The organism is Anoxynatronum sibiricum (assembly GCF_039414295.1).
GTDB lineage: Bacteria > Bacillota > Clostridia > Peptostreptococcales > Tindalliaceae > Anoxynatronum > Anoxynatronum sibiricum.
Map to the genome: position 1 here is coordinate 57,672 of NZ_JBCITM010000012.1, position 52,947 is coordinate 110,618.

The 52,947-nt window shown below is 51.9% G+C and carries 48 protein-coding genes, 1 pseudogene and 2 riboswitches (1 of these 51 cut by a window edge); of the genes and pseudogenes, 43 read left to right on the top strand and 6 right to left on the bottom strand.

Annotated features, from left to right (window positions below):
* From iadA to AAIG11_RS11885, 3 genes are all read left to right on the top strand, one after another.
* Window positions 1–493 carry the 3' end of a beta-aspartyl-peptidase gene (gene iadA, locus AAIG11_RS11875; RefSeq protein ID WP_343186461.1) on the top strand. The gene continues 650 nt to the left of window position 1, outside the view, so 493 of the gene's 1,143 nt are visible here — the last part of the coding sequence; the start codon falls outside the window, past its left edge; its stop codon occupies window positions 491–493.
* Between the two features lie 280 nt (window positions 494–773).
* A complete protein-coding gene (gene gloA / locus AAIG11_RS11880) occupies window positions 774–1,166 on the top strand; it encodes a lactoylglutathione lyase (protein ID WP_343186462.1) in 393 nt (130 codons plus the stop codon).
* Between the two features lie 31 nt (window positions 1,167–1,197).
* Window positions 1,198–1,740, top strand: coding sequence for a hydrolase (locus AAIG11_RS11885; protein ID WP_343186463.1), 543 nt, complete (start codon window positions 1,198–1,200; stop codon window positions 1,738–1,740).
* Between the two features lie 307 nt (window positions 1,741–2,047).
* On the opposite strand, the gene AAIG11_RS11890 is transcribed toward AAIG11_RS11885, so the two are convergent.
* Genes AAIG11_RS11890 through AAIG11_RS11900 form a run of 3 tightly spaced genes read right to left on the bottom strand, consistent with a single transcriptional unit; the run spans window position 2,048 to window position 5,764 of the window.
* Complete coding sequence (locus tag AAIG11_RS11890) at window positions 2,048–2,755, bottom strand: response regulator (RefSeq protein ID WP_343186464.1); 708 nt, start codon at window positions 2,753–2,755, stop codon at window positions 2,048–2,050.
* Entirely contained in the window at window positions 2,733–4,274 is a 1,542-nt protein-coding gene (locus tag AAIG11_RS11895) for a hypothetical protein (RefSeq protein ID WP_343186465.1), read from the bottom strand. Before AAIG11_RS11895 ends, AAIG11_RS11890 begins: the two co-directional genes overlap by 23 nt.
* Window positions 4,271–5,764 (bottom strand): cell division protein ZapB, encoded by a 1,494-nt coding sequence (locus AAIG11_RS11900; RefSeq protein WP_343186466.1) that lies wholly within the window; start codon window positions 5,762–5,764, stop codon window positions 4,271–4,273. The genes AAIG11_RS11895 and AAIG11_RS11900 overlap by 4 nt, the downstream gene beginning before the upstream one ends.
* A gap of 254 nt (window positions 5,765–6,018) precedes the next feature.
* Between AAIG11_RS11900 and AAIG11_RS11905 the strand changes: the two genes are divergently transcribed.
* From AAIG11_RS11905 to AAIG11_RS11930, 6 genes are all read left to right on the top strand, one after another.
* Window positions 6,019–6,381: a hypothetical protein gene (locus tag AAIG11_RS11905; RefSeq protein ID WP_343186467.1), complete on the top strand. Its 363-nt coding sequence runs from the start codon at window positions 6,019–6,021 to the stop codon at window positions 6,379–6,381.
* Between the two features lie 12 nt (window positions 6,382–6,393).
* Complete coding sequence (locus AAIG11_RS11910) at window positions 6,394–7,146, top strand: hypothetical protein (RefSeq protein ID WP_283408771.1); 753 nt, start codon at window positions 6,394–6,396, stop codon at window positions 7,144–7,146.
* 37 nt (window positions 7,147–7,183) lie between these two features.
* Complete coding sequence (locus AAIG11_RS11915; protein WP_343186468.1) at window positions 7,184–8,728, top strand: WG repeat-containing protein; 1,545 nt, start codon at window positions 7,184–7,186, stop codon at window positions 8,726–8,728.
* Window positions 8,729–8,965: 237 nt separating this feature from the next.
* Window positions 8,966–9,895: a hypothetical protein gene (locus AAIG11_RS11920; protein ID WP_283408773.1), complete on the top strand. Its 930-nt coding sequence runs from the start codon at window positions 8,966–8,968 to the stop codon at window positions 9,893–9,895.
* Window positions 9,896–10,050: 155 nt separating this feature from the next.
* Window positions 10,051–10,641, top strand: a complete 591-nt coding sequence (locus tag AAIG11_RS11925) for a hypothetical protein (protein WP_283408774.1) — start codon at window positions 10,051–10,053, stop codon at window positions 10,639–10,641.
* A gap of 30 nt (window positions 10,642–10,671) precedes the next feature.
* A complete protein-coding gene (locus AAIG11_RS11930; protein WP_343186469.1) occupies window positions 10,672–12,960 on the top strand; it encodes a stalk domain-containing protein in 2,289 nt (762 codons plus the stop codon).
* A gap of 179 nt (window positions 12,961–13,139) precedes the next feature.
* Here AAIG11_RS11930 and murC read toward each other — a convergent pair whose 3' ends face one another.
* On the bottom strand, window positions 13,140–14,741 hold the full coding sequence (gene murC, locus AAIG11_RS11935; protein WP_343186470.1) for a UDP-N-acetylmuramate--L-alanine ligase: 1,602 nt from the start codon (window positions 14,739–14,741) through the stop codon (window positions 13,140–13,142).
* 298 nt (window positions 14,742–15,039) lie between these two features.
* On the opposite strand from murC, the gene purR reads away from it, so the two are divergent.
* From purR to AAIG11_RS12010, 15 genes are all read left to right on the top strand, one after another.
* A complete protein-coding gene (gene purR, locus AAIG11_RS11940) occupies window positions 15,040–15,870 on the top strand; it encodes a pur operon repressor (RefSeq protein ID WP_343186471.1) in 831 nt (276 codons plus the stop codon).
* Between the two features lie 236 nt (window positions 15,871–16,106).
* Window positions 16,107–16,427: a septation regulator SpoVG gene (spoVG, locus tag AAIG11_RS11945; RefSeq protein WP_343186472.1), complete on the top strand. Its 321-nt coding sequence runs from the start codon at window positions 16,107–16,109 to the stop codon at window positions 16,425–16,427.
* A 329-nt stretch (window positions 16,428–16,756) separates the two neighbouring features.
* Window positions 16,757–18,112, top strand: a complete 1,356-nt coding sequence (gene glmU, locus AAIG11_RS11950; protein ID WP_343186473.1) for a bifunctional UDP-N-acetylglucosamine diphosphorylase/glucosamine-1-phosphate N-acetyltransferase GlmU — start codon at window positions 16,757–16,759, stop codon at window positions 18,110–18,112.
* Window positions 18,113–18,145: 33 nt separating this feature from the next.
* Window positions 18,146–19,093, top strand: coding sequence for a ribose-phosphate diphosphokinase (locus AAIG11_RS11955; RefSeq protein ID WP_343186474.1), 948 nt, complete (start codon window positions 18,146–18,148; stop codon window positions 19,091–19,093).
* A 92-nt stretch (window positions 19,094–19,185) separates the two neighbouring features.
* Complete coding sequence (gene pth, locus AAIG11_RS11960) at window positions 19,186–19,899, top strand: aminoacyl-tRNA hydrolase (protein WP_343186475.1); 714 nt, start codon at window positions 19,186–19,188, stop codon at window positions 19,897–19,899.
* Entirely contained in the window at window positions 19,896–23,465 is a 3,570-nt protein-coding gene (gene mfd / locus AAIG11_RS11965) for a transcription-repair coupling factor (RefSeq protein ID WP_343186476.1), read from the top strand. Before pth ends, mfd begins: the two co-directional genes overlap by 4 nt.
* A gap of 228 nt (window positions 23,466–23,693) precedes the next feature.
* Window positions 23,694–24,653, top strand: coding sequence for a peptidylprolyl isomerase (locus AAIG11_RS11970; RefSeq protein WP_343186477.1), 960 nt, complete (start codon window positions 23,694–23,696; stop codon window positions 24,651–24,653).
* A 182-nt stretch (window positions 24,654–24,835) separates the two neighbouring features.
* Window positions 24,836–26,437 (top strand): putative polysaccharide biosynthesis protein, encoded by a 1,602-nt coding sequence (locus AAIG11_RS11975; protein WP_343186478.1) that lies wholly within the window; start codon window positions 24,836–24,838, stop codon window positions 26,435–26,437.
* Between the two features lie 122 nt (window positions 26,438–26,559).
* Window positions 26,560–27,663 (top strand): MazG family protein, encoded by a 1,104-nt coding sequence (locus tag AAIG11_RS11980; protein WP_343186479.1) that lies wholly within the window; start codon window positions 26,560–26,562, stop codon window positions 27,661–27,663.
* A 131-nt stretch (window positions 27,664–27,794) separates the two neighbouring features.
* Window positions 27,795–28,073, top strand: coding sequence for an HU family DNA-binding protein (locus AAIG11_RS11985; protein ID WP_283408786.1), 279 nt, complete (start codon window positions 27,795–27,797; stop codon window positions 28,071–28,073).
* 102 nt (window positions 28,074–28,175) lie between these two features.
* Window positions 28,176–28,421 carry an RNA-binding S4 domain-containing protein gene (locus AAIG11_RS11990; RefSeq protein WP_343186480.1) on the top strand — a complete coding sequence of 82 codons (246 nt, stop codon included), beginning with the start codon at window positions 28,176–28,178 and terminating at the stop codon, window positions 28,419–28,421.
* A gap of 60 nt (window positions 28,422–28,481) precedes the next feature.
* Entirely contained in the window at window positions 28,482–28,784 is a 303-nt protein-coding gene (locus AAIG11_RS11995; RefSeq protein WP_343186481.1) for an FtsB family cell division protein, read from the top strand.
* 116 nt (window positions 28,785–28,900) lie between these two features.
* Entirely contained in the window at window positions 28,901–29,314 is a 414-nt protein-coding gene (locus tag AAIG11_RS12000) for a S1 RNA-binding domain-containing protein (RefSeq protein WP_283408789.1), read from the top strand.
* Between the two features lie 28 nt (window positions 29,315–29,342).
* Entirely contained in the window at window positions 29,343–29,834 is a 492-nt protein-coding gene (locus AAIG11_RS12005; protein WP_343186482.1) for a TspO/MBR family protein, read from the top strand.
* A 48-nt stretch (window positions 29,835–29,882) separates the two neighbouring features.
* Window positions 29,883–30,470 carry a DNA-3-methyladenine glycosylase I gene (locus tag AAIG11_RS12010; protein ID WP_343186483.1) on the top strand — a complete coding sequence of 196 codons (588 nt, stop codon included), beginning with the start codon at window positions 29,883–29,885 and terminating at the stop codon, window positions 30,468–30,470.
* A 39-nt stretch (window positions 30,471–30,509) separates the two neighbouring features.
* On the opposite strand, the gene AAIG11_RS12015 is transcribed toward AAIG11_RS12010, so the two are convergent.
* Window positions 30,510–30,662 carry a lmo0937 family membrane protein gene (locus tag AAIG11_RS12015; RefSeq protein WP_283408792.1) on the bottom strand — a complete coding sequence of 51 codons (153 nt, stop codon included), beginning with the start codon at window positions 30,660–30,662 and terminating at the stop codon, window positions 30,510–30,512.
* Window positions 30,663–30,852: 190 nt separating this feature from the next.
* A riboswitch (Lysine riboswitch) is annotated at window positions 30,853–31,046 on the top strand.
* 87 nt (window positions 31,047–31,133) lie between these two features.
* Here AAIG11_RS12015 and kal point away from each other — a divergent pair.
* From kal to AAIG11_RS12035, 4 genes are all read left to right on the top strand, one after another.
* The gene (kal, locus tag AAIG11_RS12020) at window positions 31,134–31,553 is read left to right on the top strand and encodes a 3-aminobutyryl-CoA ammonia lyase (RefSeq protein WP_343186484.1); all 420 of its coding nucleotides are present in this window, start codon (window positions 31,134–31,136) and stop codon (window positions 31,551–31,553) included.
* A 292-nt stretch (window positions 31,554–31,845) separates the two neighbouring features.
* Window positions 31,846–34,173, top strand: coding sequence for a bifunctional diguanylate cyclase/phosphodiesterase (locus AAIG11_RS12025; protein ID WP_343186485.1), 2,328 nt, complete (start codon window positions 31,846–31,848; stop codon window positions 34,171–34,173).
* Window positions 34,174–34,214: 41 nt separating this feature from the next.
* On the top strand, window positions 34,215–34,871 hold the full coding sequence (locus tag AAIG11_RS12030; protein ID WP_343186486.1) for a YczE/YyaS/YitT family protein: 657 nt from the start codon (window positions 34,215–34,217) through the stop codon (window positions 34,869–34,871).
* Between the two features lie 41 nt (window positions 34,872–34,912).
* Complete coding sequence (locus tag AAIG11_RS12035; RefSeq protein WP_343186487.1) at window positions 34,913–35,686, top strand: hypothetical protein; 774 nt, start codon at window positions 34,913–34,915, stop codon at window positions 35,684–35,686.
* Between the two features lie 162 nt (window positions 35,687–35,848).
* Here the strand turns inward: AAIG11_RS12035 and AAIG11_RS12040 are convergent, their stop codons facing one another.
* Window positions 35,849–37,378 carry a PAS domain-containing sensor histidine kinase gene (locus AAIG11_RS12040; RefSeq protein ID WP_343186488.1) on the bottom strand — a complete coding sequence of 510 codons (1,530 nt, stop codon included), beginning with the start codon at window positions 37,376–37,378 and terminating at the stop codon, window positions 35,849–35,851.
* Window positions 37,379–37,533: 155 nt separating this feature from the next.
* Between AAIG11_RS12040 and AAIG11_RS12045 the strand changes: the two genes are divergently transcribed.
* From AAIG11_RS12045 to AAIG11_RS12115, 15 genes and pseudogenes are all read left to right on the top strand, one after another.
* Entirely contained in the window at window positions 37,534–38,502 is a 969-nt protein-coding gene (locus AAIG11_RS12045; RefSeq protein ID WP_343186489.1) for a carbohydrate kinase family protein, read from the top strand.
* A gap of 124 nt (window positions 38,503–38,626) precedes the next feature.
* A complete protein-coding gene (locus tag AAIG11_RS12050) occupies window positions 38,627–39,574 on the top strand; it encodes a pseudouridine-5'-phosphate glycosidase (protein ID WP_343186490.1) in 948 nt (315 codons plus the stop codon).
* Window positions 39,575–39,724: 150 nt separating this feature from the next.
* A riboswitch (cyclic di-GMP riboswitch) is annotated at window positions 39,725–39,829 on the top strand.
* 157 nt (window positions 39,830–39,986) lie between these two features.
* Window positions 39,987–40,196, top strand: a complete 210-nt coding sequence (locus AAIG11_RS12055; RefSeq protein WP_343186491.1) for a hypothetical protein — start codon at window positions 39,987–39,989, stop codon at window positions 40,194–40,196.
* Window positions 40,193–40,396, top strand: coding sequence for a hypothetical protein (locus AAIG11_RS12060; protein ID WP_343186492.1), 204 nt, complete (start codon window positions 40,193–40,195; stop codon window positions 40,394–40,396). The genes AAIG11_RS12055 and AAIG11_RS12060 overlap by 4 nt, the downstream gene beginning before the upstream one ends.
* A 157-nt stretch (window positions 40,397–40,553) precedes the next feature.
* Window positions 40,554–41,015: a DUF3870 domain-containing protein gene (locus AAIG11_RS12065; protein ID WP_343186493.1), complete on the top strand. Its 462-nt coding sequence runs from the start codon at window positions 40,554–40,556 to the stop codon at window positions 41,013–41,015.
* A gap of 223 nt (window positions 41,016–41,238) precedes the next feature.
* On the top strand, window positions 41,239–42,597 hold the full coding sequence (locus tag AAIG11_RS12070; RefSeq protein ID WP_343186494.1) for an aminotransferase family protein: 1,359 nt from the start codon (window positions 41,239–41,241) through the stop codon (window positions 42,595–42,597).
* A 138-nt stretch (window positions 42,598–42,735) separates the two neighbouring features.
* Complete coding sequence (locus AAIG11_RS12075) at window positions 42,736–43,551, top strand: beta-keto acid cleavage family enzyme (protein WP_343186495.1); 816 nt, start codon at window positions 42,736–42,738, stop codon at window positions 43,549–43,551.
* A 143-nt stretch (window positions 43,552–43,694) separates the two neighbouring features.
* Window positions 43,695–44,735, top strand: a complete 1,041-nt coding sequence (locus AAIG11_RS12080) for a TAXI family TRAP transporter solute-binding subunit (RefSeq protein WP_343186496.1) — start codon at window positions 43,695–43,697, stop codon at window positions 44,733–44,735.
* Between the two features lie 147 nt (window positions 44,736–44,882).
* Window positions 44,883–45,479 (top strand): DUF1850 domain-containing protein, encoded by a 597-nt coding sequence (locus AAIG11_RS12085; protein WP_343186497.1) that lies wholly within the window; start codon window positions 44,883–44,885, stop codon window positions 45,477–45,479.
* Complete coding sequence (locus tag AAIG11_RS12090) at window positions 45,443–47,461, top strand: TRAP transporter permease (protein WP_343186498.1); 2,019 nt, start codon at window positions 45,443–45,445, stop codon at window positions 47,459–47,461. The genes AAIG11_RS12085 and AAIG11_RS12090 overlap by 37 nt, the downstream gene beginning before the upstream one ends.
* 296 nt (window positions 47,462–47,757) lie before the next feature.
* Window positions 47,758–48,852 (top strand): NAD(P)H-dependent flavin oxidoreductase, encoded by a 1,095-nt coding sequence (locus AAIG11_RS12095; RefSeq protein ID WP_343186499.1) that lies wholly within the window; start codon window positions 47,758–47,760, stop codon window positions 48,850–48,852.
* A 47-nt stretch (window positions 48,853–48,899) separates the two neighbouring features.
* Window positions 48,900–50,252, top strand: coding sequence for a D-serine ammonia-lyase (gene dsdA, locus AAIG11_RS12100; protein ID WP_425499422.1), 1,353 nt, complete (start codon window positions 48,900–48,902; stop codon window positions 50,250–50,252).
* 119 nt (window positions 50,253–50,371) lie between these two features.
* Window positions 50,372–51,850 carry an AAA family ATPase gene (locus AAIG11_RS12105; protein WP_343186501.1) on the top strand — a complete coding sequence of 493 codons (1,479 nt, stop codon included), beginning with the start codon at window positions 50,372–50,374 and terminating at the stop codon, window positions 51,848–51,850.
* Window positions 51,851–51,852: 2 nt separating this feature from the next.
* The gene (locus AAIG11_RS12110) at window positions 51,853–52,569 is read left to right on the top strand and encodes an RloB family protein (RefSeq protein ID WP_343186502.1); all 717 of its coding nucleotides are present in this window, start codon (window positions 51,853–51,855) and stop codon (window positions 52,567–52,569) included.
* Window positions 52,570–52,729: 160 nt separating this feature from the next.
* A pseudogene (locus tag AAIG11_RS12115) lies at window positions 52,730–52,947 on the top strand (IS21 family transposase); the annotation flags it as partial.

Below are 52,947 nucleotides of genomic sequence, written 5' to 3' on the forward strand. Positions count from 1 at the left end.
TCGGCCCACCCATGTGAACCGGGCTGAAAGTCTGCTTAAAGAGGCCCTTGAATTTGCCAAAAACGGGGGAATTATTGATATCACCTGCGGCACCTACCAGGAATGGCCGGCCCACCGGGTGATTCAAATGGCCCGGGAGAAGCAGGTGCCTCTGGAGAACATCACCATCAGCTCTGATGGTTACGGCAGCTGGTCCACTTACGACGAAAAAGGGGTCATGCTGAAGATTGGGGTTTCTCAGGTGTCCAGTTTTTGGGAGTCGTTGCGGTACCTGGTGGTTGAAGAAGGATTCGCCCTTGAAGAAGCCCTTCCCTTTTTCACCATTCACGTGGCAAATGCCCTGTACTTGCAACACAAAGGCCGGGTGGCGGTGGGGGCAGACGCCGACCTGCTGTTGGTGAACAACGATATGGAACTGGAGTCTGTCATTGCCAGAGGCCGTTTGATGATGCATGAAGGCAACTGTCTGGTGAAGGGCACCTACGAAGTTTAAGTGGCACTTACAAAGTTCAAACAAGATTGGAGTCAGCTGGCCGGGCCAAAGCCCTTTGTCTTCAACCTCAAATGGCATCTGCCATTCTTTAACATGGGATGTTGAGCCATTGGTGATCCATCATAGTCTATATTCGCAACTTGTTTGCCGCCGGAGAGTGCCTGATGCATTCGCCGGCGGTGTTTTACTGCCATCACTTTCGTGATACAATGAAAGGCAGAAGGACTGATTTGATCCGGCTGACCGGACGAGACAAAAAGAACTGGAAAGGTGTGATGACATGCAGTATAAACTGGTGCATACCTGCCTGCGGGTGAAAGACCTGGAGGCATCCCTGAAGTTTTATACCGAAGGACTGGGGCTGAAGGAAACCCGTCGGAAGTCTTTTCCCGAGCATGATTTTGACCTGGTGTTTCTCAGTGACGAAGCCGGGCATTTTGAAATTGAACTGACCTACAACTACGACAGAGAAGAGCCCTACGAAGTGGGCAATGGCTTCAGTCATATGGCTATGACGGTGAATGATCTGGAGGCTTCCCGTGAGCGGCATGAACAAATGGGATATCCGGTGACCAAGCTCATGGGCCTGCCGGGAAGCCCGCCCCGTTATTATTTTGTCACCGACCCCGACGGGTATGATGTGGAAATTATTCGGGCTCAGCCGGAAGCATGATCTTCTGGTGAAACTGTAAAGGAGGAGAAACATGCGCGTACAAAAAGATCAGGCGGTGGGCGTGCTCATTGATGTGCAGGAAAAACTGGCGCCCCACATTCATGAAATGGACCAGGTGCTTCAAAAGCAGGTGATGCTGGTGAAGGGCCTGCAGCATCTGGGGGTACCAGTGCTGGTAACAGAGCAGTATGTGCGGGGCCTGGGCAAGACCCTGCCGGCGCTTCAGGAGTTGGTGAACACCGATGAGGCACTGGAAAAGATGGCATTTTCCTGCTATGACGATGCCGCCTTCGAAGAGAAACTTCGGAAAACGGGACGAAAAACCGTGATTCTCTTTGGCATTGAAACCCATGTCTGCGTACTGCAGACAGTGCTGGACCTGGTGGAAAACGGCTATCAGCCTGTGGTCATTGAAGACTGCGTGTCTTCCCGAAAACCGGAAGACAAAGCCATTGCCCTGCGCCGTATGGCTCAGGAGGGGGCGGTGATTTCCTCCGCCGAGTCCATTCTCTTTGAGCTGTGCCGGGTGGCGGGAACCGATGAGTTTAAGGCTATTTCCCGTCTGGTGAAATAAATCTTTTTTCCAGGGGAAAGAAATCTCAATGTAAGGGACTCGCTCTGGGAGGATTCATTCATCGAAGAAAAAAAGAGGCCTGCCACCGACTTGTGCCAGTGATGGGCCTCTTTTGATGTCAAAAAAAGACATGCGCACAAGAAATGCGAGTTGTTGAAAACAGAGAGAAGCATTCGCGGCGAAGGGATTCGTATCAGAAATCACCTGGAGAATACCTGATAGCTATGATGATCACGTATGTTATATCTTCTTCAATGCGGTAAATTGCTTTGATGATGCGGATAGAAGTTTTCGGCGAGCTCTCTTGCTACAAATATTTTTTTTTCACGCAGTAAGCCACCAGCTGCACCCGGTCCCGAAACCCATGGCGGGTCAGCATCCGGGAGATGTAGTTGCGCAGGGTACCATAGGAAATATAGAGCTGCCTGGCGATGGATTCGCTGTCATAGCCCTCCAGCAGCAGGCGCAAAATGTTCAGTTCCATGACGGAGAATTCTGGATTTTTTTCCTGCAGGGATTCAGTGGGTGGCAAAGAAGGGTCACCAGAAGATGAAAGATCATCGGTGTCGCCCATCCTGGCTGCTGTCGAAGGTTCACCCCCGGTGTCGGCGTCAACCAGTCGTGTAAAAGCGCTTTCGTCCAGCACTTTGAAGCCTTTCATGCAGTTCTCCATGGCAGAAAAAAGATCATTGCCTGAGGTGGTTTTCAGCACGTAGCCATCAATGCCGGCCTTTAATGCCGGCAGCATGGTTTCTTCATCATCAAAGGTGGTGAGCACCAGCACCCGGATTTCCGGGTGCTCTTTTTTGATGCACCGGGTGGCGGCGGCACCGTCCATCAGGGGCATTTGCAGGTCCATCAGTATCAGGTCCGGTACCAGTGAACGGCACAGTGCAACGGCTTCTTCGCCGTTGCAGGCATTCCCCACCACCTGAAACCGGGAATCCCGCTGTAGGTTTTCCTGAAGCATTTCCCGAAAAAGGGTCTGGTCATCAACGATCACAACGCGAATCATATGCATGGCTCCTCTCGTCTTCAAAAACGGCCTGCCGACCAACGGCAGTCTGGTGATGGGGTGAAGGGGATGGTGATGCTGTTGGTGCTGATTCCAGCGGCAGGGTCACTTTGACGGTAAAGCCCTGGGCAGATGGCTTCAGAATCAGCTGGCCCTTGAGCTGGTGGATGCGGCGGCGCATGCCGCTGATCCCCATCCCCTCCTCCAGGGGAGTTGTGCTGTGGCCGTCATCCCGAATCATGAAATGCAGGGATTCAGCTGTTTGTTCACAAGTCACTTCCAGCTGGTGAGCAGCGCCGTGACAGACGGCGTTGATGAAGGCCTCCCGGCAGACTTCTGTCAACGCGTGGCAAATGGGTGCGGGGAGAAGCTCTGGAAGTTGGGAAAGATGAACGTTGATGCCAATCTCCCGATAGATGGCAGCCAGGGTGGTCAGTTCCTGACAAAAGTGCTGGGGCATGGGTGTGTTCAGGGTTTCTTCATCAAAGGCAAGGAGCATTTCCAGGGCTTTTTCCATCCGCCGGGTTCCTTTGTCCAGGTCATGGGGCATCTCCTGCAAGGCGGTATCGGCGGCGGCGGCCACAAAGCCAATGCATTGGCCCAGACGATCATGAATCTGTTGGACCATCACCTGCCGTTCCTGATTTCGGGCAATGTCAAAGCGGCGGCTCATCAAGTCTTTCAGAATCCGGTTACTGTGAGACAACTCTTCATTCAGCTGCTCCAGCTGGTGGGCGCGAGTGACAAAGCTGCGCAGATCCTGGATTACGTGTACGTGGCTGGACCTTGAGAAAGCTGCCAGCGGTCGTGTGTGTACATGAAAACTGCCGGAAGGCTGTGTTGTCAGCCGGTCGAGAAACAAAGGCCAGTGATCGTCGGAAGAAGTGGTATGAAGCTGGCGGGCCAGTCTTTCAAAAGCAGGGTTTACCATGACAACTCGATCACGGGAGTCGGTGACGGCCACAGGTTGATAGAGGCGGTCAATCAACTGACGCAGGGCCAGTGGGGTGAAATGCTGCTTGATGTAAGGCGCCAGGGACAGCAGAAAAAGGCCGGCCTCAAAACCGGCACTCGCCAGCCCTGTAAGGGAAGCAGCCTGCAGGGTGATGACGCCGGAGTTGATCACCGCCGGATGACGCAGCCAGGTCAGGAGAGCATAGAGGGCACCGGGAAAAATCATGAGGGCTCCCCACCAGAGGGTTTGGGCATACACTGGCGCAGCCGCCTGGGGGGATGTTTTCATCCAGAAGAGATAATAAGCATAGAGGAATAGAATTCCCAACGCCAGGAAGGTGCTGATCTGAGGCAATACGGTGGCGGGGGCCAGCGGTGTGACAGGCATGGAAAACCGGTGCTGCAGCATTTCCAGTAAAAAGAAAAGATGCAGCACAGAGAAGCCGATTCGCAGCAACATGCCGGGCCAAAAAGGCGTTGCGGCTGAAAAAAGCTTATGAAAGAAAACGACGCCGATGAAGGAGGCCAAACAGGTGAGGGTGAGCATTGGAATCAGCCAGATCATGAATCATCACCGGCTTTCAGGGGCAGTGAGAGGGTGGTTCGCTGCACATCACTGCCGCCGCTGCGGGTAAGCGTGCCATCCATCAGCCAGAATAAATCCGGTAATAACAGGTTGCTTTCTGCAGCGTGGGAACGGGGAGCCGTATCCATTAACAGCAAAGTAAGGTGCTGGGGGGTGGCAGTCAATTGCAGCATGATGGGAATGGGTGCGGTGTCGTCTTGAGATGAAGGATGCAGCTCTAAAACGAGGGCCTGTAAGCATGCAAAAAGGCAGCGATAAAGGCATTCGGCCTGTCGCAGCGGCATGGATCGGCTGCCGGTGGGGATCAGGTCAATGGCAAGTCCCAGGGGGAGATAAGCCTGACATAACGCCTGCATCAGGGCTGCCAGGTGACGCAGGGGAAACAGACTGGATCTGACGCGGTAAAGGTATAACCGCAGCAGTTGATGGCAATGAATCGCTTGCAGGCGCACCTGAATGACCTGCCGGTGAAAAGCCCCAGCTGATTTGGTGTTGAGAGAGGCGGCAACGGCTTCGTGCAGGTCGGTGAGCTCGTGCCGCAATAACTGGTTCATTTCTCGCAGAAAAAAACGCCGCTCCTGCTGGGCAGCCTGGTCGGCTGTGCCGGCAAGACTGACTTTCAACAGCTGGTTCACCTGTTCCAGATTTCGGGTTTTCTCATGAAGCTGCTGAATCTGAAGGCGGGGAAGGGTGATGTTTTCCAACGCCAGCACAAAGCCGGGGCCTGCCGGCTGCACACGCAGTGAATAGGCGGCGGTTGGATCAAGGGGCGTCAGACCTGTTTTTTCCCAAAGTCCTTCGGCGGTGAAGGTGGATTCCGGTTGCAGGGAAAGGGATTTCAATTGTTTCGGGTTGAGGCGGGACACTGCCTGAAAATGTGCTTCATAATAGGTGTTGTAATGGATGGGGCAACCGCTGGTGTCGGTCACCACCGCTGCCAGGGGGAAGGCTTGAATGATGTTATCAAGGTTTTTTTCGCGATAAAGAGAAGTCTTTTTCAGCAGCAGGGGCACCAGCACAAGAATCATCAGGGTGACTGCCGCCAGCAGCGGGTCAGTCAGAGGAGAGGCGGATTCAGGCAGTGGCAGTGTCCAAAGAGATACCAGGAACCAGCTGCAGGGAAAAAACCACCAGAATAATGGAAACAAAAGGCGTTGTCTCACATGCCGGCGGGAAATAAGGCGCCAGCCCTGAAAAGAGTGATAGAACAGCGGCAATGTCCAGAGGGTGTCGATCCATGGCCGCAGGGGATAGGCGATTAAAGTGGGATGCACCAGCTGTACCAGGCGGAAAAAGAGCCAGAAGCCCAGCAGGCATGACAGAAAGAAAAAAGTATCAAACAGAACCCCTCGCTGCAAACGAAAGAGAACCACAGTGGCAGTCACCGTGACAAGGATCAGGAGAGTCACGAGCCAGAGGCTTTTCAGGAAGAGTAGATCCGACAACAGGTGAACAGATTCGCCGTGCATACGGTTACCCCCTTTATATCCATCATACCAGAAAAATGAAAAAACATTCAATCTTTCATTGACAGAGCGATAAAGTCAACACCAGCCCGTTGCAATGGCTACAGATCACAGGGATCTGCCGGGGAAATGAAGTGACAACATTGATGACATTCTGTGTGACAGTTTCGATGACAGTTGTGAATCGACAGCCTTGAAACCCGCAGTCTATACTGAAAGTGATTCAGAGACGGGCCCAGATTGAGAGGAGGGTTATCATGTTGCAAGAGGGAGAACAAGAGAGAGGCAAATGGACCACCAATTTGCTGGTGGAGGGAAACCGAATGCTGGGAGAGTTGGTCATCACCGATGCACACATCTATTTCAAAAGCCAGTATCTTATTTCCCTGGAATCAGTGGTGCGCATGGGCGTTTTTAAACAATATGGGAATGATGCGGAACAGATGCTGTGCATTCCCCGAAAGAGCGTGAGCCGTATTACGGCAGAAGAGAAGATGCTGAAAAAGAAAATTCTACTGGAAACGACTGCGGGTAATCTGGTAATTGATAACGGCATGATGTCGGTGAAAGCCATGATGCAAGCACTGGAACCCGAAGGACTCTCTGTGGAAAGAAGATAAGGAGTGAGAGGTATGAGAATGACAGACCTGCTGGTTCCACTGTTGTTTCTCTTCGGCTTCGGCTTCATGGCCTGGCGGTTGATGAAAGGCAAAAAAGACAGGGATCAGCAGCTGACGCAACTGGCAGCCGCCAGGGGGTGGCACTTTTACCCTGGAAAAGGAGGCGGTGTGGTGGATCATCAACATCCCGAAGAGCGCAACAGGCTTTTCACGCTGGAAGGTGTCACAGCCGCAGGGACTTCGTGGCGTCTTGAGTCAAGGGGAAAAATGGAGCTAAAAGGGCAGCGGACACTGCCGGCTTATACGCGGCTGGTGCTGGAACAGTTCAGTGAGGTTCCGGTGATGATGATTCCAGACCCGGGAAGTGAGTTGCCGGCAGGCATGATGAGCCGTCTGCTGGAAAACTACGGCGTACACCCGGAAGAGGGGGTTCTGAAACCGGCTGCATGGCCAAAGGGAATGGAGCCGCGGTACAGGCTGTATGCAAAGGCGCCGGAAAGACTGGCCCCTTTACTGGAAATTGTCGCACAGGCCTTGCCAGTCTGGGCTGGGAAACTGCCGGCAGCCCGGCAGCCAGTATTTCTGGGTGGTGATGAAACCGGCCTTTTTCTCAACTGGGGCATCGAAAAGCCGGAAGATGTGGCGGCGCTGGTGACATTGGCGGAAAACTGGTCGGAAGTGCTGGCCAGGCTGACAGCATCAGATGAGGCACCGGCTGGGGCTGAAGATGAAGGCAACAAAAATAAGGCCATGCACGGTGTATAACTGCTGGGTGTGTAAGTGTTGAAAGAGGGGAACAGCCATGTTGAAACAGCTGTATCAAAAAAGCCTGCATAACCTTCCGAGAACGGCAGCGTTGAGGGTTTTTAGGTTAAAAGTGTTGGCGTTGACGCTGGTGATGATGGTGCTTCTTGCTGCCCCAGTTCCCGCAGAAGCCTGGGGCTACGCAGAGTACAATGGGTTGGTTCATCGCAGCGGCCGGGTGATTCCTCTGCCTGACGGATACGTGTTGGAGGCAGACCCGGACGGGCCGACACTGGAAAATGACCCCCGGGAAGGATTTCAGGAGGGCTTGATTCCCGTGAGGGAAACAGATTCAGGGCTTTATGGATACATGAATATGGAAGGTGAAATCGTCATTGCACCCCAGTTCACCCTGGCCCAGCCTTTTTCGGAAGGCCTGGCAGCAGTGGCGCTGGACGAATGGTTTCAGCAATGGGGGTGGATCAACCCCCAGGGAAAAATGGTGATCGAACCCATCTACGACGCAGGTGGGTCATTCAGGGAAGGAGCTGCCTGGGCCTCAGTGTACCTGGGTGAAACCTTGGCGGAAGACCCGGCCTATGGTTTTCTTCGCCCAGACGGCAGTCTGCTCACCCATTTCAAATACTACCTGGCTGGTGATTTTCGGGAAGGCATGGCACCGGTATGTGAACTGCTGCAGTGGGGTTTCGTGAATCTTGAAGGTGAAGAAATCGTACCGCCTCAGTATGACTGGGTATCCTCCTTTGTGGAAGGGGTAGCCGTGGTCAGGCTCTATGACAGTCACGGATTGGTGAACCGGCAGGGTGACCTGTTGTGGCTGAAAGACTACGATACCCTTTCCGATTTTTATGAAGGTTATGGGGTCGCTTCCCGGGGCGGAGACCACTGCATCGTCACCCTGGATGGCAGGGAAATTCCCCTGGAACCCCCCATACAAGGTCTTCTCTACTTCAATGCCGACCGGGGAGAAGGCTTTCGCTATGGGATGCTGCCGGTGATCGCCGCCGACGGCACCCAGGGATACGCCGATCTTTCGGGAAGGTTGGTCATTAGCGGACCCTACGAGCAGGTCTTTGGTTTTCGGAACGGTCTGAGCGGGGTGATGATGTTCACCGACGAAACCAGTCAAATTAACCATGAGCAATTTCAGCAGGTTGTTGGATTTATTGATCTGGAAGGAGCGATGGTCATTGATCCGGTTTTTCCCATGGCGGGCAGCTTTAACGAAGGGCTGTGCCCGGTGATGAACACTGAAAGGCGCTGGGGGGCCATTAATATGTGGGGCCAGTGGGTCATCGATCCGGTGTTTCTGGAAATGGGAGCCTTTGTCAGCGACTACGCACCAGTGGTGCTGCCACCGGACTGGGTGGCAGCAGCTTCGGTGACGGTAACGCCAGACACGACAAATAGATCTGATGAAGAAAATGAGAAAAACGAAGGGAATGATGTCGATATAGGAAATGAAACAGCGAACAATCACTCATTAACAAAACAATCTGGACTTGTGGGCTGGCTGATCCCTGGTCTTGTGCTGATGGTACTGGTAACGGGAACGGGGATGTGGCTGAAAAGAAAGTCGTAACATGATTTTTCATCAGATGCCATCAATTTCCATCGGATGCAGACAGGGATACCCTGTCCCATTGCGTCAGTGTATGGAATGCGCGCAGGACAGATGTGTCAATGCCGGTGAGGTACCATGTTCCAACGCGCGGTAGTCGTGGTAGTCTATACGGAAGTGGATGATTGTTGGATGGTGAATGGTTTTGGATCATGTAACGCTTTGAATCAGGTAACGCTCAAGATAAAGGAGGATGAGATGCGTACAGTCACATATCAATCAGGAAAAACACTGCTGATTCTGATTTTGGTAATGCTGGTGGCGGCCGCTGGCTGCGGCGCAAAAGCGGAAGTGGAAACAGGAGCGGAAACGGAAGCAAAAGCGGAAGAGAAGGATCAAACCATTGATTTTTCAGGTGAATGGACAGGGACCCAATTGCTGGCAGAAATCAGCGGGGCAGATGCCGAGGCATACAAGGAGATGGAAGGGTTAACGCTGGACAGCCGCTTGATTCTTTCCCTTTCCGACGACAGTGAAGGTGCGGCAGAATTGTATTTTGTCGATGACCTTGCCGGCCCTGAACTGAATGCGGCTGTGGTCGACAAGAGTCTCATATTGACCGGAACCCTTTGGGGAGACCCCTTTGAGTGGACCGGCACCTTTGAATATGACGAAGCGGAAGCAGGGTGGACCCTGACCGGCGGGGGAGACATTACAGGCACGGCAGAAGATGTGGTTTTTCACATTGTTCTGAGTCTGAACCAGGCTTCTTCTGATGAACCCGGGAGTCAACCCGCTGCAACGGGTGATCAACCTGCTGCGGCCTCTGAATCAGGCAGTCAGGCCGTCAGTGCTGATGCCCCCCTTGAAGAGCTGTTAATTGGATCATGGATGAAGGAACCTTCCAATGTAATGGTGGAAAGAAGTGTGCTGACATTCGAGAAAGACGGATCTGCCATGACTTATTATGCCACACCGGGTGCCGGTGACAGCGAAGAAACCTGGCACACGGGATCCTGGAAAAAGGATGAGCCCATAGGCGGCACCTGGAAAACGGCCGGGAACATGCTGACAGCTGAGTTTGAAAATGAATCAAGTTCCTTTGAAACAGAGGTGCGTGTCGTTGATGCCAACACCATTGTCATCGAAGTCTTCTATACCCGATCAGAGTATGTCAGGCTGCCTTAAGATGCCAAGCGGCCTAAAGGTGCCCGCCTATCTTTGAAAAAGCGGGCATGGGTGCGTGAAAAAAACAGTTGAGGTCACACGACCTTATGAATGGGTCGTGATAGAAGGAAGCGTAGCGAATATGAGAAGGGATCAGGAAAGGGAGGTTGAGACAAATGAAACAAATGAAATGGTGGAATGACGTTTTAATGAGTCGCAGAGGCAGGGGAATGCTGATTTTGATGCTGGGATTGGTGCTCATGCTTACTGCCTGCGGTGGTTCTGGGGGTAACGAAGCCCAGGCGCCGGAACCGCCGGCCCAGGCTGAATCGGTGGCGGATGTGGACGGTCCGGGCAGCGAACTCTTCGGGCCGCCCATTGAAGGAGAGCGTTATGAGACTGAAAAAGTGTCCATGGTGATCCCTGATGGCTGGAATGTGATGGACATCAGTGGCGGGCTTCAGGCTTACCAGGGGAATAATGCGGTGGAAGTGTGGGTAAGGGGCAGTGGGTTAAGTGACGGCGATGCAGAGAAGGCCATGGAGGGTCTGGCTGCCGACTACGATGGTTCACCTGTTGAAACCTTCGAACACTGGGGACTTACCTTCTACTCCACCGTTTTTGAAATGTACGGCAGCCAACAGTTTAAAATGAGTGCGGTGAAAGATGGTGAGCGAATTGAGATTGGACTGGCCATGCACAGCAGTGCCGATGAAGCTACAGAAGACCTGATGTTTGGCATGCTGGACACCATTGAACTGAAATAGCGGGGAGTTTTGATGGAAAGGAGAAAATCCATGCATGAAAATAAGCAACCTCAATGTCAAATCTTCAGATGTTTGTTGGGTGTCCTGCTGGTGATCACCCTGACGGTTTCTTCTGTGGGAGCGACAACAGTGGCCTTCACCATGGGAGAAGCCGGCTATACGGTGGATGGTATCTGGCAGGCTTCAGATGCGGTGCCCTATATTCAGCAGGGCCGCACCATGGTGCCGGTACGGTTTGTGGCAGAAGCCCTGGGAGCAGATGTTCATTGGGACGCCAATGCCCGCCGGGTGACAGTGGAAAAGGGGTCGGATCAGATTGAACTAGTGATTGGCTCCCGAAACTTGATGAAGAACGATGAGCTGTTCATGGTCATGGATACCGAAGCGGTGATTGTTCCGCCTGGACGTACCATGATTCCTGTTTCACGGCTGGCGGCTGCTTTGGATATTCCCTACCAGTGGGATGCTGCCGGCGGAAGAGCCCTTTTCATGCCTGGGGCATCGGTGAATCAACCAGCACTGGAGGCAGTCAAGGTCTTCGATACGCCGGGGGTATATGGCCCGGAAACTGGAATAGAAGCCATTGAAGGAAACGTGGTGGTGGCTTCGACGGGAGTCACCCTGCAAAACTATGAAATCACGGGAGAACTGGTGATTGATGAACGGGTCGGTGATGGAACGGTGACGCTGAACCAGCTTAGGGTATGGGGCAGCACCCATATTCATGGCGGTGGTGCGGAGAGTATTCATATCAATGGCGGCCAATACTGGCAGGTATATGTGAAGACGGGCAACGGTGAAGCAGTGCGCATTGTGGCAGTGGATGCTCATGGGCTGGAAATCATTCTCGCGGAAGATGCTGCCGGCCAGGAGCTGATTCTTGAAGGATCCTTTGACCTGTTGATGGTGGAGGCAGCTGGCGTCATCATCACCACTGCTGGTGACACCAGCATCAGTGACATTGTGGTCACTGCCTCTGCGGCAGAAGGGTCGCTGACCTTATCGCCGCAGACCCGGGTGGAAAAACTGATGGTGAACAACGACACGCTGACCATGACAGCAACGGGTAACATTGGCACCGTTGAAGGAACGGGTAAAGAAGCGGTTGAGCAGCAGCGAAACCAGACAACCGCGCCAACCACTGCGGCTCCGGCTGTCGGCGGTGGTGGCGGTGGCGGCGGTACTGGACAGGTTGAAACCATTGCAGTAAGTGGCGTTCAGGTATCTCCGAGCACTCTGTCGCTGGTGGCTGGGGGTGTGTCGGGCACATTAACTGCCACTGTGACGCCTGCCAACGCCAGCAACAAAGGTGTGCTTTGGTCCACCAGTGACGCTGGTGTGGCAACGGTGGCCAATGGAGTGGTGACACCTGTAGCACCGGGAAGTGCCGCCATCACGGCCACTGCATCGGGAGACGGAACCAAAAAAGCGGTGTGCAACGTGACGGTGGCACCTGCACCAACAGTGGGAATGACGGTGGATGCTGCTACCGTGCCGATTTTTCCTGTGGGAGACACCCGGGAGTTTGAGCTCAGTATGGTGGGAAATGATGATACGGGGAAAGCGACATACGCCATGTTCACCATGCCCCTTGGCAGTATGCTGGAATTCAAGCACAGCAGTGGCGACTGGATCCAAATTCTGCAGCGGTTTCCCGCTTCGGGCAGCTTTCCTGTCGCCAACGATACCACCCTTTTTCGGGCTTCTTTTCAGCAGGCGGGCAACCATGATATTGAAGTGACTTTCTATGATGCCCAGTCGACGGAAGTCATGGCAAGTACCACCATACCGGCGGAGGTAAGACCGGGTTATCAGGTGTTTTATGATGGCAACGGCAATACCGCGGGAACGCCTCCGGTGGATCCAGGCAAGTACTATGAAGGGGAAACAGTGCGGTTGCGTTGGAATGCGTTTGTCGAGCCTGAAAGAATGAAAAAAGTGGATGGCAGCGTCACCTACTCCTTTTCAGGGTGGAACCGGGCGGCGGATGGCAGCGGCGAAGCCTGGCTGATAGGACCGGCCTACCACTATATGACCATGGGGAACAGTGATGTGACATTGTATGCCGTTTGGAAAAGCTTTCGAAGCCCCCGCTATTACGGCACTGAGCCGGGCCAGAGCCGTCTTGAAAGCTTTGTTGAAGTGGGAACCGCTTTCACTCTGTTTGATGGTGATGGCTGGACCAAAGCAGGATTCACCCTGAAAGAATGGAACACCCAGAGCGATGGTTCAGGAACCCCGTATCAGCTGGGAGAAACCATTACCATGCCGGCGGGTGCCGGAGAATTTATCCTCCGGGCTATTTGGGAGCCGGAGTAAGCAGTCGGTGTCAAGAATCAGTAAAATGAAGAGATGGTGAATCACTCAAAAAACCGGCAGCATCAGAAGAAGTGTTCTGATGCTGCCGGTTTGCGTTTGACTGCCCATCAAATGCTGTCTTTTCAAACAATCGAGGGTTGGTTGTGAAGAAAAGTTACTGCAGGATCAATGGAAATTCATCAATATGAAAGCGGGTCAGGTGTGTCAGCGTTGGGAGTTCTGTCGAGTAATGCTTCACTGATGAGGGGTACTGCCTCATTCACCGGCCCGGCACCCATGGTGATGATCAGGTCACCGGGTTCAGCGGCGGCGGCGGCTGTTCTGGCAGCAGCCTGGTAATCAGGACAGTAGCTGGCATGGGTGCCCCTGGCAGAGACCAGATCCACCAGATCCCGGCTGTGCACCAGACCGTTATCCGGCTCCCGGGCGGCATAAATCTCGGTGACCACCACCACATCTGCCAGAGCCAGTGCCTGGGCGAAATCATGGAGCAGGGCATGGGTGCGGGTGTAGGTGTGGGGCTGAAAAATGCAAACGATGCGGTGGTGTGTGGTGTCGGGGCAAAGGGGTGGCGCCGTCGCTGTGAGAGAAGCTTCTGCCAGAGGTGCCCCTGCCAGGGGTGCTTCTTCCAGCAACGTGCGGGCGGCTGCCAGGGTGGCGGTGATTTCTGCCGGGTGGTGGGCGTAGTCGTCCACCACTGTCACCCCCGCCCAGTGGCCGTGGGTTTCGAAACGGCGGTGGATGCCGGTGAAACGGGGCAACAGTTCCTGGAGACGGTGAATTTCCACTCCCAGCTCCAGGGCTACTGCCAGGGCAGCCAGGGCATTGTGCACATTGTGTTTGCCGGGAATTCCCAAGTGAAAGCGGCCCAGATCAGTCCTGTTTTTCAGCAGGCTGAAAGACCAGCAGCCGCCTGGCAGCGGGGCCAGAGCCACAGCCTGAAGCTGCTGAGAGCCGTCGGACAGGGCAAGGGGGGCAAGTTCATTTGGCGGGGGATCCACCTCGATGGTGATCACCCGACAGGGAGCTTCCTGAGCCAGAAATTGGCTGTTGGTATCATTGGCAGGCATCACCAGCAGGCCGTCGGAGGGGAGCTGGCGCACAAACTGGCGAAAGACTGCCTGAATGGCCGCCAGATCAGGGAAGTAATCAAGGTGGTCCAGGTCGATGTTCAGCACCAACCCGATACGGGCGGGAAACCGGAGAAAGCTGCCCTGATATTCGCAGGCTTCGGTGAGCATCACCGAACCGCCGCCGGCCTTCACATTGCCGCCGATGGCATCGAGCTCGCCCCCCACCAAAATGGTGGGATCAAGACCGCCCCATTCCAGCAGCATGGCCAACAGTGCCGTGGTGGTGGTTTTTCCATGACTGCCGGCAACAGAAATGGAATGGGGATACTGTTTCATGAGAATGCCCAGCAGGGCTGCCCGGTCCATTTGCAGAATACCCTTTTCTCTCGCGGCTGCCCGCTCCGGGTTGTCGGCGGGGATGGCGGCAGAATACACCAGCCAGTCGGGCTGCTGAAGGTTGGCGGCGTGATGGCCGGTGAAAATGCGGGCTCCTTCGGCGGCCAGCCGCCGGGTGATGGGAGAATCACTCCGGTCTGAACCGGATACCTGAAGGCCCTGTTTCAGCAGCAGATGAGCCAAACCGCTCATGCCGATGCCGCCGATGCCCACCAGATGCACATGGGTTACGCCTTCAAGTGTGGCAGGCAGTTCATGGACTTCGGGCATTGCGAGGGAAACCTTGTTGTGGTTGGGTGTAGGCGTCAGCATGGGGTGGATCGTCCTTTCTGATTTCATCAGTTGTTTTCAGGGTCTGAATGAGCGAGGTTCACTACAAAAGCTGACAAAACGTGAATGCCAGGTTGTTTGAATGCTGGTCAGCAGGGTATATACTGTGTAAGATTTTGCCGTATTTTTTTGTGGTGTTTCCCTTATTATACACGAAGGGAACCCGGACTGCTTTGTGATATTTTATCTTCCGGGCCGTCCACTTGCCGAATCCTGAAAAAACGAATAAAATGGAATAAAAAAATGGAAACGTTCATTTTTTCAGGAAGGAAGAAGTGCCATGTCCCAGTCACGATACAAGCGCAGTGAACGCATTGCTGCCATGACCAGTATTTTAACCAATCATCCCAATCGTCAGTTTGGTCTGGGAACCTTCAGTCAGCAGTTGGATGCCCTGAAGTCAGCCCTCAGTGAAGATTTGGGTGTGGTAAAGCGCACCTTGGAATCCCTGGAAATCGGGGAGATCCATTCGGCCACGGGAGCGGGTGGTGGTATACGGCTGATTCCCCGGATGCCCCGGGAAGCCCAGCAGCTTTTTTTGCAGCAGCTGACTGAAGAGCTGATCAAGCCTGAACGGATTCTCACCGGGGGATACCTCTACTATACCGATCTCATCAGTTCACCCGATATGGTTCAGTCCATGGCGGAGATGCTGGCCCAACACCTTGATTTCAAAGAAGCAGATATGGTGGTTACCGTGGAAACCAAAGGGGTTCCCCTGGCCTTTATGACGGCCCGGCTGGTGAATCGCCCCCTGGTGATCGTGCGGCGCACCAGTCGGGTGACTGAAGGCTCCACCATCAGTGTGAACTATCGTTCCGGGTCCACGGGCACCATCCAGCAGATGGTACTTTCCAGGCGGGCGATTCCTGCTGGTTCCCGGGTGGTGATGATCGATGATTTCATGCGGGGCGGCGGTACCGCCAGGGGCATGCATGACTTAATGAAAGAATTTGACGCCCGTGTGGTGGGCAGCGGGGTGCTCATGGCCACCCGTGAACCCCGGCAGAAACGCAGCGGCCCCTGCACGCCTCTGCTGTATCTGGAATCTGTGAATGAAGAAACGGGTGAAGTCTTGATTTCTCCCAATGAAGCGCTTTGGAAGGAGTAACGCCAAGTAATACGTATCAACCATGGTGGCGGCCGGAGTGAATCAGCTGTCACAACTCAGATTTTGAAAGCAAGCGGCGTGCTGATCCCCCGCTGCACCGGGAAGGTGCTCGCTGCAAGCCTTTAAAATAGCCGTTTCCTGAAAGAGGTGCAACAATCCTTCCACCAGGAGCATCGGCATATGCACTTGCTGGATAGACACTGGAAAGAAGACTGCGGGAAGGTGGTGAAGGACAGATGCAAGTAACCGACGTACGCATTCGAAAAGTGGCAGCGGAAGGTAAAATGAAAGCCATCGTTTCTGTAACCTTCGACGATGAATTTGTGGTGCATGATATTAAAATCATCGAAGGGCAGAACGGGCTATTCATCGCCATGCCAAGCCGCAAAATGGGAGAGGGTGATTTCCGCGATATTGCCCACCCCATCAACTCATCAACGCGGAACAAGATTCAGGATGCGATTTTTGTCAAGTATGAACAGATGAACGATGAGGAAGAAGCCGAGTCAGCAGGGGAGGGAGAGTCCGGTCACATGGGAGAGGACCCGGGCATTTAGCTGTTAAGGTTGATCCCCGGTGGATACAGACAGAAAAAGGCCTGAATCAGGCAAAGGTGCAGCACGGACGGCTTCTTCCGGAAAAGCACGTTCCGAAAGCCGGCAATTTGATGAAAACATATAACACCGCAGAACTGGGAACAAATTTCCGGGTTCTGCGGTTTTCTTTCTATTTTTTCGGGTTTTTCCGGTAAATAGTCCTTTCTTCCTGCAGGAAAATCAGGTAAACTAAGAAGGGGGTGATTCCATCTCCCCTAAAGAGCATGATGTGACGATTCAGCAGCCGAGGTGAAACCGCCTCGGCAAAAAGCGTTTAAAGAGGTGACTGAATGAAAAAACAAGCTATCATCCTGGCAGCCGGTGAAGGCACCCGGATGAAGTCAGCCCTTCCCAAAGTCCTGCATCAGGCAGTCGGAAAACCGCTGGTGCTCCATGTGCTGGAAGGGGCACAGCAATCAGGGGCAGATCATCTGATTGTTGTGGTGGGCCACGGAGCGGACGAAGTGAAGGCAGTACTTCCTCCCGGCACAGCCAGTGTGCTCCAGGAACAGCAGTTGGGAACAGGCCATGCCGTTCAAATGGCAGCCCACCTGATTCAACCCGATGCGCTGGTATTGGTGCTGTGTGGTGATGCCCCCCTGCTTCGGCCCGAAACCCTGGAAGCCCTGGCCCGGGAACATCAGCAACGTCAGAATGCAGCCACGGTACTTTCTGCCCGGCTGTCACAACCCTTCGGGTATGGGCGCATTCTCCGAAATGACCGGCAGGAGCTGCTGGGCATTGTGGAAGAAAAAGACGCCTGTCATGAAGAAAAGCAAATTGATGAAATCAATTCAGGCACCTACTGCTTCAGTGGAAAAGCACTGTTGCAAGTGCTTCCCCAGCTTTCCAATGCCAACCGGCAACAGGAGTATTACCTGACAGATACATTGGCACTGTTGCGTGAATCGGGGCAGCGGGTAGGGGTTCACTTTCTGACGGACCCAGAGGAAATCATGGCAGTCAACTCAAGAACCCAGCTGGCCCAGGTGGAAGGTATTTTCAGGCGGCGCATTAATGAAGCCCACATGGCTGCAGGTGTAACCTTGATTCATCCTGAAAACACTTACATAGGCCCGGAAGTCACCATCGGCCGGGATACCCTTATTGAACCCGGTGTGATGCTGGAGGGCAACACCACCATCGGCGAAACCTGTATCATCGGTCAAAACAGTCGATTAACCGACGCAACCCTGGGAAATCGTGTGCAGATTACCCACTCAACCCTTTGCCAGGCATTTGTGGATGATGACACCACCGTCGGCCCTTACGCCTATCTGCGCCCGGAAACCCATGTGGGGAAGCGGGTGCGTATCGGCGATTTTGTTGAGGTTAAAAAATCAGTGATCGGCGATGATTCCCGGGCCGCCCATCTGGCTTATATCGGCGATGCCGATGTGGGCCGGAATGTGAACATTGGCTGTGGGGTTGTCTTTGTGAATTATGACGGCAGGAAAAAATCCCGGACCATCGTGGAGGACGATGCCTTCATCGGCAGCAACTCCAATCTGGTGGCCCCGGTGGTGGTGGAAAAGGGGGGCTATGTGGCCGCCGGCTCCACCATCAACCAAAACGTGCCCGCAGACGCCCTGGCCATCGCCCGGCAGCGTCAGCGAAACATTCAGGGCTGGAACAAGCGCTCCTGATCCCAAACATCCCTAAGGAGGAATTGTGTACTCATGAATACCAGTGGCAATGAAATCAAGATTTTTACCGGTAACGCCAACCCGGAGCTGGCGGCAGAAATCGCCACCGAGCTGGGTGTCCCATTGGGACGGGCGCTGGTCAGCACCTTCAGTGATGGTGAAATTGCCGTCAACATTAACGAAACCGTCCGCGGTGCAGACGTTTACGTGGTGCAGCCCACTTGTCCGCCGGTGAATGAACACTGGATGGAACTGCTGATTATGATCGATGCCATGAAACGGGCGTCGGCTGGTCGTATCACGGCGGTGGTCCCCTACTACGGGTATGCCCGCCAGGATCGAAAAGCCAAGGCCCGGGATCCCATCACAGCCAAACTCATTGCCGACCTGGTCACCGTTTCCGGTGCCGACCGCATCCTCACCATGGACCTCCACGCTTCCCAGATTCAGGGATTCTTCAACATTCCCGTGGATCACTTGCTGGGAGTGCCCATTCTGGTGGAGTACTTTCAAAAGAAAAAGCTGAAAAATCCGGTGATCGTTTCCCCGGATATGGGAAGTGTCACCCGGGCCAGAAACTTCGCCCAATACCTGGAAGCACCCATTGCCATCATTGACAAACGCCGCCCCAAAGACAACGTGGCAGAGGTGATGAACATCATCGGGGACATCAAGGGGTATACCGCCATTCTGGTGGATGACATGATCGACACCGCCGGTACCATCACTGAAGCGTCCAAGGCCCTGAAAAAGTTTGGCGCTCTGGATGTCTATGCCTGTTGTACCCATCCGGTATTTTCGGGACCGGCCATTGAGTGTATCAAGAACTCTGATATCACTGAACTGGTGGCCGCCAACACCATTCCCCTGCCACCGGAAAAACAACTGGATAAAATTAAAACCGTCACAGTGGCACCTGTGTTTGCAGAAGCCATCAGCCGCATCTATAAAAACAAGTCGGTTTCCACCCTTTTTGATTAATTGCCAGGATGCATCATCCCGAGTCATCTGTTTTCAATGCCGCAGCTTCAACCATAAACGCAGCACCGGTGACACCGGTGATGCACGCATTGATGGCAAAGACCGCCTATCATCGACTCATTCCCAGGATCAGCCTGCAGAACGGGCTGATCCTCAACGTCTTTCAGGAGGAACCAACCATGATCATCATAGCAGGACTGGGTAACCCCGGCGGCAAATACGATGCCACCCGCCACAATATCGGGTTTCACGTGATTGACGCCCTGGCGGCAGGCCAACAAACGGCGGTGAACCAGAAAAAATTCAAATCCCATTTTGCCGAAATTCGGGTGGGATCAGAAAAAGTATTACTGGTGAAACCCCAAACCTATATGAACCTCAGCGGCGAAAGCATCGGCCATTGGATGCGCTATTACCAACTGACACCGGACCGGTTGATGGTGGTGTACGACGACATGGATTTTGCACCGGGGGAGGTCCGGCTGCGCCAGAAAGGCAGTGCCGGGTCTCACAATGGGATGAAATCCATCATTCAGCATCTAGGCACCACAGAATTTCCCCGTTTACGGGTGGGAATCGGCAAGCCCCTGTGGCAGGATGCCGCCAGCTTTGTGCTGGCCCGCTTCACACCGGAGGAAATTCCGGTGATGCGGGATGCAGTAACCACGGCGGCGGAAGCAGCCCAATGCTTTGTGCAAGAAGGCATTCAAATGGCCATGAACCGGTACAACCGGAAACCGGAAGAGCCGGTACAGGAAAAACCGGCCAACGAATCGGCACAGGAAAAGGAAGCGAATCAGCCATGAATTTATCTGCCTCTGTCGCGCTGCAGCCACTCCAGCAATCCAGGGAGTTTGTGCAGCTCACCGACGCTTTAAGAACCAAAGAACATACTCTGGGGGTCTATGGGCTTGTTGATTCCCAAAAATCCCATCTGGCCGCCGCCCTGCAACTCCATCGGGGCAGACAGTTGTTGCTGATCACTGAAACAGAAGTTCAGGCCCGCCAGCTGGCGGAGGACCTGAGCTTTTATTTGGGTGCCCAGGCTCATCATTTTCCCTCCCGTCAACCAGTGCTGTATGAGACGGAAGCCAGCAGTGTCAGCACGGGTGATGAGCGTTTGAAAACACTGGCATTTCTGGCGGCAGAGCAACCCGCCGTGATCACGGCCTCCATGGACGCTCTTTTTGTGAAATTACCGCCTCCCGCCCTTTTTCGACGGCTGCAGCTTACCTTCCGCGTGGGCGAAACCATTCCCCGGGAAACCATGCTGCACATGCTGGTGGCCCAGGGTTATCAGCGCGCCGACCAGGTGGAGGAAAAAGGTCAGTTCAGTATTCGTGGTGATATCATCGACCTGTTTTCGCCGGTGGAAACGGCCCCCTGTCGAATTGAACTCTTTGATGAAGAAGTTGATTCCATCCGTTATTTTGATCTGGCCACCCAGCAATCCATCGATAAAATCAGTGCCATCACCATTAGTCCTGCCACTGAATGGATCCTGGAAGAAAAAGACCGCCGGCGGGTGGTGGACACCCTGAAACGGATGAAGAACCAGTCCCGTCCGGGAAGCGGTGATGCCGCAGGCTGTGAACCGTCGGAACGGTGCGCCCATTTAGTGGTGCGCCTTGAAGAAAACCGGGTGCCTCATGACATGGAGGGCCTGCAGGATCTGGCTTACGAAAAGGCCGCCTCTCTGCTGGACTACCTGATGCCCGGCAGTCTGGTACTGTTGGACGAGCCACAGCGGTTGCGCAGCCGGGCCGAAGGAGCAATGGATGAGTGGAAGGAACATTTCACCGTATTACTTGAAAGGCAGCAGGTGCTGCCCATACAGGCTCATTGTCTGTTCACCTACTCAGAGCTGGTGGTTAAAATCAGGGAAAAAACAGTGGTGACACTCCACCTGCTTCCCCGAAGCGAAAAAGAGTTTCCGGCGCAGACAGTGGTGAATTTTGTCACCCGCAGTGTTCCCAGCTTTCAGGGGAAAATGAACTGGCTTTTCGACGAATTAAGAAATCTTGTGAAAAAACAGTATCGCCTGGTATTGTTGGCGGCCACCAAGGAAAAAGCACTGAAACTGACAGATGCGCTTCGGGAAGCCGGACTGCCGGTGCAGTATCTCGCCGGAGGTGATGCCGGGAACACCGGCGGAGGCGCCGGAGACAGCGCTGCCATCACTTCCGAAGCCCTTCCGTCCGGGAAGGTGACCATTCTCCCAGGCAGTGTTCACCGGGGATTTGAATATGTGGGATGCCAGTACCTGCTACTGTCAGATTATGAGCTTTTTGGCGCCCATAAAAAGAAAACCACCAGACCCCGCCGCCGTGACGGCCGTGCCATTCAGTCCTTTGTTGAATTGAAACCCGGCAGCTTTGTGGTGCACGAAAATCACGGTATTGGCCGGTACGAAGGCATTGAAAGCCTGACGGTGGACGGTATCACCCGGGACTATCTGAAAATCAGTTATGCCGGTGCCGATCATTTGTATGTGCCCACCGATCAGATGGATATGATTCAAAAATACATTGGAGCGGAAGACAAAACACCCCGCATGAACCGGCTGGGTGGTGCCGACTGGGCCAAAACCAAGAGCCGGGTCAAAAAAGCCATCGAAGACATGGCCGACGATCTGCTGGAGCTTTACGCCAAGCGGAACCGGCAGAAGGGGTACGTCTTCTCGCCGGACACAGAGCTGCAGCAGCAGTTTGAATACCTGTTTCCCTATGAGGAAACCCCGGATCAGCTGAAATCCATTGAAGAAGTGAAGGCAGATATGGAAGCAGAACGCCCCATGGACCGTCTTCTCTGTGGCGATGTGGGTTATGGCAAAACCGAGGTGGCTCTCAGAGCCGCTTTCAAGTGTGCCGCCGACAGCAAGCAGTGTGCCGTGCTGGTACCCACCACCATTTTGGCTCAGCAGCATTTCAACACCTTCCGGGAACGGTTTTCTCCCTTTCCGGTGCGGGTGGAAATGCTCAGCCGTTTCCGCACCCCCACCCAAATTCAAAAAATCATGAAAGACATTAAAAACGGATTGGTGGACGTGGTGATCGGCACCCACCGCCTGCTGTCAAAAGACGTTGCTTTTAAAGATCTGGGCCTGCTCATTGTGGATGAAGAACAGCGTTTCGGGGTGAAGCATAAGGAACGGCTGAAGCAGTTGAAAGCCAATGTGGATGTGCTCACCCTCACCGCCACCCCCATTCCCCGCACCCTTCACATGGCCATGAGCGGCATTCGGGACATGAGTGTCATCGAAGACCCGCCGGAGGAACGTTTCCCGGTGCAAACCTATGTGGTGGCATGGAACCCGTCTCTGGTGGCAGACGCCATTCTCCGTGAAACCTCCCGGGGCGGGCAGGTGTACTACCTCTACAACCGGGTGGAGGGAATTTACACCATCGCCAATCAGCTGGCAGACAGGTTCCCGGAGCTGCGCATTGGCGTTGGTCACGGGCAGATGAACGAAACTGAACTGGAGAAAGTGATGCTGGACTATTATGAAGGACACTACGATGTGCTGGTATGCACCACCATCATCGAAAACGGACTGGACATTCCCAACGCCAACACCATACTGGTTCACGACGCCGACCAGCTGGGCCTCTCCCAGCTCTATCAGCTGAGGGGACGGGTGGGACGCTCCACTCGTCAGGGCTATGCCTACCTCATGTTTCAGCGGGACAAGATATTGTCGGAAGTGGCAGAAAAACGGTTGAAGGCCATCAAGGAGTTCACTGAGTTTGGCTCTGGCTTTAAAATTGCCATGCGTGACCTGGAAATCAGGGGCGCCGGCAATCTGCTGGGAGGCGAACAGCATGGCCACATGGCCGCCATTGGGTACGATCTCTATGTAAAACTGCTGGAGGAAACCATGCAGAAAACCCGGGGTGAAACTGTTGAAGCCGAACCGGAGGTCGCCATTGAGCTCAACGTGGATGCTTACATTCCCAAAGAGTACATTGGAAATGCCGGTCACAAAATTGATATTTATAAAAAAATTGCTGCCATACGCAGCATCGAAGACCGGTATGAAGTTGAAAATGAAATTGAAGACCGGTTTGGGGATATCCCAGGCATTGTACGCAACCTGGTGACCGTTTCCGCCCTCAAGGCCATGGCGCTGAAAGCGGGCATCAGCCAGATTTCCCAGAAAGACGACACCATTCGCATTCAGTTTGGCTCAGGGCTGCGCCTGAACCCGGAAGCATTGGCCAGAGTCATTCATGATTTTGGTCGGCGCATTCAGTTCAATGCCGGCCAACAGCCCTATTTCACCTACAAGGCAGCTGTCATACGAGACGCAAGCCAGCTGCTGCGGGAACTGACAGCCATTGTGGAGATCCTTTCAGGAGACGCGGCAGCGTGATTCACCGTATCCAAATGCACCTATTTCCTGTATAATGAACAGCATAACCGGATGATGAACAACATAACCTGTAGCAGATGAAACGAAACCTGTCCTTTTACCGTATACATGGGTGAAGGATCAACCAGTTTGCAATTATTCGACCTGGCGCTGAACAGCACATGAGTCGGGTGGCTGGAAAGAACTTAAAAGGAGCTGAATGGATTGATTTTAAATGTAGAGAAAAGAATGCTGCAGCGTAAGAAGGGTGTCAACCTCCTGTTGGTGCTGCTGGCAGTTACCCTGCTGTTGACGGCCTGCGGTGGGAATGGTGAAACGGCAATTCCTGAAGATGCTGTGGCTGTGGTGAATGGGACACCCATTTCCAACCAGGATTTTGAAAACACCCTGGCATTGATGAAAATGAACTATGAGATGGAAATGGGTCCCGGGTTCTTTGATGAACCTGACAACGAAGAAGGCATGACCCTGCTGGATACCATCAAGGAACAGGTGCTGGAAAGACTGATTTTCACAGAAATCATTCTGCAGGAAGCAGCTTCCCATGACATCGCCCTGAATGAGGAAGAGTTCAATGAAACCATGGAAATGTTCATGGGTTTCATTAAAGACGATGAAGAACTGATGAATTTCATGGAGCAAAACAACATCGATGAAACCTATTTTCGACGGGAAATGGAAAAAGAACTGCTGATGATGGAGTTTCAGGACCACTACCTGTCGCATATTGAAGTGACAGATGAAGATGCCCTGGCCTACTTCGATGCCAACCCCGATCTCTTCACCTTCGACCAGGTGGCTGCCAGCCATATTCTGGTAGACACAGAGGAAAAAGCCCGTGAGCTGCGAAGTCAGCTGGATCAAGGCGCAGACTTTGCCTTGCTGGCAGCTGAGCATTCCACCTGCCCTTCGGCGGCACAGGGGGGAGACCTGGGATCCTTCGGCCGGGGGCAAATGGTACCCGCCTTTGAAAATGCTGCCTTCAGCATGGAAGCAGGTGACATCAGCGAACCGGTGCAGACAGAGTTTGGATGGCATTTGATTCTGGTAAATGAGCGTATCAACGAAACTGATGATTTCGAAGAAGCGAAAGAGTACATCATTTCCCAGCTGCAACAAGACCAGCTGATGGCTCATATCGAAGCCCTCAGAGAGTCTGCAGAGGTTCAGCGCCGGGAGAGTCTGTAAAGACTCGCGTACAGGTGAAACCTGTTGCGGGAAAGAACTGAAGAAAGCATCCGGCAGCAGACAGACAAACCGGACCGATGACTGACAGTGGTGTGTGGGCCAAGGGGCTGGCAAACCACTGTCGGTTTTTACTGCGGTTAATCCATCGTCGTGTCGATGGCTGCCTTGGGAGGAAACACATCATGAGTAAAAAGGAAACCTATTTGAAGGGCGCCATGTTTCTGGGAGCCGCAGGCATTCTGGTGAAAATTATGGGAGCGCTGTTCCGTATTCCCCTGGGTCGGGCCATGGGGTCTGAGGGCATGGGTTATTACCAGGTGGGGTACACCGTCTACAATTTTCTGCTGGCCTTCACCTATGCTGGATTTCCCACTGCTGTTTCAAAGCTGGTGTCTGAGAAAAAAGCCAAAGGACAGCACGCCCATGCCCATGCCATCTTTCTCACCACTCTGAAACTGCTCACTTTTTTGGGGCTGGCAGGTTCATTGCTGCTGGCTTTTGGAGCCCGCTATCTGGTGGATGTGGTTTTTGAAAGTCCGCTGGCTTATCACGCAGTGCTGGCACTGGCGCCTACCATTTTTTTCATCTCAATTCTGGCGGCCTACCGAGGTTATTTTCAGGGCATGAAAGACATGAAACCCACTGCCTTGTCGCAAGTGGTGGAGCAGCTGGGCAGAGTGGTGGTGGGGCTTTCTCTTGCTTTTCTGCTGCTGCGGACAATGGGTGAACCCATTGCTGCAGCCGGCGCTGTTCTGGGGGCTGGTGCCGGCGGTGTGGCTGCCCTGGGGTTTATGATTTATTTTTACACCCGGCGCCGTCGTCGCGAAACCTTCCCGGTGACGGATCAGCTGGGAATGGAACCGGAATCCACCCCTGCCATTATCAGGAACGTGCTGAAGATTGCAGTGCCCATTGCCATTGGAGCCGCTGTCATGCCCCTTATTAACATGCTGGACACCGCTATTGTTTTGCGTCGGCTCCAGGCCAGCGGATACACTTATGAGCAGGCCAACTCCCTTTATGGCCAGCTTCAGGGCATGGCTTCCACCATGGTGAATCTGCCCCAGGTGATCACCATTGCCCTGGCCATGAGCATTGTGCCCGCTGTCTCAGACGCTGCCGCCCGAGATGACTGGGCCAGTGTGCGGGCAGACAGCGCTTCCGTGTTCCGGGTGAGTATGATGCTGGGGCTTCCGGCTTCAGCGGGCCTGGTGGCACTGGCCGATCCCATCATGCGCATGCTCTTCCCGGCTGAACCTGCTTCTCTGGGGCAGATCATGTTTATCATGGGCTTTGCGGTCCTGTTTCTCACCCAGCTTCAAACCCTGACAGGCATTATTCAGGGGTTGGGACGCCCCGATATCCCGGTACGCAACTTGATGACCGGTGCTCTCTTTAAACTGGTGATCACCTATACTCTCACCGCCACTTTTCTCCACGTGAGAGGTGCCGCCATTGGCACCGTTACTGCCTATTTTGTGGCCTTTATCCTCAATCTCCGGGCGGTGAAACGCTTAACGGGCCTGAAACTGGACAGAACTCAAATGGTTTACAAACCGCTGCTCTGTGTGGGCGTGATGGCAACTGTGGCCTATGGCCTTCACCGGGTGATGGAGCCCGTTACCGGTAATACCCTGGCTGTGCTGGCTGCTGTCAGCGCTGGTGCCCTGGTTTACGGCCTCATGCTTTTAAAAACCAACTCACTGGAAGAACGTGACTTTGACATGCTTCCCAAAGGCCGGCAAATGGCGGCTCTGTTTCGAAAGCTGAAATTGATGCAATAAGGTCAGGCTGACGGATTAGGACTGAAGAAAAGAAAGGACGTCAAAATCGTTGCTGTTAATGAACTGGAAGCTTTGCTGAAAGCAGAAAGTAAGCTGATGAACCCGCAAAGGAGGTTTTTGTCATGCCCACCCTCACCATCGCCGGCTTGGGGCCAGGTGCCCTGGAGCAGCTGCCTCTGGGAACATGGCAGCTGTTGAAAGCCCACCCGTCCATTCGCCTGCGCACAGAAAAACATCCCCTGGTGGCAGACCTGAAGGCCCAGGGCATCCACTTTCAAACCTTCGATCATGTCTATGAAACGGAAGAGAACTTTGAAGATGTTTACCGGGAAATTGTGCGTCAGGTACTGGCCTTATCTTCAGAAGGGGATCTGCTTTACGCTGTGCCCGGCCACCCCAATGTGGCAGAAGAAACTGTCCGGCTGCTGCGCAAAGCCCTGCAGGCCGTTTCTGAGGAAGAAACGCCGGCCCTGGCGGCGGACATCACCCTGAAAATCCTGCCAGCCATGAGCTTTCTGGATGTCATTTTCCCCCTCGTTGATCACGACCCTGTGGATGGGTTCATGCTCATTGATGCCCTGTCTTTTCACCAGCAGCCCCCCGACACCAACATGGATGTGATCATCACCCAGGTCTATGATCCCTACGTGGCCTCAGAACTGAAATTGGGCCTCATGCATTATTACGATGCCGAACAACCGATAAAGGTCATTAAAAGTGCTGGAGTTGTTGGGGTGGAAGAGGTGCGAGAGATTCCACTGTACCAGTTGGATCATCAAAAAGACCTCGATTACCTTACAAGTATTTATATTGCAAGGGTTGACAGGTTTTCTAAAATACATTATAATATGAATCATCTTATGGACATGTTGGAAAAACTACGTGGCAGCGATGGTTGTCCCTGGGATCGAAAACAAACCCATGAGAGCCTAAAACCTTATCTGACAGAAGAAAGTCAGGAAGTGCTGGATGCCATCGACGGTGGCGATGATGATGACTTGTGTGAAGAGTTGGGCGATGTATTGCTGCAGGTAGTCTTTCACAGTCAGATTGCCAAAGAGCGGGGCGCGTTTACCATGCATGAAGTAATTCATGGCATCACCCAAAAAATCATTTTCAGACATCCCCATGTCTTCGGTGATGAAACCGCCGAAACACCGGAGGATGTGAAAGCTATTTGGGCGATCCAAAAGGCGAAAGAAAAGACCCGCCGGGAACAGACTTGAGTGAATCAGGGAATCAGCGGCGCGGAACACATTTAAACCAGTTGAGCGGAAGGTGAAGAACCGGGCCGCTCTGGTGAGATAGACAGCAAAGGAATCGTATCATTTTCCTAAATATTTAAGGAGGGGATTTTGTGAACAAAGCGGAATTAGTAGCAAAAATGGCAGAAATGAGCGGACTGACCAAGAAGGATGCAGAAACAGCCCTGAACGCTTTTATGGAGACTGTTGAAGAAACACTGGTTGAAGGTGGAAAAGTACAACTGGTGGGCTTTGGCACCTTCGATGTTCGTGAAAGAAAGCCAAGAAAAGGCAGAAACCCCAGAAATCCGGACCAAGTGATTGATATTCCGGCTTCCAAGGCACCTGTTTTCAAAGCAGGTAAAACACTGAAAGAAAAAATTAACGGATAAATTGTGAACCTTGTCCTGATGAAAACTGCTGAAGCGGGACACTGACAGAGGATGCAATAAAATCAGGCCTAGGCCTGATTTTGTTGTTATGAGGAGGAAGCCATGCGTCTCGATAAATACCTGAAAGTCGCCCGGATCATCAAACGTCGCACCATTGCCCGGGAGGCCTGTGATAAAGGGTTGGTTGTCATCAATGGAAAAACAGCAAAAGCCGGCAGTGAGGTGGCGGTGGGTGACCGGCTCACCCTGGCCATCAGCCAGCCGCCCCTTGAGGTGGAAGTGCTGCAGGTAACAGAGCATGTGAAAAAAGAAGAAGCCGACAGTCTCTATCGTCTGATCAAAGAGTAACCTACCAGTCATTAAACCTGGCGGCGATGCGGATGCTGCCGGATTAAAGGAGCGGTTCCCATGAAACAACGCCGTCGAAAATCCAGTTTTGGCCGAAAAATCCTTTGGCTGTTTCTACTGCTGCTGGTTTTCTCCAGTCTGCGCACCTGGTATATGCAAGAGCAGGAAAGCCGCAATCTTGCCAGAGAAGAACAACAGATACAGGACAGAATCGATGAACTGGAAAAGGAAATTCAGCGGCTGAGGGGAACACTGGAGAACATCACCGATGATGCCTATATTGAATCCATTGCCCGAAAGAATCTGAAGATGGTGAAAGAAGATGAGTGGGTGCTTGTGGACATTCAGCATGGAAAAGATTGAATTGGATGGATTTCTGAGCAAAATCCGGAAAATAGAAGGTTCTTTTTTACAGAAAATGTGCTATAATGACAGTTGTAAGATAGTGGGATCATATAACAAGGAGGAGTAAACAGTTTATGCCGGTTGAGGTTGGAAAGATTATCGAAGGTACCGTTGCAGGCATTACCAATTTCGGGGCGTTTATCGATCTTGGAGAAGGCAAAACAGGCCTTGTACATATCTCGGAGGTGGCTGACGACTACGTCAAAAATATCCGGGATTATATCAGTGACAAGGAAAAGGTCAAAGTCAAGGTGCTGGCCATTGGCAGCGATGGCAAGATCAGTTTGTCCATACGCCAGGCGGCCGAAAGAAAGAAGAAGACCCCCGCACCGGCAGAACTGGAATGGGGCGCACCCCAGCGCGTCGATTCTCTGACCCTTGATGACAAAATCAGCAAGTTTATGAAAGACAGCGACGAAAAAATGCAGGGTGCAAAAAGTCGCATGAAACCCACCCGTCGCGGCAACGGTTTTGGAAAAGGTGTCTAAACCGGTTGATCAGTGACAGGCATCAAAGATGAGTGAAGCCGCCGAATTCTATGTGTTCGGTGGTTTTTTGTACCCTGCTGTTATCTGTGATTTTGAAGGGGAGGATCTCATGACCCGGCCATACAGTACAATCTACACAGAGCTGGCTAAACCGCCTTTATCGCCTCCGGGCTGGGTGTTTGGTCCAGTCTGGACAATGTTATATACATTGATGGGAATCGCGGCTTTTCGGGTTTTTTCAGCGGGTATTCAGCGGGGCGAGGTGAAGCGGGCGCTGGCTGTGTTCTTTGTACAGCTGGGACTTAATCTACTATGGCCGTACCTTTACTTTACATTGAATTTCAGGGGAGTTGCTTTTGTGGAACTGCTGCTGCTCCTTTTTGTAATCGGCCTGACAATTTTCCTTTTTTACACCATTGACAAACTGGCAGCTTATCTAATGCTGCCCTATCTGGCGTGGGTATTGTTTGCGGGATATCTTAACGGAGCCACCTGGTGGCTAAACCGGGGCATCAACTGAAAAATACTGACACGCTGCTGAACACGCCGACATGAAAGGAGTGGCATGATGGCAGGCCATGACCATGGACGTGACCTTCCCCGCTGTGGCTGGGTGGATCTGAAAAACCCTCTTTATGTGGCATATCATGACGAAGAATGGGGCGTTCCCCTTCATGATGAGAGGAAGCATTTCGAAATGCTGGTGCTGGAAGGAGCGCAGGCAGGTCTATCCTGGGCGACCATTCTCAAGCGCCGTGAAGGCTATCGCCAGGCCTTTGATAACTTTGAGCCGGAAAAAGTGGCCGCTTATGATGAATCTAAAATCGAGGCACTGCTCCAAAATCCGGCAATCATTCGCAATCGGCTGAAAGTGAGATCTGCGGTGAAGAACGCCAGGGTGTTTCTGGAGATTCAGCGGGAGTTCGGCTCTTTTGACAATTACATCTGGGGCTTTGTGAACCATGTGCCGGTGATCAACTGTTTTCAGCATCTTGAAGAGATTCCCGCACAGACACCATTATCGGTGGAAATTTCGAAGGACCTTAAAAAGCGGGGCATGACCTTTGTGGGGCCCACCATCATGTACGCCCATATGCAGGCCATCGGCCTGGTGAACGATCATCAGACACATTGCTTCAAACGGCAAACACCCTGACCCAAAGGTCAGGGCATCAGATTGAACAATCCACACCCATTACTTAAAGGGATTACGGCCCTGTATGATTCGAATGAGAACGGCACCCACAGCCAACACCAGCAGAATGTGGATAAACCCACCCATGGTGTTGCTGGAAACCATTCCCAAAAGCCATAACACAAAAAGGACAATAAAAATGAATTTTAGCATGGAGGTCACTCCTGTTCTTTGATGAAAATCGCCATTGACGGTGTAGGTGTTATTACCCGGAAGACAGGGTGATCAAACAGTTGCAGGATGGCGACTACCTAAATCCCAACATGTTCACCGAAACCTGATATGGTTGACAGTCGGTGACGGGCTGTCATATAATGACCGTGAAAGCCCGTGGACAACAGGATAGATGAATAGAGGTGCAATCGGCAGGGTAAGGGAAGCATGTTAAGAAGGGTCACCTTCGAAGGCTTCTCTGAAGGCTGTCGTTGCCGAAGGCAGCTGGCAGGTGACCCGGCGGATGCCTGACAGAAGGAGACAGACTTCTTCTGTTGTCATGCTTACTGGCTGCCAGCCAGGGTATGGAGCGCTATGCATGCAAGGAAGTTCCTTGTTGTCATGGCGTTTTTTGATGAACTGACCGCTGGCAGTAATGGAAAAATGAAAACAGGAACAGGAGGAAATGACATGATCGGAGAAAAAGTTATCATTCGCACCCGCATGAGTACCGCCGATGCCCACTACGCAGGTGACCTGGTTAATGGTTCGAAAATCCTTGATTTTTTTGGAGATGTGGCCACTGAACTGCTGATTCGTCTTGACGGCGATGAAGGCCTCTTTAGAGCCTATGAGCAGGTGGATTTCCTGGCACCCATTTACGCAGGGGATTTCATGGAATACCACGGATGGATCGAAGAAATGGGCAACAGCTCTCGAAAGGCGAAATTCGAAGCCTACAAAGTGATTCAACTGGTCAATGACCCCGGCATGTCTGAATCAGCGGCAGAAGTGCTGGAAGAACCGATTCTCTGTGGAACTGCCACCGGTGTGATGGTGGTGAAAAAGGAACTGCAGCGGGGCGCGCAGGACCCGGCCTTTCAGCGGTAGTTAACCTGATAAGCCGGCTTGTCTGATGAAAAAGGCATGAAAATGACCTGCTCAGTGGAGCAGGTCATTTTCATGGCAATAGAAACAGTGCACGCAAAAATGCGGTGGATATAATTAACAGAGAGAAACCCCTGCCGGCAGCTTAGGGAGGGGGTTGAAATAGATTACCTGTCACCAGGAATATGGTATAATGGACACATGCGCCGCCGATTGTCCCGAAGATCAACGGCAGGGCTTCTATTGAGAAATCTTGGGCGGTAAAAAAAGGAAAGAATTGAGGACTTGATGATTCATGAAATCTATTCGCATACAGATGCTGGCATGGCTGTTACTGGGAGCCCTGATCCTCTTTGCAGGTCTGGGCTTTTTCACAGAACAGCGCCTGAGAAAACTGCCGCCGGTCATTGAAGCTCAGTACATGGAAATTGCCGATGCCAGAGCCAATGAAGTGGGCAAGCAGCTGAAAATATATATCGACCAGGTACGCATGCTGGCTCAGTCAGAAGTGATTCAGTCCATGGATCGTCAGCAGATAGATCCTTTTTTGCCCCAAATGGTGCTGGAAGACATTGAACGCAATCTGACCGTTGTCTGGCCCGACGGACGCGGCATCACCAGCCGGGGGCTGGTGGTGAATGTTTCAGAGCAGGAGCAGTATCAAAAAATCTTTCTGGAAGGCGAAGAGACATGGATATCCAGTCCTTTTCTAAGCCCTTATGTGGAAACAGGTAAACCCATCACCATTGTCTCCCAGGCTGTGCGGCGAAACGGGGAAACCGTGGGCCTGATCAATGCAGTGGTTGAAATTGAGTTCATCAACGACATTGTGCGCAGTGTGAACCTTCGGGAAACCGGCTACAGCTGGATAGTGGACCAGCACGGCATGGTGGTGGCTCATCCGGATTCGACAAAAACCCTTCGTCAGGCAGCGGCAGAAATATTTGGTGAAGAGATGAACATCAGCGAAGCTTTGGTAACGGAGGCGTCCGGCCTCCAGCGTTACCATGAAGCGGGTACTGCCATGGTGGCGCTGCACCAGGCCATACCCTACACCCCGGGATGGACCTTTATCATTTCCATACCGGAAGCTGAAATGTACCAGGAGGTGAATGCTGTTTCCCGGGGGGTGCTGGCAGCCATCGGGTTGGGCCTGGTACTGGTGATGGTGTTCTCGCTGGCCTACTCTGAAACGCTTTCCCGCCCCATTCTTGAGATGAAGGCGGTTTTTGAAAGAGCTGCGGCAGGTAATTTGAATGTACGGGCCAATGAAAAGATTGCCAATGAAGTGGGGCAGGCGGCAGCCAGCTTCAACCAGATGCTGGTGAAGATCAGACACCTGACTTACCAGGATCCCCTGACAAATTTGAACAATTACCATGGATTTTTGCTGGACCTTCCCTACAAGCTGGAAAAGCTTCAACAACACCAGGCAGTCACTGGCCTGGCCATTGTGTCTGTGGACGACTTTAAGCGGATCAACAGCATCAGCGGGTATGAGCTGGGGAATGAGGTGCTGCTCACTCTGGCAGATCGAATTCAGCGATTCCTACAGCCTGGGGAATGTGCCGCCAGGCATTTTGGAGATGAGTTTGTGGTGCTTTTGGGAGAACAGCATGAAGACGCCTTCGAAGAACGGGTGGTGCGGCTCTGGGAGGCTTGCAACACACTGCTGACTTTGAAGGATAACGAGTATATGCTGCGCACCAGCGTGGGAACCTGCAGCTTTCAGCCCGGCCGGGAACTGGATGAAGTGATGAACCGGGCCACCATGGCAAAGCTGTTCATTAAGCAAAAGGGTGGGAATGGCGTCCACCTTTTTAATGAAAGCCTTGAAGAAACCTTGAAAGAAGAACAGGATATTGAACGGGAGCTTTTTCATGCACTGGAAGAAAACCAGCTGAAACTGGTCTATCAACCGGTGATTCGCCTTGACACCGAACAGATCACCGGCCACGAGGCATTGCTGAGATGGCATCATCCACGGTATCATTCGCTGCCGGTGAACCGGCTGATTCATGTGGCTGAACAAACCGGTTACATCATTGAAATCGGACGGTGGGTGATGCGCGAAGCATGCCGCCGGAACAGGGAGTGGCATGAGGCTGGGCATGAGGGGCTGGTGGTGGCTGTGAACGTTTCGGCACTTCAGTTTGAACAGCCTTCTTTTGTGAACATGGTGCAGGAAATCCTTGTGGAAATTGGCCTGCCGGCTCACTGCCTGGAGCTGGAAATCACAGAACGGATTGCCATGATGGGCGTTCAGGAAAAAATGGCCAAAATGCGCCAACTGAAGGCCATGGGCGTCAGAATTGCCATTGATGATTTTGGCACCGGATACTCTTCTCTGGCCTATTTTACCCAGTTTCCCATTGATACCCTGAAAATCGACAGGTCTTTTATCAACCAGATGGTGGAAGATACCCATGCCGATACCATTGTCGATACGATCATTACCATGGCCCAGGGCATGCGGGTGAACACCATCGCCGAAGGAGTGGAAACGGCTGAACAGCAGGAGCGGCTGAAAGAAAAAGGCTGTGACCAGATGCAGGGCTACTGGTTTGCCCGACCCCTGTCACCGGAAGAAGCCTTCAGCCGGTTGGAAAATGAAAGCAACTGATCCCCATGGGATGATGAAAATCTGAAGCAGGAGATGATGGCATGCAGCACTATATCGTGCGCACATTGCGCATGTTGACTGGTCTTTTTGTATTTGCCGTTGGCATTGTGATGACCATTCATGCCAATATTGGGCTGGCACCCTGGGATGTGTTTCACCAGGGCCTTTCCAATGTGCTGGGAGTGACCATGGGTCAGGCCAGTATTCTGGTGGGCCTGACAGTGGTGGCCATCGATTTTTTTGCCGGCGAACGCATTGGCTGGGGAACACTGGGCAATATGGTTTTGATCGGGTTGTTCATCGATTTTCTCATGCTCAACGGGCTGGTGCCCCACATGCAGCATTTTTTAACCGGTGTGATTCAAATGGTGGCCGGGCTGTTTGTCATCGGCCTTGCCAGTGTCCTTTATATTGGTGCCGGCATGGGCTGCGGCCCACGGGACGGCTTGATGGTGGCTCTCTTGAAACGCACCGGCCGTTCAGTGGGGACAATTCGCGGCCTGCTGGAAGGGGCTGCCCTTGTTGGCGGTTGGCTGCTGGGCGGCACCGTGGGTCTGGGAACGGTCATTACAGCAGTTCTCACAGGGCCGGTGGTGCAGTTATCTTTCCGTTTGCTGCGATTTGATGTGAAAAGCGTTCGCCATACGTATGTGGACGAAGATTTGAAAGCACTGGGAAGAAAACTGAAAAAATCATAAATGGTTTCAATCAGTCAAACATTGAAGATGGAGGGATCTGATTGACAGTAGAGGTTCATAAAAGCAACCTGGCAAAAATCCAAAAGAGGAAGCAGTTTCAACTCACCCTGTGCATGATTGTGGCCTTTCTTGTCATTTCGGTTCAGTCCGTTGTGGCTGCCGATGCGCTTTACAGAATGCTTCACGGTGAACAGACTGTCTTGCTGCTGGGAGAAATCACCGGCGCAGGGGAAACGCAACTGGATGTGAAAGTCATTCGCACCTTTCAGGGAAAAGCCTCAGCAGATACCATTCTGGTGGACAGGCATTTCACTTACTTCGGTATGACCTCAGAAAACGGAAGCCCCCAGGTGGGGGACTTTGCCATCATGTCACTGGACCGGGAAGGCGAAGCATACCGCCCCGCCTGGTATATGGCCAGGGCCGACAGTGGTCATTTTCGTACCCTGTCCCTGTACTATGAAGAAGAGACAGGCGGACGGGGGGATCTGGCCGCCCTGAAGTATTACGTGAACACCAACGGACGTCATAACGATTTCTATTTTGACGGCGAGCAGGTTTTCGCCCGGCGCAGCCTGCTGGAGGATGTGGATGTATCCGATGGCCCTGTCCCATGGGAGGAAGCAGCGCCACCGGCAGCAGAGGCGGTCAGTGATCCGGAGATGACGGACAGCGAAAAAAACGCCTCTGGCGGATTCACCTGGGGTGTCTTTTTTAGCGGTGTGATGGTGATCTTTTTCGTGCTGGTGATCTTTGTGCGGTTGCGCATGGTTTTTTTAACCCTGCGCCATCAAAAAAAGCAGTCGGGTCAATAGGAGTTCATTAAGAACAACCACCTAACCCTCAGCGCCTGCTGTTTGAGCGCAGTGAGTTCAGGTGCTGCTTTCGAGAATTTCGACTAAAAAAACACAAGACTGGAACCTGCTGGCCTGGCCAAGTTCCTTTGTCTTCAACATTTAACCGCCCAGGCGGTTTTTTTATTCGCACTGACCCATCTCCACTCGGCAGGTGAAGCAGCTGCCTTTGCCAGGCTGACTTTCAGCCTGAAGGTCTCCCTGCATCATGCGGGCCAGCTTGTGGGTGATGGAGAGTCCCAGACCAGTGCCGCCATATTGCCGGGTGGTGGCAGTGTCTGCCTGTTCGAAAGGATCAAACAGACGCTGCAGCTCTTGCGGGTTGATACCAATGCCTGTATCTGTCACCCGCAGCTCCAGGGTAAAGCGGCTGTTATTCAGCGGTGTTGCCTGCACATGAACCTGAACACTTCCTTCGTGGGTGAACTTCAGGGCATTGCTCAACAGATTATTCACAATCTGCTTCAGGCGCAGTGTGTCTGCCTCCAAGCATTCGGGAATATCTGGGCCAAGGGTTAGCGCAAGGGTCACCTTTTTTTCTGCGGCAGTGATCTGAAAGGGTGCCAGGGTGTCTTTCATAAAAGAAGGCAGATGAAAGGGGTGGGGGTCCAGCTGCAGCTTGCCCGCCTCCATTTTTGACAAGTCCAGCAGATCATTGATGAGATGAAGAAGTGATTCGGCTGAGGATTTCAGATGATAGACATACTCTGCTTCCACAGGGGGAAGATCGGCAAGGTCCAACAGTTGGGAAAAACCAATGATGCCATTGAGAGGTGACCGCAATTCGTGGCTCACATTGGCAAGAAAACGGCTTTTGGCCTGGCTGGCAGATTCAGCAGCTTCTTTGGCTTTCACCAGTGCTTCCTCTGCTTGACGACGCCAGGTAATATCCCGGGCGATGCCTGCATAGCGCACAATTGCATGGGCCTCATTGCGAACGGGAATGAAGCGTGAAAAAATCCACCTGATTTCGCCATTGGGGCGGCAGATGCGGTATTCACGCTCAAAAGGATGCTCCATTTGCCGATCGCTGCCAAGGGAAACCAGAGTCCGGTCATCTGGGTGAACGCTCTTTAAAAAGATGGCGGGATCAGCATACAGGGCGTCGCAACTCTGGCCCCAGACCTGTTCGAAAGAAGGGTTGACATAAAGCACTTTTGCTTCAGCAGCTGATTCCAGCCAAAAAACTTCGTCCATGTTTTCGGTGATTTGACGCAGCTTCTCTTCATTGTCCTGGGTTTGGGCCATGAGCCGGTCCCGTTCCATCACCAGGCGGTTGGCACTTAGTGCAATGGTTTTCAACTCCCGGTAGGGGATAGCAGCCACGTCGATTTGAACCGGCTGGGTGGCTGCTTGAGAAAAAAAGGCTGCAAATTCCTGAAGCAATTGGTCAATGTGGCGAAAATGGCGGTTGATGATCACGCCGGCAGCAGTGATCACTGCCAACACCACCAGCAGGACAGTCAGCAGGCTCTCCAGTAAGACCTGGGAAAAACGTTCCATGGTAAGGACGCCAAAGACATGTACATAGAGGCCGATGAAAAAAGCCAGCAATATGACAGTGAGCAGCAATGGAAGCAGAATGAACCAGCGCAGGATTGCTTGCCGCAGGCTTGAAGATGATTTCTTGGGCATGAAAATTCCCCGTTTCATGTATTGGTAAAAGATCACTCTTATTGTACATGAAGAAATGAACCTGGGCAATTGAGGGATGGGAAGACATGACGTTTTTAATGTGGCCGGGTATTCAGCGCAATCCGGTTCATCTGATAAGAATCAGATGACATGAGTGTTGAAAATAGGGTATGATGACAGTAGTTACAACAAGGGGAGGAATGGGCATGGGCAGTTGCGTGGCAGCCATCGGCGCTGCCAATATTGATCTGTTGGGATTTACCGACAAAACCCTTCGCATGCGGGATTCAAACCCGGGCCGCATCGAATCATGTCTGGGGGGCGTGGCCCGTAACATTTCAGAAAATCTGGTGCGTCTGGGGATCTCAACCAACCTCATCACAGCCATTGGAGATGATGCCGGCGGCACCCAGATCCGTGAATCCTGCCGGCAACTGGGAATCGATCTGACATGCAGTCTGGAGGTGGCAGATCATCCTTCTTCCACCTATATGGCCATGATGGATGAGCAGGGAGATATGGCCCTGGCTCTTTCAGATATGCGTATTTTGGACCGGCTGAAAGTGGACCATCTGAAAACCTGCGAACCGTTGCTGGAAAAAGCCGCTGTCATTGTGGCAGATGCCGGGCTGACAACCGAAACCATGGCATGGCTGGTGGGTCGGTGGCCTGAAAAACGCATTTATCTTGATCCCGTCTCCATCGGAAAATGCCGACGGATGGAAATGCTCACAGGCCAGTTCCATTGTATCAAAATGAATCGCCTGGAAGCGGGATACCTGGCAGGGATGACCATCAGCGGCAAGACTGATTTGGAAGAAGCATCCCGCCGCCTGCTGAACAAAGGTGTGAAAAAGTTGTTCATTACCCTGGGAGAGCAGGGGGTGTATTATGCTGATGAAGCACTGCAGGGCATGACACCCGCTATTCCCCTGCAGCCGGTAAATGCCACAGGTGCAGGGGATGCCTTTACGGCCGCCGTGGTTTATGGTGACCTTCAGGGCTGGTCCATGGCAGCCACTGCAAGATTTGCAGTGCGGGCGTCGGCAGTGGCCCTTTTAAGCAGGCACACCGTCAGCGAAGACATGTCTGTGGAGACAGTCAACGCCCTTAAAGACAAGCTGACAACGAAGGCCACATAAAGCAGCAGCCGATTGCATGAGGGGGAATTCAACTTCATGCAAGCCGGTGTGAAGGTAAAAAAATCCATGAAAGGCAGCTGACGCAACAGCTGTTTTCAGGAACGATCAAAGGAGATTGATGAAAATGGAATCGAATCAGCTATTAAAAGATCGGCTGGTCATTGCACCGGAAGTGAAAGAAGCGCTTCAGCAGGGCAAACCGGTGGTGGCTCTGGAGTCCACCATTATCACCCATGGCATGTCTTATCCCGAAAACATTGAAAGTGCGCAGACTTCTGAAACGATGATCCGTCAGGAAGGTGCTACGCCGGCCACCATCGCCGTTATTGGTGGAAAAATTCGTGTGGGACTGAACGCAGATGAACTGACCTATATGGGGAAAAACAGCAGTATTCGAAAAGTGAGCCGCCGGGACTTGCCCATGATTGTGGCCAAAGAACTGGATGGTGCCACCACTGTGGCCACCACCATGATCGGTGCCAGTCTGGCAGGCATTCGGGTATTTGCCACGGGGGGTATTGGCGGGGTTCACCGGGGAGCCTCGGAAACCTTTGATGTTTCTGCAGATCTGATGGAGCTGGCACAAACCCCGGTGGCAGTGGTTTGCGCCGGTGCCAAGTCAATCCTGGATATCGGACTCACCCTTGAAGTGCTGGAAACTCACGGTGTGCCGGTGGTTGGCTATCAAACCCAAGCATTTCCAGGATTTTATGTGCGGGACAGCGGCTATGGAGTGGACGACTGTGTCGAGGATGTGAAGGAAATCGCCCGGGCCATGCAGCTGAAATGGCGGTTGGGCTTAAAGGGTGGGATGGTGGTGGCCAACCCCATTCCAGAAGCATATGAAATGGATCCGGTGCTCATCGGCAAGAGTATCGACGAAGCAGTTGAAGCTGCTGAGGCACAGGGTGTTCGGGGAAAAGAAATCACGCCTTTCATTCTCGCCTGGCTGCACAGGGCAACTGAAGGTAAAAGTCTGGCAGCAAACAAGCAGCTGGTGTATCATAATGCCCGGGTGGCGGCTCACCTGGCAGCGGCCTATGCGTCACTGGAGACGCAGGCTGCCGAATAAAGCAACCAGTATGCAGAGAGCCCATTAAAATGAGCGGAAATTCACAATTGTTGGACGAAAACCTTTACAAAAGGAACAAACCCATGGTATAATGTTGACATAAGATAGGACTCCGGCACCAATTATAAAAAGTTGGAGTTGAGTTCAATAGTCTGAAAATGGCAAAACCGTCCGAAAGGCGGTGACGCAAAGCCACGAGTCTACGTTCCCAGCCAATGAACCAGGGGAGGGGAATATGATCGTCGGGTTGCCTGGGACTGGTGGCAGTGCCACCAATGATATGAGTCACATCCGGCGACCCGTTTTCACTACGGGTCGCTTTTTGCACATCTCCAGGGAAAACCTTTGCATATACTTCATTGACAGATGCTGGTTCTGATACCATCAAAGATGAGATAAGGAGAACTGGATCATGGGAACACGGATATTGAAAACAGCTGCGTGTGATGAGAATATGTGCTTAGCCGAACACTTGATGAACCCTTTTGGCGTGGTGATTGTGCCGGCAGGAACGCATCTGACACCGGGATTAAAAATAACACTGGCAGCAATGGGGATTGACAGAATTCCCGTTCGCGAAATGGACAGCAGGGAGAGCTCATGGAGGAGGAACAATGCATGAAAAAAGAACGGATTCCCATTGACAAATGTGACGGCAGCATGGTTTTATCAGAAGATCTTTATAATGATGTGGGTTTACTCTTATTAACCAAAGGCACCCGGTTAACCCAGGACAAAGTTTCAGTGCTGGTACGTCGGGGGGTTACCTGCGTGCCGGTGGAAGTGGAACAACTTGAATCGATGCAAATCGGGGCACAATGACTCGGGCTGAGGCTGTTTTCTGCAAAAATAACCACATTGCGTCAAAAGCACCTTAAAAAAAAGAATGAAAGAATCGTCAGGATTAACCGTTTTCGGATTATTCCTGTTTTTTTTGCCTTTTTCCTTGCAATACAAACGTTTTCAGGGCAATATTGAAATGAAAACGTTTTCTTCTATTGAAATATCATGTGAAGATGTGTATAATTTTAAACAAGAATCTTTCGAATATTTCGCAACGGTGGTGAAGCAAATGAACTCCTATCCAAAAGAGACGGTCTACTTCATTTCTTACGCCAAACTGCCGGGCGAAATTCCGGCGGCAACCATGCATCGTGTGGTGGGGATTGGACTCATTATCCACCAGGAAACCGGTGAAATTCTGGATGTTTCCTGCACGCTGCTCACCCGGGAAGCCCGAGAGTTTCTGAAAGCAGTGCTGCAGGGCCATAATGTCCACGAAGAGGAATCAGAGGCCATTGTGGAGCTGATACGAAGCCGTTACCATGGGTTGGCTCAAAAAGCTGTCTGTGTGGCCGTCAAAGGCTCCATTGAGCGGTACTTTCAGTGGAAAAACTCCGGGCAGTCCACAGAACCGGTATTAAACGACAAAGAATCCTGAAATAAGAACTGAATAAGATCGCCTGATCTGCTGCTTTACTGACATCCATGATGATCACCCCATCATGGAAAAGTGAGTGAAATCCAGTAATACAGGATCTGGTTTACGCTGTTGTCACCCTATTCAATGGGCAGCAGCCACCAGAACCTGTTCTGCTGGATTTTTTGTCGTCTTTATGAACCTTTTTCATGGTTAGACGAAGCATCAGAAAGGGGGAAAATGCATGAGTCAGAACAAAGCGCCAAAGAACCATGTGTTTTATCGAAACCAGAACTGGAAGTATCCCCGAATTGAACGGGGAGAAGGTGTATACCTTGTGGGTGAGGATGGCAGGCGGTACATTGATGCCTGTTCAGGATCTGCCGTCGCCAATATTGGCCACGGCAACAAAGAAGTGGCAGCCTTCGCCAAAGAACAAATGGAGCGGGTGGCCTTTACTCATCTGTCCCGGTGGACGGTGGACACCATTGAAAAATGCGCTGAAAAAGTGTGCCAATGGACGCCGGGAGATTTGAACCACGTCTATTTTGTCTCCGGCGGTTCGGAATCGACAGAAACCGCCATTAAAATGGCCCGCCAGTACTTTGTGGAGCGGGATGGTAAAGACAGTCCCAAATGGAAGGTGATCACCAAATGGAACTCCTTCCATGGCAATACCCTTGGCGCCCTTTCCATGACCGGTATTCCGGGACGCCGGCAGATTTATGAGCCCATGCTCATTGATTTTCCCAAGATCCCTCAGTTTTACCATTACCGCAATCCCTGGAATGCAGCCACCCTGGAAGAAACCAGCCGGCTGGCAGCCCAGGCGCTGGAAACAGAAATTCTGAAGCAGGGTGCGGCATCTGTTGCTGCCTTTATTACAGAACCTGTGGTGGGGTCGGCCATACCGGGAGTTCATCCTGACAAAATCTATTTTGATATGGTACGTGAGATCTGCACCAAATACGATGTGCTGCTGATTATGGATGAGGTCATGGCGGGATTTGGCCGTACGGGTAAACATTTTGCCTCCGACCACTACCAGGTGGTGCCTGACATCATCACCTGTGCCAAAGGCATGAGCTCAGGCTATACACCCATTGGAGCCGCCGTCTGCAACGAAGAAATATTTGACACCATCATGGTAAAAGGTTCCGGTAATTTTATTCACGGCCATACCTACGCCAGCAATCCCCTTTCCTGCGGCATTGCCTGGAAGGTACTGGAGATTATTGAACGGGAAGGCTACGTGGCCAATGCCGACCTTCAGGGCGCATACTTTGGGAAACGCCTCGAAGAGCTGTACCGGTATCCCATTGTGGGAGATATTCGGGGCAAAGGCCTGATGATGGGAATTGAATTTGTGAAAGAAAAAACAAGCAAAGAACCCTTCGACACTGCAGTCAATTGCAAAGGTAAGTTCACGATCAATTGCCTGGATGCGGGACTGGTTCCCTATCCTGGTGGTGGATCGGTGGATGGCAGCCGGGGAGACGATACCCTGCTGGCACCACCCATTACCATCACCAGGGAAGAGGTGGATGAATTGATGGAAGGTCTGCACACAGCCATTGCCAAAACCTGTGAGGAACTCCTCTAATGGGAGACGGTCATCAGGGAATAAGGTCAAGGGTTGATGGCCGGTCGGTTCATCATCGCCAGTCAGTCTGCGCACAAAGCACGTCAGTTGAAGCGAGTGAACCGACAATTGAAGCGAGTGAATGGAGGAGAATTCTGAATGGATAAATTGATTATCACCATTGCCCCCACAGGGAATGTGCCAACAAAAGAGCTGAATCCCACCACACCGGTGACACCGGCTGAAATAGTGGCAGATCTGAAGGTGTGCGAAGCCATGGGAGCCGCCATAGCCCACATTCATGTGAGAGACGAAGAGCAGCGACCCACCTGCGACCGGTCGATTTTCGGGGAAGTACTGGACATCATGGAGAAAGAAGGCGTCTCCCTCATTCGGCAGGTATCCACAGGAGCCAGAGGCGGTGGCAACACAGCCCAGTGGCGCAGCCAGATGCTGGACCTGAATGTGGAAATGGCCAGTCTCTCCACCGGCTCATCCAACTTTCCCAATGGGGTGAATGCCAACCCGCCGGACCTCATTGAGCATCTCATCAACAAAATGACAGCACACCATGTGAAACCGGAAATTGAGGCCTTTGATGTGGCCATGATTGATAACGCCAAGTTTTTGATGAAAAAAGGGGTTCTGAAGGCCCCGCTCCATTTCAATCTGGTGATGAATGTTCCTGGTTCCATTGCGGGAACCCCCAAAAATCTCATGCATATGATTGAAAGCCTTCCCCAGGGGTCCACCTTCAGTGTCATGGGAGTGGGAAGAGCTCAGGTGCAGATGCTGGCCCTATCCATTGCCATGGGAGGCCACGTGCGCACTGGTCTCGAAGATGTGCTGGTCATGCCGGATAAAACACCGGCCAGTAACCGGCTGTTGATGCAGCAGGTGCTGAACATCGCCAAATCCATGGGAAGAGAAATTGCCACGCCGGACGAAGCCCGACAGATACTGGGTTTGATCTGATTAACCAGGCAATCCAACGGCAGTCCATAAGATTCAACGTGGATCGAAGACTTCTGGACGGTGTTAAACAGCTGTCTGAGAAGTCATGATCATAGAAAGGCGGCTGGAAAACAAACAGTCAAGAAAATGAAAAGGGGGATTTTATGAAAAAGCGACATGTAAGTTTGTTATTGACCCTGGTATTGGTACTCAGCCTGATGTTGGCGGGTTGTGGCGGCGGTGGGGCTTCTGAGCCGGCACCCGCACCTGAAAATGGGGAAGAAGCTGCGGCTCCGGCACCAGCAGCTTCTGCAGGATCTCAGGAACTTCTCTTTGCCACCGGCGGAACAGCAGGTACCTACTACCCACTGGGCGGTGCCATTGCAGCCATGTGGAACGACAACATTGACAATGTGAACGTCACCATTCAGCCTTCCGGAGCCTCCGTGGAAAATCTGCGGCTGCTAAATACCAGGGATGCGGATATTGTGTTGGCCATGAACAACATTGCTGAAGATGCCTGGTTGGGACAGGGTTCTTTTGACGGAACCGCTGTTCAGGGATTCCGGGCTGTGGGCGTTGTCTATCCTGAAATCATTCAGGGTGTCGGCCTGGTGGAGAGCGGTGTGCTCACCATGCGCGATCAAATTGGCAAAACCGTGGCAGGCGGCCCTCCAGGAAGCGGAACCGCTGCCACCACACCCCATATTTTCGCAGCTTATGGCATTGGTGAAGGTGAAATGACTGTTGTGAACGACACCTTTGGTGATGCGGTTGATAAAATGAAAGACGGCCATGTGGATGCGGCCTGGAACGTTCTTGGCGCGCCGGCTTCAGCCATTGTTGACCTGCTGACGGTTCGGGAAGTGGCCTTCCTGGAAATCACCGGTGACGAACTGGAAGCTTTGCAGGATTCCTTCCCCCTTATTGCACCCTGGGTGATTCCCGCCGGTACTTACAGCTATCGGGGCACCGACTATCCTGACATTCACACCATCGCCCTGCAGGCAGTTCTCTACGTGCGGGATGACATGGATGAAGAAACGGTTTATAATCTGGTCAAAAACATGTACGAAGAGACAGATGCCATCACCCGTTCTCACCAGACCGGCAGCCAGATTTTGCTGGAGAATGCCCTGAACGGGATTACCACAGACTTTCATCCCGGTGCTGTACGCTACTATGAAGAGCAGGGTATGATGTAACGGGAAAACAGCTTTGATGCAGTCTGGCAGATCAGACTCTTAAGACTTTAGACTTTTCCGGGCGGCAGCACCGCCCGGAGGTCTTTTCATGAATTTCCACTTTAGTTGAGGCGAAAGGGTGTCTATGAGAAGGGACCATTGATCTCAATGAGCAACCTGAAGACATACAACGAAAGACAGCGGCAGGCAATGCAGCTGAAGCCGCGGTGGCTGCTGATTGCAGGGCTGATGTTCATCATGCTGCTGCTTCGCCTGAAGCCGGTGGCGGTGCTGCAGATTTATGAAGAAGAGCGGCAACCATCATCCATCACACGTTTGGCACAGTATCCCATTGAAAAGGGTGAAACCTTTACCATTATTTGGACTCATTCCGTCACCCGACAGCCGGTGACAGAAGTCTACCGGCTCAATGACGATCTGACCATTGGCATTGAGGAAATGCTTTTTAACGAGCATGGCCCCAACCTGCCATCCGGGCCGGAAGGCAGCACTTTGTGGGAAATCAAGAACGGCATGTTTCGAGTTTATAATTATGACATGGTCTTTGAAGCGTTACCGGTGCGCATCGGCCAAATGGTGGCCGATCATACACTGGTGATTCGTCACAAGACCATCCCCCTTCAGGAACTGTCGCGTCCGGGAGGCTTCATCACCATTCATCCGCGACAGACCAATGCATTACAGTACTTGTTTGAGGAGGGAAGACTGTGGCTGATAACGAAAATAAGCAAGGAACCCGCATAGAGGAATCCCAGACAGAAGAACCAACGGTGGAAACTCTCATTGCGGGAGGAATAGACGAAGCCAAGCAGGAAGAAATCAAGGCAAAGTTCGACCGGGAGTTTGCCTACCGCCGTCTCGCCGGCATTCTCAGCAAGATCATCACCGTGGTGGCCATCGCCTGGTCCTGTATTCAGTTGTACACAGCGGCCTTCGGAGTGTACCCCACCACCATTCAGCGGGGTCAGCACGTGGGGTTTGCCCTGTTTCTTGTATTTATTCTCTATCCCATGAGAAAAGCCATTAAGGGAAACAAGGTTCCCTGGTACGATTACATATTTGCCGCTGCGGGCGCCTATGTCGCCTTTTATCACATCCTGAACTACAGGGCGATTATTCATCGTGCAGGTGCCTATACCCAGCTGGACATCGTAGTCTCCATCGTCGCAGTGCTCTTGGTTCTTGAAGCCACCCGGCGAATCGCGGGACCAGTGCTGGTGACGGTTGCCTCTGTCTTTTTGCTCTACGCCTATCTGGGTCCCATGTTCCCCGGATTTTTATCCCACCGGGGTTACAGCATTCAACGAATTGCCACGTATATGTGGATGTCCACAGAAGCCATTTTAGGGATTCCCATCGGTGTGTCATCCACCTTTATCTTTCTCTTTCTGGTCTTTGCCACCTACTTGAAAAAAACAGGCATTGGCGACTGGCTGACTGATTTGGCCATGGGGGTTGCCGGTGGTTCCACGGGTGGCCCTGCGAAGGCGGCAGTCATTGCAAGTGCCAGTCAGGGAACCATCTCCGGCAGTTCGGTTGCCAATACTGTTGGTACCGGTTCTGTCACCATACCTCTCATGAAAAGTATTGGCTACCGGCCTGAATTTGCCGCCGCAACAGAAGCTGCCGCCTCCACTGGTGGTCAGCTGATGCCGCCGGTGATGGGAGCTGCTGCCTTCATCATGACAGAATTCACCGGCCTGCCCTATGTCACCATTGCCCTGTCCGCAGCTATTCCTGCATTTCTTTACTTTACCGGCGTGTTCATGATGGTTCACCAGGAAGCCAAAAAAACAGGTTTGAAGGGTCTTTCCCGGGATCAGCTTCCCAACCCCTTCCGTCTCATCAAAGAAAAATGGTTTCTGGCACTGCCCATCTTTGTCATTGTTTACCTGCTCGTATCGGGACGTACCCCCATGCGGGCGGCCCTCTTTGCCATTATTTCTGCCATTGCCGTCTCCTTTATTCGAAGAGATACCCGAATGAAGCTGATCGAAATTGTTGAAGGGCTGGAAGAAGGGGCCCGGTCTGCTTTGCCGGTGGTCATGGCCTGTGCCACTGCCGGAATCATTGTGGGCATTGTCACCCTCACTGGTCTGGGAGTCAAGTTTTCAACAGGAATACTGCTACTTTCCGGCGGAAACATCTATCTGGCCATGATGTTCACCATGTTTGCCTCCATTATTCTGGGCATGGGCATGCCCACCACCGCCAACTACATCGTTCAGGCCACCATTGCTGCACCGGTACTGGTGGAGCTGGGGATTCCGGTGATTGCCGCCCATCTCTTTGTGTTCTATTTTGGGATCATTGCCGATATCACACCTCCCGTGGCCCTGGCCGCCTTTGCCGGTTCAGGCATTGCCGGCTCCAATCCCTTTAAAACCGGCGTTGAAGCCTCCAAACTGGCCTTTGCCGCTTATCTCGTGCCTTACATGTTTGCCATGCATCCTGAGTTGGTACTGGTGGACTGGGCGCCCGTTTCCCTTGCCTTCTCCCTTGCCACTGCTCTTATCGGCATGTACGCCATTGCCATGGGTGTCAGCGGGTTTGCCAATGAACGCATTGGTCCATTGACTCGGCTGCTGCTGGCAGCCGGCGGCCTGATGCTCATTGATCCACGAATGGTCACCAACGTGGGAGGAATTGTGATTGTGGTGGTGGTGTATGGCCTGCTGTACCTGCGCAATAAAAAACGCAATGCAGCCGCCTCCGCTTCATCATGACGATCATCAGCGTCCACAAGTGCTTTCGACACTCAAAACAACTGTGAAGAGCAACACCTGGCAGCCTGTTACGGGCATTTGCCGGGTGTTTTTTTTAGAGAGATATTTTTTGATTTAAAGAGAACGATCACTGAGTCACCGCCAATGAGGTGCTAAAATAAGACACCATTAATGATTTGATGAAAATTATGACCAGATCTTAATAGTTGCTACTTTATTTTTACATTCAAATCTGATACAATGAACCTATCACGGCAACAGGCCGAAAAACGAATTGATGACAAGGAGACGATGACATGAAAATACCGCCACTGACCATTGGCGATCTGACAGTACCGGTACCCATTATTCAGGGAGGCATGGGCGTGGGGGTGTCTCTTTCAAGGCTGGCGGCAGCTGTGGCCAATGCTGGTGGTGTGGGTGTCATGGCTGGGGTTCAAATGGGCTTTGACGAGCCTGACTTTGCCACCAATACCCAGGCGGCCAATGAACGGGCCCTGCGGCGGCATATTCGCACCGCCAAAGAGTTAAGCCCCCAAGGGGTCATTGGCCTCAATGTGATGACAGCCATCAACCACTACAAAGAAACGGTGAAAGCTGCCGTGGAAGAAAAAATTGACCTGATTATTTCCGGTGCAGGGCTCCCTTCAGAGCTGCCTGGTCTTGTGAAAGGGTCGGCCACCAAAATCGCACCCATTGTATCTTCAGGTAAAGCCGCCGCCCTCATTGCCAAAATGTGGGACCGTAAGCATGGTGTTTCACCGGATCTGGTGATTGTGGAAGGGCCGGAAGCCGGCGGTCATCTTGGATTCTCCCGGGAGGAACTGACGCAGACCCCACCCATTAAGCTGGAAACCCTGGTGCGGGATGTACTGGAAGCCATGAAAGCCACCGAAGAAAAATACCGCAAAAAAATCCCGGTGATTGCCGCCGGCGGGATCTTCAACGGGGCTGATATTGCCCGGTTTCTGAACATGGGAGCTGCCGGTGTTCAAATGGGAACCCGCTTTGTGGCCACTGAAGAATGTGACGCCCACCTCAGCTTTAAGGAAGCCTACGTGAAGTCAGTAAAAGAAACCATCGACCTGGTGCTGAGTCCTGTGGGCATGCCGGGCCGGGCGGTGATCAACGCGTTTATGGAAAAAACGCGGCAAGTGCGGGTGCCGGCAGAGCGGTGTTCCAACTGCCTGAAACCCTGCAATCCTGCTGAAACCCCTTACTGCATTTCCGATGCGCTTATACGGGCAGTACAGGGAAACCTGGATGAAGGGTTGATCTTCACCGGCAGCAGTGCCTGGCGCATTGAAGGTATCACCACGGTGAAGGCATTGATGGAAACACTGGTTTCTGAAACTGAAGAGGCTTTGGCCACGGATGTAGGCGTAGGATAATGATAGCATAGGTGTTGAAGAACACAGAAAAAGGAGGCGGTCCCATGATTCTTGGAAAAACCCGTGAACAGTGGTTGGAAGCCCTTCCTCTATTAAAACCCCTTACAGAAGCGACGCCCCTTTGGTGGCTTAATCCCAACCGAATCCCCACCGCCAAAGCATTGCCGGATCTTCCGCTGCAAATGGCAGATATGATGGCAGCCTCCCGACGACTGGACCGCTTTGCGCCTTACCTGGCCCAGGTATTTCCAGAGCTGAAAGTTTCTGAAGGGATCATCGAATCACCGCTTCGCGCCATTCCCCGCATGCAGCAGGGGGGCGAAACATTTTTCATGGCATCATTGCCGGGGCAGCTGTGGCTGAAGCTGGACAGCCACCTGCCGGTTTCCGGCTCCATTAAAGCCAGGGGCGGTATCTATGAGGTGCTGGCCCATGCTGAAACCCTGGCTCTCCATGGGGGGCTGCTGCACCCTGATGACGATTACCGGGTGTTGGACACGCCCCCGGCCAGAGCGTTTTTTTCCCAGTACCGCATAGAGGTGGGTTCCACGGGAAATCTGGGTTTGAGTATCGGCCTCATGGGAGCCCGCATGGGCTTTCAGGTGACGGTTCACATGTCTCAGGATGCCCGGGAGTGGAAAAAAGACCTGTTGCGGGAGCGGGGTGTCACTGTGCGTGAATATGCCAGTGATTACAGCCTGGCGGTGGCCTCCGGCCGCCGTGAGTCGGCACTGAACCATGCCAGTTACTTTGTGGATGATGAAAATTCCCAGTCGTTGTTTTTGGGTTACGCGGTGGCAGCCCTGCGGCTGAAGGAACAGTTTCAAGAGGCAGGCATCGCCGTCAATGCTGACCATCCCCTCATGGTGTACCTGCCTTGCGGAGTGGGAGGCGGCCCGGGAGGAGTAGCCTTTGGACTGAAGATGGTTTTTGGGGATCATGTGCATTGTTTTTTTGCAGAACCCACTCATTCCCCGGCGGTGCTTCTGGGCCTGCTCACCGGGGCCCATGATGCCGTTTGTGTCCAGGATTTCGGACTGGATAACTGCACCGCCGCCGACGGTCTGGCGGTGGGATGTCCCTCCGGACTGGTGTGCACCATGATGAAACCACTGCTTGCAGGCGCTTACACCGTGACAGACGAGATGCTCTTTCAGTTGCTGGCTATGCTGGATGAAACAGAAGACCTTCAACTGGAACCGTCTGCTCTGGCGGGGATGCCCGGTCCCTTTCAACTGATGGGCTTGCCGGAAACCACCCAGTGGCTGGCTGAACAGAAGCTTCAGGAAAAAATGCACCAGGCCACCCATCTGGTATGGGCCACCGGCGGCAGTATGGTTCCGGCATCGGAAATGGCCGGCTACCTGGCAAAGGCTGCTGAACCGTCACCAGCCACATGAGAAACATCAACCACATTAAAAGTGCGTTAAATATAAAAGATCACTGAACAAAAACGCCCTGAACATCGGCTGCAAAACCGATCTTCAGGGCGTTTTCAATCAGAAATGCTACCGAGGAAATGGCGCGCTATTTTGGACTTGATTATCCCGCTAACTTTGACAGTGGAATAAAATGGGGTTATAATGAGAGTAACAATGATAAAGAGAAAAAATCTCTTAAGGAGGCATGCGTGATGCTTATAAGATTCAGCGTCGAGAACTTTAAATCCTTTAACGATAGGCAAGAGCTGGTGATGATTCCAGCTAAAAAACTTAAAACGAATAGAGAACATGTGATTGATTTGGACAAGGTGTCTGTGCTTCGAAACGCGACTATATATGGTGCAAACGCTTCAGGAAAAACGAACATAATTGATGCAATTCGATTTGCAAAGCACGTGATTACGAAAAAAATCCCTATGGAATCCAGTAAAATGTACTGTAGAATTTTCTCTGAAAATCAAGAAAAAGAAAGTAGATTTGAATTTGAAATTTTCAAAAATGGTAAATTTTATGCCTATGGCTTTAGTCTTTTAATGAGTGAGCAGATGATTAAATCAGAATGGCTCTATGAGCTTTTGCCGGGAAAGGACACTCAAAAAATGCTTTTTGAACGAGAAACCGATACCAACAGATTCGAACTTGGAGAAAATCTGATTCTCGATGAAATTGACGCTATGCGTTTTAAAACCTATAAGATAGACTTTGAAGACAATAAAACGGGTTTATTTATACAAGAAATGAACAGAAATAAAAAGATGAATAAAGAGTCTAAGCTGATCTTTTTCAGAGATGTTTTTGAATGGTTTGATGAGGATCTTGTAACGATAGTCCCTGACCAACCCATTACTCACTTTGAATATTTTTTTGGTGATAGTGGAGGTGATAGAATCAATGAAATAATTGAATTTTTTGACACGGGAATATCGAAAGTTAAAATTGAGGAAATATCAGTTTCCGACTTGAAAAGTAAAATACCTACGAAAATAGCTGAAGATGTTCTGAAATCCTTCAAAAACAAACTTGAAGAGTCTGAAGATAATATGGAAGTCATGACGTCTCTAAGAACCAATACAGCTTTCTATAACATAAAGGGCTCAAAGGGTGAAGACCCAGTCATTACGACGATCATGCTGGAGCATGGTAATGCTACTAGTGACTTTGAGTTCTCTGAAGAGTCTGATGGGACAAGAAGACTGTTTGACTTATTAGACATTTTAATCAGCAATGAAAAAAATAAGGTATATGTAATAGATGAGTTAGAACGAAGCCTACATCCAAAGCTGACGTATAAGTTCTTGGAACTCTTTTTTGAGCATCTTGAGGAGAATAACACGCAGCTTATTATTTCAACTCATGAATCTACCATTATGGATCAGGAGCTTTTAAGACGTGACGAAATCTGGTTTGTTGAGAGAAATAAAGACAATGTTTCACATCTTTATTCGTTGGATCGTTTTAAGGAGCGGTATGATAAAAAACTGAGCAAAGCGTACTTGGAAGGAAGATATGGTGCAGTGCCAGTGTTTAAGAACTTGTTTAACAAAGTGGGTGAATAAAAATGAGCCCACTGAGAGAATACAGGTCAATGACATCAAGATTTGAAGAAGAACTTGAAATTGAAGCACTAAGAAGATATTATGTTATATTCGAAGGTGCGAATACAGAGAGAAAGTATTTTCAAGGCATTAATAACAATCGAAAAGAGCTCGGAATTAACAGTCAAATCGAGCTGGTCATCCTTCACAAAGAAGGTGATATCAGCGGTTTCAGTCATCCTATAAAATTGCTGGAATTGATTGAAGACAAGAAAAAATTATTAAAACACGACGAAAAATTTGATAAAGGCATTGATAGATTTGTTATTGTGTTCGACCGAGATAGTTATAAAAGCGCGGAGCACTATGTTGATTTTATTGAAAAATCAAGCGTTGACAATATTCTGGTAGTGACCAGTCCGTGCTTTGAATTGTGGCTAATTTTGCATTATGAAGATGCCATTGAAAAGTATGTTGTACCCAATAAGGATAAACTATTTAAAAATGAGAAGATAAGTAGAGCACATTCTTTTACCAGCGACTTGTTTTCTGAAATCTCAGGATCCAATCCTAAATCGGGTTCTTTTTTCAATAAGTTAAAAGACGGTGTTGACCTTGCAATCATGCAAGAGAAGTCAATCGAGCAGGATATTTTAAATTTGGCAACAGAGATTGGATCGAATGTTGGTGTCTTTGCCTATGCTAATCTGATAGTGAGCCAAAAACAAGCTTTGTGCTGATGAAAAAGTGAGCCACTCTCCAAAATCACCAGATAAGTTGTGCTGATGAAAAAGTGAGCCACCTAATCCAAACTCCTATACAATTGAAAGTATCAAATCAATTGATTGGAGTGTGAAAGGTGTGATCGTGGACGTGGATCTGTATGGTCAAATCAGACATATGTTTACCCAAGAAGGTATGACACAACGAGCAATTTCCCGAACATTAGGCATCTCCAGAAATACAGTCAAGAAATACTGCGAAGGCAACTATGTCCCCTGGGAGCGCAAACCCTATGAACGAATATCATCCGTTGTGACGGAAGAAATCCGCGCTTTCATCCAAGAGTGCCTGGATCAGGATGAAGCGGAAGGTTTGAAAAAGCAAAGTCATACAGC

Excerpts from the sequence above, each read along its gene's own strand:
- mfd (WP_343186476.1), top strand. The coding sequence starts at position 19,896 with ATGAATTTATCTGCCTCTGTCGCGCTGCAGCCACTCCAGCAATCCAGG.
- AAIG11_RS12085 (WP_343186497.1), top strand. The coding sequence starts at position 44,883 with ATGAGCAACCTGAAGACATACAACGAAAGACAGCGGCAGGCAATGCAG.
- AAIG11_RS12070 (WP_343186494.1), top strand. The coding sequence starts at position 41,239 with ATGAGTCAGAACAAAGCGCCAAAGAACCATGTGTTTTATCGAAACCAG.
- AAIG11_RS11920 (WP_283408773.1), top strand. The coding sequence starts at position 8,966 with ATGCGTACAGTCACATATCAATCAGGAAAAACACTGCTGATTCTGATT.
- AAIG11_RS12015 (WP_283408792.1), bottom strand. The coding sequence starts at position 30,662 with ATGCTAAAATTCATTTTTATTGTCCTTTTTGTGTTATGGCTTTTGGGA.
- AAIG11_RS11970 (WP_343186477.1), top strand. The coding sequence starts at position 23,694 with ATGCTGCAGCGTAAGAAGGGTGTCAACCTCCTGTTGGTGCTGCTGGCA.
- AAIG11_RS12065 (WP_343186493.1), top strand. The coding sequence starts at position 40,554 with ATGAAAACGTTTTCTTCTATTGAAATATCATGTGAAGATGTGTATAAT.
- AAIG11_RS12025 (WP_343186485.1), top strand. The coding sequence starts at position 31,846 with ATGAAATCTATTCGCATACAGATGCTGGCATGGCTGTTACTGGGAGCC.
- AAIG11_RS11915 (WP_343186468.1), top strand. The coding sequence starts at position 7,184 with ATGTTGAAACAGCTGTATCAAAAAAGCCTGCATAACCTTCCGAGAACG.
- AAIG11_RS11995 (WP_343186481.1), top strand. The coding sequence starts at position 28,482 with ATGAAACAACGCCGTCGAAAATCCAGTTTTGGCCGAAAAATCCTTTGG.
- AAIG11_RS12000 (WP_283408789.1), top strand. The coding sequence starts at position 28,901 with ATGCCGGTTGAGGTTGGAAAGATTATCGAAGGTACCGTTGCAGGCATT.
- AAIG11_RS12075 (WP_343186495.1), top strand. The coding sequence starts at position 42,736 with ATGGATAAATTGATTATCACCATTGCCCCCACAGGGAATGTGCCAACA.
- AAIG11_RS11890 (WP_343186464.1), bottom strand. The coding sequence starts at position 2,755 with ATGATTCGCGTTGTGATCGTTGATGACCAGACCCTTTTTCGGGAAATG.
- AAIG11_RS12010 (WP_343186483.1), top strand. The coding sequence starts at position 29,883 with ATGGCAGGCCATGACCATGGACGTGACCTTCCCCGCTGTGGCTGGGTG.
- AAIG11_RS12030 (WP_343186486.1), top strand. The coding sequence starts at position 34,215 with ATGCAGCACTATATCGTGCGCACATTGCGCATGTTGACTGGTCTTTTT.
- AAIG11_RS11980 (WP_343186479.1), top strand. The coding sequence starts at position 26,560 with ATGCCCACCCTCACCATCGCCGGCTTGGGGCCAGGTGCCCTGGAGCAG.
- AAIG11_RS12055 (WP_343186491.1), top strand. The coding sequence starts at position 39,987 with ATGGGAACACGGATATTGAAAACAGCTGCGTGTGATGAGAATATGTGC.
- murC (WP_343186470.1), bottom strand. The coding sequence starts at position 14,741 with ATGCTGACGCCTACACCCAACCACAACAAGGTTTCCCTCGCAATGCCC.
- gloA (WP_343186462.1), top strand. The coding sequence starts at position 774 with ATGCAGTATAAACTGGTGCATACCTGCCTGCGGGTGAAAGACCTGGAG.
- pth (WP_343186475.1), top strand. The coding sequence starts at position 19,186 with ATGGCAAAGACCGCCTATCATCGACTCATTCCCAGGATCAGCCTGCAG.
- AAIG11_RS12105 (WP_343186501.1), top strand. The coding sequence starts at position 50,372 with ATGGCGCGCTATTTTGGACTTGATTATCCCGCTAACTTTGACAGTGGA.
- AAIG11_RS12045 (WP_343186489.1), top strand. The coding sequence starts at position 37,534 with ATGACAGTAGTTACAACAAGGGGAGGAATGGGCATGGGCAGTTGCGTG.
- glmU (WP_343186473.1), top strand. The coding sequence starts at position 16,757 with ATGAAAAAACAAGCTATCATCCTGGCAGCCGGTGAAGGCACCCGGATG.
- purR (WP_343186471.1), top strand. The coding sequence starts at position 15,040 with ATGTCCCAGTCACGATACAAGCGCAGTGAACGCATTGCTGCCATGACC.
- AAIG11_RS12040 (WP_343186488.1), bottom strand. The coding sequence starts at position 37,378 with ATGAAACGGGGAATTTTCATGCCCAAGAAATCATCTTCAAGCCTGCGG.
- AAIG11_RS11930 (WP_343186469.1), top strand. The coding sequence starts at position 10,672 with ATGCATGAAAATAAGCAACCTCAATGTCAAATCTTCAGATGTTTGTTG.
- AAIG11_RS11975 (WP_343186478.1), top strand. The coding sequence starts at position 24,836 with ATGAGTAAAAAGGAAACCTATTTGAAGGGCGCCATGTTTCTGGGAGCC.
- AAIG11_RS11955 (WP_343186474.1), top strand. The coding sequence starts at position 18,146 with ATGAATACCAGTGGCAATGAAATCAAGATTTTTACCGGTAACGCCAAC.
- AAIG11_RS12050 (WP_343186490.1), top strand. The coding sequence starts at position 38,627 with ATGGAATCGAATCAGCTATTAAAAGATCGGCTGGTCATTGCACCGGAA.
- AAIG11_RS11900 (WP_343186466.1), bottom strand. The coding sequence starts at position 5,764 with ATGCACGGCGAATCTGTTCACCTGTTGTCGGATCTACTCTTCCTGAAA.
- kal (WP_343186484.1), top strand. The coding sequence starts at position 31,134 with ATGATCGGAGAAAAAGTTATCATTCGCACCCGCATGAGTACCGCCGAT.
- AAIG11_RS11885 (WP_343186463.1), top strand. The coding sequence starts at position 1,198 with ATGCGCGTACAAAAAGATCAGGCGGTGGGCGTGCTCATTGATGTGCAG.
- AAIG11_RS11910 (WP_283408771.1), top strand. The coding sequence starts at position 6,394 with ATGAGAATGACAGACCTGCTGGTTCCACTGTTGTTTCTCTTCGGCTTC.
- AAIG11_RS12005 (WP_343186482.1), top strand. The coding sequence starts at position 29,343 with ATGAGTGAAGCCGCCGAATTCTATGTGTTCGGTGGTTTTTTGTACCCT.
- AAIG11_RS11925 (WP_283408774.1), top strand. The coding sequence starts at position 10,051 with ATGAAACAAATGAAATGGTGGAATGACGTTTTAATGAGTCGCAGAGGC.
- AAIG11_RS12110 (WP_343186502.1), top strand. The coding sequence starts at position 51,853 with ATGAGCCCACTGAGAGAATACAGGTCAATGACATCAAGATTTGAAGAA.
- AAIG11_RS12080 (WP_343186496.1), top strand. The coding sequence starts at position 43,695 with ATGAAAAAGCGACATGTAAGTTTGTTATTGACCCTGGTATTGGTACTC.
- AAIG11_RS11895 (WP_343186465.1), bottom strand. The coding sequence starts at position 4,274 with ATGATCTGGCTGATTCCAATGCTCACCCTCACCTGTTTGGCCTCCTTC.
- AAIG11_RS11990 (WP_343186480.1), top strand. The coding sequence starts at position 28,176 with ATGCGTCTCGATAAATACCTGAAAGTCGCCCGGATCATCAAACGTCGC.
- spoVG (WP_343186472.1), top strand. The coding sequence starts at position 16,107 with ATGCAAGTAACCGACGTACGCATTCGAAAAGTGGCAGCGGAAGGTAAA.
- AAIG11_RS12095 (WP_343186499.1), top strand. The coding sequence starts at position 47,758 with ATGAAAATACCGCCACTGACCATTGGCGATCTGACAGTACCGGTACCC.
- AAIG11_RS12060 (WP_343186492.1), top strand. The coding sequence starts at position 40,193 with ATGAAAAAAGAACGGATTCCCATTGACAAATGTGACGGCAGCATGGTT.
- AAIG11_RS11905 (WP_343186467.1), top strand. The coding sequence starts at position 6,019 with ATGTTGCAAGAGGGAGAACAAGAGAGAGGCAAATGGACCACCAATTTG.